The organism is Microlunatus flavus (assembly GCF_900110855.1).
GTDB classification, from domain to species: Bacteria; Actinomycetota; Actinomycetes; order Propionibacteriales; family Propionibacteriaceae; genus Microlunatus; species Microlunatus flavus.
In genome coordinates this window covers 57,363-113,793 of record NZ_FOFA01000007.1, presented here as the reverse complement: position 1 = coordinate 113,793, position 56,431 = coordinate 57,363, and the positions used below count along the sequence as shown (strand labels likewise).

53 protein-coding genes and 2 tRNA genes (1 of these 55 running past the window's edge) are annotated in these 56,431 nt (G+C 73.4%); 18 read left to right on the top strand and 37 right to left on the bottom strand.

Annotated elements, in window-relative coordinates; genetic code table 11:
- Positions 1–60 precede the first annotated feature (60 nt).
- The gene (locus tag BMY04_RS15705) at positions 61–1,332 is read right to left on the bottom strand and encodes an AI-2E family transporter (protein WP_091182940.1); all 1,272 of its coding nucleotides are present in this window, start codon (positions 1,330–1,332) and stop codon (positions 61–63) included.
- A gap of 95 nt (positions 1,333–1,427) precedes the next feature.
- Between BMY04_RS15705 and BMY04_RS15700 the strand changes: the two genes are divergently transcribed.
- Both BMY04_RS15700 and BMY04_RS15695 read left to right on the top strand, forming a co-directional pair.
- A complete protein-coding gene (locus BMY04_RS15700) occupies positions 1,428–2,690 on the top strand; it encodes an MFS transporter (protein ID WP_232506437.1) in 1,263 nt (420 codons plus the stop codon).
- Positions 2,671–3,354: a uracil-DNA glycosylase gene (locus tag BMY04_RS15695; protein WP_091182937.1), complete on the top strand. Its 684-nt coding sequence runs from the start codon at positions 2,671–2,673 to the stop codon at positions 3,352–3,354. The genes BMY04_RS15700 and BMY04_RS15695 overlap by 20 nt, the downstream gene beginning before the upstream one ends.
- 105 nt (positions 3,355–3,459) lie before the next feature.
- Here the strand turns inward: BMY04_RS15695 and BMY04_RS15690 are convergent, their stop codons facing one another.
- A complete protein-coding gene (locus BMY04_RS15690) occupies positions 3,460–4,611 on the bottom strand; it encodes a cystathionine gamma-synthase (RefSeq protein WP_091182934.1) in 1,152 nt (383 codons plus the stop codon).
- Between the two features lie 224 nt (positions 4,612–4,835).
- Here BMY04_RS15690 and msrA point away from each other — a divergent pair, with 224 nt between their 5' ends.
- From msrA to BMY04_RS15670, 4 genes are all read left to right on the top strand, one after another.
- Complete coding sequence (gene msrA, locus BMY04_RS15685) at positions 4,836–5,468, top strand: peptide-methionine (S)-S-oxide reductase MsrA (RefSeq protein WP_091182931.1); 633 nt, start codon at positions 4,836–4,838, stop codon at positions 5,466–5,468.
- 246 nt (positions 5,469–5,714) lie between these two features.
- Positions 5,715–7,358, top strand: a complete 1,644-nt coding sequence (locus BMY04_RS15680) for an ABC-F family ATP-binding cassette domain-containing protein (protein ID WP_091182929.1) — start codon at positions 5,715–5,717, stop codon at positions 7,356–7,358.
- 44 nt (positions 7,359–7,402) lie between these two features.
- Positions 7,403–7,705, top strand: a complete 303-nt coding sequence (locus tag BMY04_RS15675; protein ID WP_091182927.1) for a hypothetical protein — start codon at positions 7,403–7,405, stop codon at positions 7,703–7,705.
- Between the two features lie 149 nt (positions 7,706–7,854).
- Positions 7,855–9,126, top strand: a complete 1,272-nt coding sequence (locus BMY04_RS15670; RefSeq protein WP_091182925.1) for an MFS transporter — start codon at positions 7,855–7,857, stop codon at positions 9,124–9,126.
- Between the two features lie 127 nt (positions 9,127–9,253).
- Here BMY04_RS15670 and ypfJ read toward each other — a convergent pair whose 3' ends face one another.
- Positions 9,254–10,114 (bottom strand): KPN_02809 family neutral zinc metallopeptidase, encoded by an 861-nt coding sequence (ypfJ, locus tag BMY04_RS15665; protein ID WP_091182922.1) that lies wholly within the window; start codon positions 10,112–10,114, stop codon positions 9,254–9,256.
- Between the two features lie 128 nt (positions 10,115–10,242).
- Here ypfJ and BMY04_RS15660 point away from each other — a divergent pair, with 128 nt between their 5' ends.
- Both BMY04_RS15660 and BMY04_RS15655 read left to right on the top strand, forming a co-directional pair.
- Positions 10,243–11,031, top strand: a complete 789-nt coding sequence (locus tag BMY04_RS15660; protein ID WP_198410202.1) for a carbon-nitrogen hydrolase family protein — start codon at positions 10,243–10,245, stop codon at positions 11,029–11,031.
- Between the two features lie 63 nt (positions 11,032–11,094).
- Positions 11,095–12,543 (top strand): APC family permease, encoded by a 1,449-nt coding sequence (locus BMY04_RS15655; protein WP_091182921.1) that lies wholly within the window; start codon positions 11,095–11,097, stop codon positions 12,541–12,543.
- On the opposite strand, the gene BMY04_RS15650 is transcribed toward BMY04_RS15655, so the two are convergent.
- Positions 12,510–12,956 (bottom strand): hypothetical protein, encoded by a 447-nt coding sequence (locus BMY04_RS15650; RefSeq protein ID WP_091183500.1) that lies wholly within the window; start codon positions 12,954–12,956, stop codon positions 12,510–12,512. The two genes, BMY04_RS15655 and BMY04_RS15650, sit on opposite strands and share 34 nt — an antisense overlap.
- Positions 12,953–13,312, bottom strand: coding sequence for a hypothetical protein (locus BMY04_RS15645; RefSeq protein ID WP_091182918.1), 360 nt, complete (start codon positions 13,310–13,312; stop codon positions 12,953–12,955). The genes BMY04_RS15650 and BMY04_RS15645 overlap by 4 nt, the downstream gene beginning before the upstream one ends.
- Before the next feature lie 140 nt (positions 13,313–13,452).
- On the opposite strand from BMY04_RS15645, the gene BMY04_RS15640 reads away from it, so the two are divergent.
- Positions 13,453–14,136: an NUDIX hydrolase gene (locus tag BMY04_RS15640; protein WP_091182916.1), complete on the top strand. Its 684-nt coding sequence runs from the start codon at positions 13,453–13,455 to the stop codon at positions 14,134–14,136.
- An 85-nt stretch (positions 14,137–14,221) separates the two neighbouring features.
- Here BMY04_RS15640 and BMY04_RS15635 read toward each other — a convergent pair whose 3' ends face one another.
- The 4 genes from BMY04_RS15635 to BMY04_RS15620 all read right to left on the bottom strand — a co-directional run bounded on the left by BMY04_RS15635 (position 14,222) and on the right by BMY04_RS15620 (position 18,610).
- The gene (locus BMY04_RS15635) at positions 14,222–15,592 is read right to left on the bottom strand and encodes a cystathionine beta-synthase (RefSeq protein WP_091182914.1); all 1,371 of its coding nucleotides are present in this window, start codon (positions 15,590–15,592) and stop codon (positions 14,222–14,224) included.
- 35 nt (positions 15,593–15,627) lie between these two features.
- Positions 15,628–16,872, bottom strand: a complete 1,245-nt coding sequence (locus BMY04_RS15630; protein ID WP_091182912.1) for an NAD(P)/FAD-dependent oxidoreductase — start codon at positions 16,870–16,872, stop codon at positions 15,628–15,630.
- A 177-nt stretch (positions 16,873–17,049) separates the two neighbouring features.
- Positions 17,050–17,883, bottom strand: a complete 834-nt coding sequence (locus BMY04_RS15625; protein WP_091182910.1) for a Bax inhibitor-1/YccA family protein — start codon at positions 17,881–17,883, stop codon at positions 17,050–17,052.
- Between the two features lie 151 nt (positions 17,884–18,034).
- Positions 18,035–18,610, bottom strand: a complete 576-nt coding sequence (locus BMY04_RS15620; RefSeq protein WP_091182907.1) for a TetR/AcrR family transcriptional regulator — start codon at positions 18,608–18,610, stop codon at positions 18,035–18,037.
- A 77-nt stretch (positions 18,611–18,687) separates the two neighbouring features.
- Here BMY04_RS15620 and BMY04_RS15615 point away from each other — a divergent pair, with 77 nt between their 5' ends.
- Positions 18,688–19,734 (top strand): aldo/keto reductase, encoded by a 1,047-nt coding sequence (locus BMY04_RS15615; protein ID WP_091182904.1) that lies wholly within the window; start codon positions 18,688–18,690, stop codon positions 19,732–19,734.
- A 25-nt stretch (positions 19,735–19,759) separates the two neighbouring features.
- On the opposite strand, the gene BMY04_RS15610 is transcribed toward BMY04_RS15615, so the two are convergent.
- The 3 genes from BMY04_RS15610 to BMY04_RS15600 are packed head-to-tail and all read right to left on the bottom strand — an operon-like array spanning position 19,760 to position 22,910.
- On the bottom strand, positions 19,760–20,653 hold the full coding sequence (locus BMY04_RS15610; RefSeq protein WP_091182901.1) for a carbohydrate ABC transporter permease: 894 nt from the start codon (positions 20,651–20,653) through the stop codon (positions 19,760–19,762).
- On the bottom strand, positions 20,653–21,585 hold the full coding sequence (locus BMY04_RS15605; RefSeq protein WP_091182896.1) for a carbohydrate ABC transporter permease: 933 nt from the start codon (positions 21,583–21,585) through the stop codon (positions 20,653–20,655). Before BMY04_RS15605 ends, BMY04_RS15610 begins: the two co-directional genes overlap by 1 nt.
- Positions 21,582–22,910, bottom strand: a complete 1,329-nt coding sequence (locus tag BMY04_RS15600; RefSeq protein ID WP_198410201.1) for an ABC transporter substrate-binding protein — start codon at positions 22,908–22,910, stop codon at positions 21,582–21,584. Before BMY04_RS15600 ends, BMY04_RS15605 begins: the two co-directional genes overlap by 4 nt.
- Positions 22,911–23,167: 257 nt before the next feature.
- Between BMY04_RS15600 and BMY04_RS15595 the strand changes: the two genes are divergently transcribed.
- The 3 genes from BMY04_RS15595 (at position 23,168) to BMY04_RS15585 (ending at position 27,387) form a co-directional block, all read left to right on the top strand.
- Positions 23,168–24,187 carry a LacI family DNA-binding transcriptional regulator gene (locus BMY04_RS15595; protein WP_091182893.1) on the top strand — a complete coding sequence of 340 codons (1,020 nt, stop codon included), beginning with the start codon at positions 23,168–23,170 and terminating at the stop codon, positions 24,185–24,187.
- 81 nt (positions 24,188–24,268) lie between these two features.
- A complete protein-coding gene (locus BMY04_RS15590) occupies positions 24,269–26,359 on the top strand; it encodes a hypothetical protein (protein ID WP_091182891.1) in 2,091 nt (696 codons plus the stop codon).
- The gene (locus BMY04_RS15585; protein WP_091182888.1) at positions 26,356–27,387 is read left to right on the top strand and encodes a class I mannose-6-phosphate isomerase; all 1,032 of its coding nucleotides are present in this window, start codon (positions 26,356–26,358) and stop codon (positions 27,385–27,387) included. Before BMY04_RS15590 ends, BMY04_RS15585 begins: the two co-directional genes overlap by 4 nt.
- A 21-nt stretch (positions 27,388–27,408) precedes the next feature.
- Here BMY04_RS15585 and BMY04_RS15580 read toward each other — a convergent pair.
- The 7 genes from BMY04_RS15580 to BMY04_RS15550 form a co-directional block, all read right to left on the bottom strand.
- Positions 27,409–27,481, bottom strand: a tRNA-Leu gene (locus tag BMY04_RS15580).
- Positions 27,482–27,536: 55 nt separating this feature from the next.
- Positions 27,537–29,195, bottom strand: a complete 1,659-nt coding sequence (locus BMY04_RS15575; RefSeq protein WP_091182884.1) for a metallophosphoesterase family protein — start codon at positions 29,193–29,195, stop codon at positions 27,537–27,539.
- Between the two features lie 144 nt (positions 29,196–29,339).
- Positions 29,340–29,897, bottom strand: a complete 558-nt coding sequence (gene def / locus BMY04_RS15570; protein WP_232506436.1) for a peptide deformylase — start codon at positions 29,895–29,897, stop codon at positions 29,340–29,342.
- Positions 29,894–30,409: a glycine cleavage system transcriptional repressor gene (locus BMY04_RS15565; protein ID WP_091182880.1), complete on the bottom strand. Its 516-nt coding sequence runs from the start codon at positions 30,407–30,409 to the stop codon at positions 29,894–29,896. Before BMY04_RS15565 ends, def begins: the two co-directional genes overlap by 4 nt.
- A 331-nt stretch (positions 30,410–30,740) precedes the next feature.
- Positions 30,741–31,691: a Ppx/GppA phosphatase family protein gene (locus BMY04_RS15560; protein ID WP_091182878.1), complete on the bottom strand. Its 951-nt coding sequence runs from the start codon at positions 31,689–31,691 to the stop codon at positions 30,741–30,743.
- On the bottom strand, positions 31,688–32,260 hold the full coding sequence (locus BMY04_RS15555; protein WP_091182874.1) for a DUF501 domain-containing protein: 573 nt from the start codon (positions 32,258–32,260) through the stop codon (positions 31,688–31,690). Before BMY04_RS15555 ends, BMY04_RS15560 begins: the two co-directional genes overlap by 4 nt.
- A 4-nt stretch (positions 32,261–32,264) precedes the next feature.
- Positions 32,265–33,578, bottom strand: coding sequence for an MFS transporter (locus BMY04_RS15550; RefSeq protein ID WP_170854175.1), 1,314 nt, complete (start codon positions 33,576–33,578; stop codon positions 32,265–32,267).
- A gap of 155 nt (positions 33,579–33,733) precedes the next feature.
- On the opposite strand from BMY04_RS15550, the gene rbsK reads away from it, so the two are divergent.
- Positions 33,734–34,696: a ribokinase gene (gene rbsK, locus BMY04_RS15545; protein WP_091182867.1), complete on the top strand. Its 963-nt coding sequence runs from the start codon at positions 33,734–33,736 to the stop codon at positions 34,694–34,696.
- A gap of 149 nt (positions 34,697–34,845) precedes the next feature.
- Here rbsK and BMY04_RS15540 read toward each other — a convergent pair whose 3' ends face one another.
- The 3 genes from BMY04_RS15540 to BMY04_RS22855 form a co-directional block, all read right to left on the bottom strand.
- On the bottom strand, positions 34,846–35,334 hold the full coding sequence (locus BMY04_RS15540) for an FtsB family cell division protein (RefSeq protein ID WP_139209889.1): 489 nt from the start codon (positions 35,332–35,334) through the stop codon (positions 34,846–34,848).
- Positions 35,335–35,600: 266 nt separating this feature from the next.
- Complete coding sequence (eno, locus tag BMY04_RS15535) at positions 35,601–36,881, bottom strand: phosphopyruvate hydratase (protein WP_091182859.1); 1,281 nt, start codon at positions 36,879–36,881, stop codon at positions 35,601–35,603.
- Positions 36,882–37,060: 179 nt separating this feature from the next.
- Entirely contained in the window at positions 37,061–37,234 is a 174-nt protein-coding gene (locus tag BMY04_RS22855) for a hypothetical protein (protein ID WP_170854174.1), read from the bottom strand.
- A 136-nt stretch (positions 37,235–37,370) separates the two neighbouring features.
- Here BMY04_RS22855 and BMY04_RS15530 point away from each other — a divergent pair, with 136 nt between their 5' ends.
- Positions 37,371–38,213 carry an SDR family NAD(P)-dependent oxidoreductase gene (locus BMY04_RS15530; protein ID WP_091182855.1) on the top strand — a complete coding sequence of 281 codons (843 nt, stop codon included), beginning with the start codon at positions 37,371–37,373 and terminating at the stop codon, positions 38,211–38,213.
- A 30-nt stretch (positions 38,214–38,243) separates the two neighbouring features.
- Positions 38,244–39,269: an aldo/keto reductase gene (locus tag BMY04_RS15525; RefSeq protein WP_091182852.1), complete on the top strand. Its 1,026-nt coding sequence runs from the start codon at positions 38,244–38,246 to the stop codon at positions 39,267–39,269.
- A 7-nt stretch (positions 39,270–39,276) separates the two neighbouring features.
- Here BMY04_RS15525 and BMY04_RS15520 read toward each other — a convergent pair whose 3' ends face one another.
- The 9 genes from BMY04_RS15520 to BMY04_RS15480 all read right to left on the bottom strand — a co-directional run bounded on the left by BMY04_RS15520 (position 39,277) and on the right by BMY04_RS15480 (position 49,355).
- Positions 39,277–39,639 (bottom strand): hypothetical protein, encoded by a 363-nt coding sequence (locus BMY04_RS15520; protein WP_091182849.1) that lies wholly within the window; start codon positions 39,637–39,639, stop codon positions 39,277–39,279.
- A 94-nt stretch (positions 39,640–39,733) separates the two neighbouring features.
- Entirely contained in the window at positions 39,734–40,363 is a 630-nt protein-coding gene (locus tag BMY04_RS15515; RefSeq protein ID WP_091182846.1) for a nucleoside triphosphate pyrophosphohydrolase, read from the bottom strand.
- Positions 40,364–40,416: 53 nt separating this feature from the next.
- Positions 40,417–40,980, bottom strand: a complete 564-nt coding sequence (locus tag BMY04_RS15510) for a SurA N-terminal domain-containing protein (RefSeq protein WP_091182843.1) — start codon at positions 40,978–40,980, stop codon at positions 40,417–40,419.
- Positions 40,981–41,208: 228 nt separating this feature from the next.
- The gene (gene mfd / locus BMY04_RS15505; protein WP_232506435.1) at positions 41,209–44,814 is read right to left on the bottom strand and encodes a transcription-repair coupling factor; all 3,606 of its coding nucleotides are present in this window, start codon (positions 44,812–44,814) and stop codon (positions 41,209–41,211) included.
- A 273-nt stretch (positions 44,815–45,087) separates the two neighbouring features.
- The gene (gene pth, locus BMY04_RS15500; RefSeq protein WP_332452332.1) at positions 45,088–45,657 is read right to left on the bottom strand and encodes an aminoacyl-tRNA hydrolase; all 570 of its coding nucleotides are present in this window, start codon (positions 45,655–45,657) and stop codon (positions 45,088–45,090) included.
- A gap of 34 nt (positions 45,658–45,691) precedes the next feature.
- Positions 45,692–46,378 carry a 50S ribosomal protein L25/general stress protein Ctc gene (locus BMY04_RS15495; protein ID WP_091182838.1) on the bottom strand — a complete coding sequence of 229 codons (687 nt, stop codon included), beginning with the start codon at positions 46,376–46,378 and terminating at the stop codon, positions 45,692–45,694.
- A 231-nt stretch (positions 46,379–46,609) separates the two neighbouring features.
- Positions 46,610–47,587: a ribose-phosphate diphosphokinase gene (locus tag BMY04_RS15490; RefSeq protein ID WP_091182835.1), complete on the bottom strand. Its 978-nt coding sequence runs from the start codon at positions 47,585–47,587 to the stop codon at positions 46,610–46,612.
- Complete coding sequence (glmU, locus tag BMY04_RS15485; RefSeq protein WP_269766228.1) at positions 47,584–49,221, bottom strand: bifunctional UDP-N-acetylglucosamine diphosphorylase/glucosamine-1-phosphate N-acetyltransferase GlmU; 1,638 nt, start codon at positions 49,219–49,221, stop codon at positions 47,584–47,586. Before glmU ends, BMY04_RS15490 begins: the two co-directional genes overlap by 4 nt.
- Before the next feature lie 55 nt (positions 49,222–49,276).
- Positions 49,277–49,355: transfer RNA gene (locus BMY04_RS15480), tRNA-Gln, on the bottom strand.
- A 315-nt stretch (positions 49,356–49,670) separates the two neighbouring features.
- On the opposite strand from BMY04_RS15480, the gene BMY04_RS15475 reads away from it, so the two are divergent.
- Together BMY04_RS15475 and BMY04_RS15470 are read left to right on the top strand one after the other, a co-directional pair.
- Complete coding sequence (locus BMY04_RS15475; protein WP_232506434.1) at positions 49,671–50,876, top strand: MFS transporter; 1,206 nt, start codon at positions 49,671–49,673, stop codon at positions 50,874–50,876.
- Between the two features lie 65 nt (positions 50,877–50,941).
- Entirely contained in the window at positions 50,942–51,460 is a 519-nt protein-coding gene (locus BMY04_RS15470; protein WP_232506433.1) for a MarR family winged helix-turn-helix transcriptional regulator, read from the top strand.
- On the opposite strand, the gene BMY04_RS15465 is transcribed toward BMY04_RS15470, so the two are convergent.
- The 6 genes from BMY04_RS15465 to BMY04_RS15440 form a co-directional block, all read right to left on the bottom strand.
- On the bottom strand, positions 51,443–52,660 hold the full coding sequence (locus tag BMY04_RS15465; RefSeq protein WP_091182831.1) for a low temperature requirement protein A: 1,218 nt from the start codon (positions 52,658–52,660) through the stop codon (positions 51,443–51,445). The genes BMY04_RS15470 and BMY04_RS15465 overlap by 18 nt on opposite strands.
- A gap of 34 nt (positions 52,661–52,694) precedes the next feature.
- The gene (locus tag BMY04_RS15460) at positions 52,695–53,624 is read right to left on the bottom strand and encodes a 4-(cytidine 5'-diphospho)-2-C-methyl-D-erythritol kinase (protein WP_091182828.1); all 930 of its coding nucleotides are present in this window, start codon (positions 53,622–53,624) and stop codon (positions 52,695–52,697) included.
- Between the two features lie 10 nt (positions 53,625–53,634).
- Positions 53,635–54,486, bottom strand: a complete 852-nt coding sequence (rsmA, locus tag BMY04_RS15455) for a 16S rRNA (adenine(1518)-N(6)/adenine(1519)-N(6))-dimethyltransferase RsmA (protein ID WP_198410214.1) — start codon at positions 54,484–54,486, stop codon at positions 53,635–53,637.
- Between the two features lie 37 nt (positions 54,487–54,523).
- On the bottom strand, positions 54,524–55,600 hold the full coding sequence (locus BMY04_RS23555) for a resuscitation-promoting factor (protein ID WP_091182821.1): 1,077 nt from the start codon (positions 55,598–55,600) through the stop codon (positions 54,524–54,526).
- Between the two features lie 142 nt (positions 55,601–55,742).
- Positions 55,743–56,354 (bottom strand): nitroreductase family protein, encoded by a 612-nt coding sequence (locus tag BMY04_RS15445; protein WP_091182818.1) that lies wholly within the window; start codon positions 56,352–56,354, stop codon positions 55,743–55,745.
- A gap of 1 nt (position 56,355) precedes the next feature.
- Positions 56,356–56,431 carry the 3' end of a TatD family hydrolase gene (locus tag BMY04_RS15440; protein ID WP_091182816.1) on the bottom strand. The gene runs 806 nt beyond the window's last position, so 76 of the gene's 882 nt are visible here — the last part of the coding sequence; the start codon falls outside the window, past its right edge; its stop codon occupies positions 56,356–56,358.

Below are 56,431 nucleotides of genomic sequence, written 5' to 3'. Positions count from 1 at the left end.
GGACAAAGCGACTGCGGGCCGCGAGGCCGCGGCCCCCGCGCCGCGAACGGGCGTACGCCCCTAGCGGGCGACCTTGTTGGAGCTCGGGTCGGGCACCTCGTCGGAGAGGTGCTGCACGAACGTCTTGGCGAAGGCCAGCAGCGGCACCGCGAACAGCGCGCCGATGATGCCGCCCAGGATGATGCCGATCGCGATCGCGAGCAGCACGGCCAGCGGGTGGAGCTTGACCGCACGCCCCATGAGGAACGGCTGCAGGACGTGGCCCTCGATCTCCACGACGGCGATGATCGCGCCGAGCATGATCAGCGCCTTGACCCAGCCCAGGGCCACGAGGGCGACGCCGACGGCGACGAAGCCGGAGACGAAGCCGCCGACGATCGGCACGAAGGCGCCGATGAAGACGAGGGTGGCCAGGGCCGGCGCCGCGGGGACCCCGAGGATGAGCGCGGCGATGAGCACGCCGACCCCGTCGGCGAGCGCGACGAGGATCGTCGCGCGGACGTAGGACGAGAGCGAGTGCCAGCCGTTCTGGGCGGCGCTGTCGACGCGCGCCCGCGAGCGGCGGGGGAAGAAGCGCATGACGAACGCGAAGATCTCGCGCCCGTTGTGGAGGAAGTAGGACAGGGCGAACAGCGCCAGCGCGAACCCGGCCACGAAGTGCCCGACGGACGAGGTGATCTCGCCCGCGTACGTGGTGATCGTGTCCTGGCTGGTCCGCACCCAGTCGGTGATCCGGGTGACCCACTCGTCGGCGTTGAAGTAGGTGGCGCTGACGTGCAGCGGCCCGTTCTGGAGCCAGTCGGCCAGCCGGTTGAAGCCGGTGGTGACGTTGGTCCCCAGCGTCGAGGCCTGCGAGACGATCGAGCTGACGATCAGGTAGAGCACGCCGGCGATCACCGCGAGGCCGCCGAGCACCGTGATCGCCGTCGCGAGGCCGCGGTTGACGCCCCAGGCGTGCAGCCGCTTGGTCACGGGCAGGAGCAGCGCCGTCAGCAGCACCGCCACCAGCAGCGGGATGGTGACCTCGGAGATGTAGGCCAGCACGTACGCGACCAGGGCCACCAGCGCGGCGACGACGATCACCCGCCAGCCCCAGGCCGCGGCCACGTGCAGCCCGTCCGGGACGGCCTGGTCGTAGACCGAGTTCTTGTCCTCGACGTGCACGTTGATCTCGTTGACCGGGGGCGTCGGTGCGACCACCGGGGCGGCGGCGCCCCGGCTCGGCTCGGGACCCGCGGCGGAGCCGGCGGCCGGGACCTCGTCGTCGTCGTCGCCCCGGGTGCGGGCGCGGAGGCGCTCCGCCTGGCGGCGCAGCTGCTCGGGAAGGGTCACGCGTCTGCTCTCCTCGCGCCCGACGGGGGTGCCGGACCCCTCAACGTTAGTGGGCCGCACCCGGCCCGAGCGCCGCTTCGGGGCACACTGTGCCGGTGCCACCCGCTCGTCGCCCTTTCCTGCGGCGGCCGGGCACCCGTGCCGAGCGGCTCCCGCGCGAGGTGTACGTCCTCGGCCTGATCGCGTTCTGCGTCGCGGTCGGCTTCGGGGTCCTCGTCCCCGTCCTGCCCGTGTTCGCCCGCAGCTTCGGCGTCGACAACTTCGCCGTCGGGGCCGTCGTCTCCGCCTTCGCCCTCATGCGGCTGGTCTGCAGCCCGTTCTGCGGGCGGTTGATCGCGCTCTTCGGCGAGCGGCTCGTCCTCGCCGTCGGCATCTACGTGGTCGCCGTCTCCAGCGGGCTGGCCGGCGTCTCCACCAGCTACGAGCAGCTGCTCGTCCTGCGCGGGCTCGGCGGGATCGGCTCGGCGATGTTCACGGTGTCGGCGACCACGCTGCTGCTGACCAGCGTGCGCCACGAGGTCCGCGGGCGGGCCGCCGGCTTCTTCCAGGCCGGCTTCCTCATCGGCGGCATGGCCGGGCCCGCCATCGGGGGCCTGCTCTCGGCCATCAGCATCACCGCGCCCTTCTTCTTCTACGCCGCCACGCTCGCCGTCGCCGGCACGGTCGGCCTGCTCCTGCTCCGGACCCGCTCGGCGTGCGACGACGACGCCCCCGCCCTGCCCGTGCGCCCGCTGCGCGAGGTGCTGCGCGACCGGGGTTTCCAGGCCGCGTGCCTCGTGAACCTCGGCCAGGGCTGGTCGTCGTTCGGCGTCCGCTCCGCGCTCGTCCCCGTGCTCGTCGTGGAGGTGCTGGGCCGCGACACCTCGTGGACGGGCATCGCCTTCACCTGCGCGGCCGTCGTCCAGACGATCGCGGTCGGCCCCGCCGGACGGTTCGTCGACACGGTCGGCCGCCGTCCGGCGATGGTGCTCGGCACGTCGCTGGCCGCCGCCGCGATCCTCGCGGTCGCCTTCGCGCCGAACATCGGCGTCCTCATCGCGGTGCTCTGCGTGTACGGCGTCTCGGCCGCGTTCCTCGGGACGGCCCCGGCGGCGGCCGTGGGGGACGCGGCCGGGGCCCGGGGCGGCACCCCGGTCGCGATCTTCTCCATGTCCTCCGACGTCGGCGCCATCCTGGGCCCGCTGGTGGCGGGCTTCCTGGCCGACCAGGTCGGCTACCCCGTCGCCTTCGCCGTCGGCGCGGCGCTGCTGCTCGTCGGCACGGCCGCCTCCGTACGGATGCCGCGCCAGAGCCCGCAGCCCACCCCGGTCACCGTCCCGAGCGACCCGGAGGGCGGCGATGAGCGCCGGCTGGGCTGACCGGCTCGCCCCCGACTGGGCGGCGGCGCTGCGGCCCGCGGAGGCGGCGCTCGCGCGGGCGGAGGCCTTCTGCGACGAGGAGGAGGCGGCCGGGCGGGAGTACCTGCCGTCGCGCGACCGCGTGCTGCGCGCGTTCAGCCGCCCGCTGGCCGATGTGCGCGTCCTCGTCGTCGGCCAGGACCCGTACCCGACGGCCGGCCACCCGGTGGGCCTGGCCTTCTCGGTCGCCCCCGACGTTCGGCCGCTCCCCCGCTCGCTCAAGAACGTCTACCTCGAGCTCAAGGCCGACCTCGGCGTCCCCGCCGCGGAGCACGGGGACCTGACGGCGTGGTTCGAGCAGGGCGTGCTCCTGCTCAACCGCGTCCTCACCGTCGCACCCGGCCAGTCCGGCTCGCACCGCCGCAAGGGCTGGGAGCAGGTCACGCAGCGCGCGATCGAGGCCCTGGTCGAGCGCGGCGGTCCGCTCGTCGCGGTGCTCTGGGGCGGCGACGCCCGCAAGCTCGCGCCGCTGCTCGGCGACGTCCCCGTCGTCGAGAGCGCCCACCCCTCGCCGCTCTCGGCGCGCTACGGCTTCTTCGGCTCCCGCCCCTTCAGCCGGGTGAACGACCTCCTCGCGGCCCAGGGCGCGGTTCCGGTCGACTGGCGCCTGCCGCCCGTCCGCTGAGGTGGCGTGGGCGTAGGCGGGTCGTGCATTTCACGACAACGTGAAATGCACGTGCTCAGCCAATCCTGCAGGGTGCGACAAGGGCCCGGAAAGTGGGCCAAGTGGTCAGCCGCGCAGCGCCTGGTCGAGGTCGGCGATCAGGTCCTCGGCGTCCTCGATGCCGACGCTGATGCGGACGAGGTCGGCGGGGACCTCGAGGCGGGTGCCGGCGACGGACGCGTGGGTCATGCGGCCCGGGTGCTCGATGAGCGACTCGACCCCGCCGAGCGACTCCCCGAGGATGATCACCTTGGTGCGGCCGCAGACCGCGACGGCCTCGTCCTCGCCGCCCTTGACGCGGAAGCTCACCATCCCGCCGAACCGGCGCATCTGCTTCGTCGCCAGCACGTGGCCGGCGTGCGACTCCAGGCCCGGGTAGATCACCTCGGCGACCGCCGGGTGGCCCTCGAGGAACTCGGCGACGCGCTGCGCGTTGTCGCTGTGCCGCTCCATGCGGACCGCGAGGGTCCGCAGCCCGCGCAGCGTCAGCCAGGCGTCGAACGGCCCGGCGACCGCGCCCATCGCGTTCTGGTGGAACCGCAGCTTGTCGGCCAGCGCGTCGTCGTCCACCACGAGCGCCCCGCCGACCACGTCGGAGTGGCCCCCGATGTACTTGGTCGTGGAGTGCACGACGACGTCGGCGCCGAGGGCCAGCGGCTGCTGCAGGTACGGGCTGGCGAAGGTGTTGTCGACGACCAGCAGCGCGCCGGCCGCGTGCGCGACGTCCGCGATGCCGGCGATGTCGGCGACGCTGAGCAGCGGGTTGGTCGGCGTCTCGACCCAGACGATCGTGGTCTTCTCGGGCACGATCGCGGCCTCGACCGCCTCGAGGTCGGTGAGGTCGACCGGCGTGACGCCCAGGCCCCAGGGCTCGTACACGCGGGCGAACAGCCGGTAGGTGCCGCCGTACGCGTCGTGCGGCACGACCGCGTGCCCGTCCGGACCGGTGAACGCGCGCAGCACCGCGTCCTCCGCCGCCAGCCCGCTGGCGAACGCGAGCCCGTGCCTGCCGCCCTCCAGCGAGGCGAGGCACTCCTCGAGCACGGTCCGCGTCGGGTTGCCGGAACGCGAGTACTCGTAGCCGCCCTTCGTCCCGCCGACGCCGTCCTGGGAGTACGTCGACGTCGCGTAGATCGGCGGCGTCACCGCGTTGTACGCCGGGTCGGCCGGCGGCCCCGCGTGGATGGCCCGCGTGCTGAAACCGTGCTCTTCGCTCACCGGACCGAGGTTACGCGGGGGCGGCCCTCCACCGGGGTGCCCAGCGCGCCCACCGACCTACGCCCCCCTCCGCGAAACGCTGATGGACGACACCGTCGCGGCCGGATCTGCTGTCGTCCGTCAGCGGTTCGCGAGGGAGGGGGCGATCCGGAACAGGCGGCGACCGCGAACGGTTGAGCAGGAGCCGGGCCATCCAGGTCCGTGCAGAGAGGCAGACTCACCCCATGTTGTTCTCGCGCATGAAGTCGACGATGGTCGAGCCGGAGCAGGCCCTGCGTGGCCGCGACCGTTCGGTGCTCGTCAACCCCACGTTCCACGAGATCTTCGGCATCCCCGTCCAGCAGGTCCCCGAGGGCTCCGAGGTCGTCTACCTCGCCCTCGGCTGCTTCTGGGGCGCGGAGAAGCTCTACTGGAAGGCCCCCGGCGTCACCAACACCGCGGTCGGCTACCAGGGCGGCTACACGCCGAACCCCTCGTACGAGGAGGTCTGCAGCGCCCGCACCGGGCACACCGAGATCGTCAAGGTCAGCTACGACCCGGCCAAGACGAGCTTCGAGCAGCTGCTGAAGATCTTCTTCGAGAACCACGACCCGACCCAGGGCTACCGCCAGGGCAACGACGTCGGCACCCAGTACCGCTCCGCGATCTACACGACCACGCCGGAGCAGCAGGCGATCGCCGAGCGCGTCCGTGACGAGTACCAGGTGGAGTTCACCCGCTCGGGCTACGGCCGCATCACCACCGAGGTCAAGCCCGCGCCGGACTTCTACTACGCCGAGGACTACCACCAGCAGTACCTCGACAAGAACCCGTTCGGCTACTGCCCGGTCCACGCCACCGGCGTGACCTGCAACTGAGACCGTTCACTCCTCCTCGCGCCCGGTCGTCCGCTAGGACGGGGTCTTCCGGCTAGCCAGGAACGACGAAAACCATGTCGTTCCCGGCCCGTCGTCCAGACCCCGCTTGACCGAAGTTCCACGTGCTCAGCCAGACCTGCAGGTGTGGCTGAGCACGTCCATTTCACGATGTCGTGGAATGCACGGACGAGCTCACCCCCGCAAACCGGTCGCGATCCCGCGACCACGTCCGTAAGTTGGTCCCTCGTGTCAGCCACCCTTGTCGCCCGTGATCTCAGCGCCGGGCACGGGGCGCGCGTCCTGTTCTCCGGCCTGGACCTGACCGTCGCCCCCGGCGACGTGATCGGTCTCGTCGGCGCGAACGGCGCCGGCAAGTCCACCCTGCTCGGCCTGCTGGCCGGCCTCGGCCGTCCCGAGGCCGGCAGCATCGCGCTGAGCCCGCCGAGCGCGAGCGTCGGGCTGCTCCCGCAGGAACCCGAACGGCGTCCCGACGAGGACGTGACCGCGTACGTCGCCCGCCGCACCGGCGTGGCGGACGCCCAGCGCGACCTCGACGCGGCCACCGAGGCCCTGTCGCGCGAGGAACCCGGCTCCGACGACTGGTACGGGACCGCATTCGACCGCTGGCTGGCGCTCGGCGGGGCCGACCTCGAGGAGCGGATGGCCGAACAGGCCGCCGACCTCGGGCTCACCGTGCCGCTCGACGCCGCCATGACGAGCCTGTCCGGCGGCGAGGCCGCGCGCGTCGGCCTCCTCGCGCTGCTGCTGTCCCGCTTCGACGTGCTGCTGCTCGACGAACCCACCAACGACCTCGACCTCGACGGGCTCGAGCGCCTGGAACGCTTCGTGCAGACGCTGCGCGTCGGCGCCGTCGTGGTGAGCCACGACCGCGAGTTCCTGCGCCGCTGCGTGACGACCGTGGTCGAGCTCGACCTCGCGCAGCAGCGCGTCGAGGTGTTCGGCGGCGGCTACGACGCCTACCTCCACGAGCGCGAGGTCCGCCGGCAGCACGCGCGGGAGGCGTACGAGGAGTACGCCGACACCAAGGCCGACCTGACCCAGCGCATGCGCTCGCAGCGCGCGTGGGCCGTGCAGGGCGTGACCAAGGAGAAGAAGAACCCCAAGGACAACGACAAGGCGCAGCGCGACTTCCGGATCAACCGCACCGAGAAGCAGGCGTCGAAGGTCCGGGCGACCGAGCGGCTCATCGAGCGCCTCGACGAGGTCGAGGAACCGCGCAAGGAGTGGCAGCTCCAGATGGAGATCGCCGCGGCCCCGCGCTCCGGCAGCGTCGTCGCCACCCTGAACCGTGCCGTCGTGCACCGCGGCGCCTTCACCCTCGGCCCGGTCGACCTGACGCTGTCGTACGGCGACCGCGTGGCCGTCGTCGGTCCGAACGGCGCCGGCAAGACCACCCTCATCGCCCTGCTGCTGGGCCGGACGACCCCGGACGAGGGCCTCGCCTCCCTCGGCGCCTCCGTCCGCGTGGGCGAGGTCGACCAGGCCCGCGACCTCGTCGACGGCCCCGACCTGCTGACGGACGTGGTCGAGCGCGAGCTGGCCGACCTGAGCCCGGCCGACGTCCGGACGCTGCTGGCCAAGTTCGGGCTGCGGGCCGACCACGTGCGCCGCCCGGCCGCGTCGCTGTCGCCGGGCGAACGGACCCGGGCCGCGCTGGCCCTCCTCCAGGCCCGCGGGACCAACCTGCTCGTCCTCGACGAGCCGACGAACCACCTCGACCTCCCCGCGATCGAGCAGCTCGAGAGCGCGCTCGCCTCGTACGCGGGCACGCTCGTCCTGGTCAGCCACGACCGCCGGCTGCTCGAGGCGGTGCACGTCACCCGCCGCCTGCACGTCGACCACGGGCGGGTCGAGGAGCGCCCCGTCTGACGACCGGCGCGGCCGGTGCGGGCCCGCCCACTACGGTCGGCCCCATGAGCAACCAGAGCAACGAGAGCAGCGAGACCCCGGACCTGCAGGAGATCGACGTCCGCAACAACCCCGAGTCGCGCGCGTACGCGGCCGAGTCCACCCAGCGGGTGTCCCGTGCGAGCGACGGCGGCGCCCCGCCGCGCGACGCGCCCGCGGCGGGCGAGCTGCCCGAGCACGGCGAGCGCGGGACCGCCGCCGGCAACCCGGTCGCCGGCCTGGAGATCAGCGCGGACGACCGCGAGGACGCCGCGGTGCCCGACGACCGCCCGCAGGAGGTCGACGGCCCCGCCACCGGGCACGCCTGAGCCGCACCGCTGACGACGGGTGGGTTCCTGAACCACCATGGTGCAAGAACTCACCCGTTGTCGTCCGGAGGAACATCCGGCGACGTGGAAGAGTTGCGCCCGTCGGTCAGCGGAGACCTCGTGCCCGTGCAACACCCGAGGAACCGCTGATGACCACCACCGCCCCCACGCCTGCCCGCGCCTCCACCGAGACTGCGACCGACCAGGCCGCCCTCCGCTTCGGTTCCCTCGGCGGTGACCGCCCGGTCCGCGCCGGCTGGGCCCTCTTCGCGCTCGCTGTCGGCGGGTTCGCGATCGGCACCACCGAGTTCGCGTCGATGGGCCTGCTGCCCCAGATCGCCGCCGGCGTCGGCGTGTCCATCCCGACCGGCGGCCACCTCGTCTCCGCGTACGCCCTCGGCGTCGTCGTCGGCGCCCCGCTGATCGCGGCCTTCGCCGCCCGGATGGGCCGGCGCCGCCTCCTGCTCCTGCTCATGGCCGTCTTCGCGCTGGGCAACGCGGCGTCCGCCGTCGCGTCGTCGTTCGGCTTCCTGCTGGTCGCGCGCTTCGTGTCCGGGCTGCCGCACGGCGCGTACTTCGGCGTCGCCTCCCTCGTCGCCGCCGCCCTCGTCGCGCCCGACCGGCGCGCGAGCGCCGTCGCCCGCGTCATGCTCGGCCTGACGATCTCCAACATCGTGGGCGTCCCGGTGGCGACCCTGGCCGGCCAGCACCTGGGCTGGCCAGCGCTCTACGTCGCCGTCGCGGTCCTCGCCGTCGCCTGCCTGGTCTCCGTCCTCGCCTTCGTGCCGCCGGTCCGGGTCGGTCCCGCCGGAGCCACGGCCAGCGTGCGCGGCGAGCTCAGCGCGCTGGCCCGGCCGCAGGTGTGGTTCGCGCTGGTGACCGGCATGGTCAGCTTCGGCGGCATGTTCGCGACGTACTCCTACATCGCCCCCACCGTCGAGACGCTCGCCGGGCTCACCGAGGGCGGCGTGGTGTGGATCCTCGCCATGTTCGGCGTCGGGTCGACCGTCGGGACGCTGCTGGGCGGACGGCTGGCCGACCGGGCGCTGATCCCGACCCTGTTCGGCGGGCTCGCCGGCATCGGGGTCGTGCTCGCGCTGTTCGGCGTGCTGGCGACCACCCCGGTCGGGGCCTTCGTCGCGGTGTTCCTGCTCGGCGCCTCCGGCAGCCTCATGCTGCCCGCGCTGCAGACCCGCCTGATGGACGTCGCCGCCGGCGGCCAGTCGCTCGCCGCCGCCCTCAACCACGCGACGCTGAACATCGCCAACGCGCTCGGCGCCTGGCTCGGCGGCGCGGTCCTCGCCGCCGGCCACTCATACGCCTGGCCGAGCCGCGTCAGCGTCGTGCTGCCGGTCCTCGGCATCCTCGTCCTGGCCACGGGCCTGGCCGTGCAGCGCCGATCTCAAACGCCTTCGGCTTGACCCGAGCCGGCGGCCGCGCCTCCGTCTGGACGACCGGACGAGCAGGACATGCTTTTCGTCCTGCGAGGGAGGGAGGAAGACGGAGGGTCGGAGCGGCCGCCGCGCCGGAGCGAAGCGGAGGCAGAAGTCACGCGAACGTGTCGCACGAGGCCGGGTCGCCGGACTGGAAGCCGGTGGTGAGCCACTTCTGACGGTTGGCCGCGGAACCGTGCGTCCACGTCTCGGGGTTGACCTGGCCCTGCATCTTCTTCTGGATCCGGTCGTCGCCGACCGCGGCGGCGGCGTCGAGGGCGTCGTCGAGGTCGGCCTGCGTCACCTCGCTGATCGGCGACTGCGGGTCATTGGTGGCGTGGTTGAACCACACGCCGGCGTAGCAGTCGGCCTGCAGCTCGAGGCGTACGCCCGGCGACGTCGGCCCCGTGCCGCCCGAGCCGCCCTGCACCCGCTGCAGCGTCCCCTCGAGGTCCTGCACGTGGTGGCCGAACTCGTGGGCGAGCACGTACGCCTCCGCCGCGTCGCCGCCCTGCGCGCCGAGCTTGGTGGTGAGCTCGTCGAAGAAGCCGAGGTCGAGGTAGACCGCGGTGTCCCCGGAGCAGTAGAAGGGGCCGACCTCGGAGGTCGCCGTGCCGCAGGCCGTCGAGATCTGCCCGGTGAACGTCTGCACCTTGATCACCTGGTAGTCCTGCACGGTGCCGCCCCAGTAGTCCTGGATCGAGTTCGTGTACGCCACGAAGCGGCAGTTCCGGTCCTTGCCGATGTCGCTGCCGCGGGTGCACTGCGCGAAGGGCGAGGCCGGCGCCTGGCCCGTCCCCGGGTCGGCCTGGTCGCCCGAGCCGAGCACGTCGCCCGGGTTGATGCCGAGCAGCAGGGCCAGGATCAGCACGACCACGCCGGCGCCGCCGCCGATCGCGATCTTGCCGCCGTTCCCGCCACCGCCGCCCCCACCGACCTGCGAGGGGTCGAGGTTCGCGCCCTCGTTGTACTTCACGGGGCACAGTCTGGCGGACGCGGCGCCCGGGCGTCGCCGCACGCCGCGCAGCAGTCCGGACGCAGCGGCGCCGCGAGGACCCCGCACCACTAGGGTCTGCTCCGACCGACGCGGCTGGGAGGCCCACGATGCAGCTGACGATCGCCGGCCTGCAGCACCCCGGCACGCCGGGCGACGTCGAGGCCAACCTCGCCACGATCGCGGAGGCCGCCGCGGAGGCGCGCGCACGGGGAGCCGACGTGCTGGTCACGCCGGAGATGTTCGTGACCGGCTACAACATCGGCGGCCAGGTCGCCGAGCTGGCCGCCGGACCCCTGGTCGAACGGGTCGCGCAGCTGGCCGCCGACACCGGGATCGCGCTGGTCGCGGGGCTGCCCGAGCGGCTGGCCGACGGGACGGTCGCCAACACCGCGCTGTTCGTCGACGAGCGCGGCGCCGAGGTGACGCGCTACCGCAAGACGCACCTGTTCTCCGACCTCGACCGCACCCTGTTCGTGGAGGGCACGCGGCGCAGCGAGGTCGTCACCTACCGGGGCGTCCGCCTGGCGCTGCTGGTCTGCTACGACGTCGAGTTCCCCGAACCCGTCCGGGCCGCGGCGCGCGAAGGCGCCCACGTGGTCGTGGTGCCGACCGCGCAGATGGAGCCGTTCACGTTCGTCGCCGAGACCCTCATCGGCGTCCGCGCCTGGGAGAACCAGGTCTACGTCGCCTACGTGAACCGCAGCGGCGCGGAGGGCGACCTGCGCTACGTCGGCCGCAGCTCGGTCGCGGCGCCGTCCGGCCAGGTCCTGGACGCGCTCGCCCCGACCGAGCCCGTCGGACTCGTCCTCGCCACCGTCGACACCGACGTCGTCGAGCAGGCGCAGCGCGACAACCCGTACCTCGACGACCTCCGCCTCGACCTCTACCCGTCCTGACCTCGGACCGCTGCTGCTCCGACGCCCATCGCCCCAGCCCCTCCGCACCCCACGAGGACCCCCATGACCGCACCCACCTCCGCCCCGGTCGAGGGCACCGCCACCGGACCGGGCCGCCTCACCGGCCAGCTCGGCGTCGGCGCCGTCGTGTTCATGGTCATCGCCGCCGCCGCGCCGCTCACGGTCATCGGCGGCAACGTCCCCCTCGCCGTCGCCGGCGGCAACGGCGTCGGCGCCCCGGTCGGCTTCCTGCTCGCCGCCACCGTCCTGCTCGTCTTCTCGGTCGGCTTCGTGACCATGACCCCGCACGTGCGCGAGGCGGGCGCGTTCTTCTCGTACGTGACCACGGGCCTCGGCTCGCGGGCCGGCCTCGGTGCGGCGTTCGTCGCGCTCGTCGCGTACACGGCGGTGCAGGTCGGCGTGTACGGCTACATGGGCTGGGCCGCGAACGACCTCGTGACGTTCTTCGGCGGCCCGTCGATCCCGTGGTGGGTCTACTCGTTCGTCACCATCGCCGTGGTCGCCGTGCTGGGCTACCGCCACATCGAGCTGAGCGCCAAGGTGCTCGGCGTCGCCCTGGTCCTCGAGATCGCCGTGATGCTCGCCCTGGACGTCGCGGTGTTCGCGACCGGCGGCGCCTCGGGCCCGGTGTGGTCGACCTTCTCGCCGTCGAACGTCCTCAGCCCGGGCCTCGGGGTCGCGGTCCTCTTCGCGCTGACGGGGTTCATCGGCTTCGAGGCCACCGCCGTGTTCCGCGACGAGGCCCGCTCCCCCGAGCGCACGATCCCGCGCGCGACCTACCTGGCGGTGACGATCATCGGTGTGTTCTACGGGCTGTCGTGCTGGGCGCTGGTCACTGCCGCCGGCGCGTCCGACGCGGTCTCCGTCGCGCAGCGCACCCTCGACGGCGAGGGCAACATGATGCTCGACACCGCCCGCGACTACCTCGGGGTCGCGGTGCGCGACGTCATGAACGTCCTGCTGATCACGAGCCTCTTCGCCTGCGTGCTGAGCTTTCACAACGTGCTGGCGCGCTACCAGTTCACGCTGGCCCACAAGGGCGTGCTGCCCGCCCGGCTCGGGCGCACCAACCCGAAGCACCACGCGCCGTCCTTCGCCTCGGTGGTGCAGACCGTCACCGCCGCGGTCGTCCTGCTGGCGCTCGCCCTCGTGGGCCTCGACCCGCTGGTCGGCGTGTTCGGCTCGATGGCCGGCGTCAGCACGGTCGGCATGGTGCTGCTCATGACGGTGACCTCGGTGGCCGTGCTCGCCTACTTCGGCCGCCGCCCCGACGCCGCGGCCGGACGCGTCCTGCCGACGAAGGTGGCCCCGGTCGTCGCGATCCTCGGGCTGCTGGCCTGCGCGTGGCTGGTGGTCTCCAACTTCACCCTCGTCACCGGCGGCAGCGCCGCGGTGAGCACCGTGCTGGCGCTGATCCCGCCCGCCGCGTTCGTGCTCGGGGTCGCCCTGGGCGGGCGCTACTCGCTCGTGGCGGACGAGCCGGCCGGCTGAGGCCGGGTCCGCCGCAGCCAGAGCAGGCCGAGCACGGGCAGGACGAGCGGCACGAACCCGTAGCCGATCCCGTACGCCGACCAGACCGTCGCGCGCGGGAAGGCGGCCGGGTCGACGAGGCTCAGGGTGCCGACCGCGAGGACGCCGACGAGCTCCACGCTCACCGCGACGAGCGCGACGCGGCGCGACGTCGCGGTCCCGCGCGCCAGGGTCACCGTGGCGACGACGTAGACGATCCCCGCGACGAGGCTCAGCACGTACGCGAGCGGCGCCTCGGCGTACTGCGTGACGAGCTGCGTCACCCCGCGCGACGTGGCGGCGAGGGCGAAGAGGCCGTACACGGCGACGAGCGCCCGGCCCGGTCCCGAGCTCGTGCGCGGCGGCGTCGGCTCTGGCTCGCGGACGCTGCTCACCGCGGCACCCACAGCACGAGGAGCCGGAAGGTCATCGCCGCCACGGCCGCGGCCGCGATCGCGAGGACGACGCCGGAGAAGCGGGTGCGCTCGCTGTTGGCCCAGAACCACGCGACGGGCACCAGCACGACGATCCCGACGAGGTAGCCGATGGTCGTGGCCAGCTCGACCGGACGGAAGCCGGTGCCCAGGCGGACGAGCGCGATCACCGACTGCACCACGACGACCAGCTCGAGACCCGCCGCGTACAGGAGCTGAGCCTTGCCCGGCGGCTTGTCGAGCACCGCGGTGAGCAGGCCCCAGCACATCGCGACGAGCGCGAGGGCAGAGACGGTCCAGGCCAGGCCGGCGATCACGCGGCAGCTCCTCCGGGCAGCGGCCCGGTGGCGGGTCTGGCGGGCACGTCGACCAAGGCTACGGCGTGGGCGGGAGCCGTTCTGTCGCGCGCCACTAGATTGGGGCGATGCGCACCGTCGACCACCGCACGGTGCGCTAGATGCGTGTGGTCGGGGTCGCCGCGCGCCACCGCCAGGTCTTCGACCGGCGCCTCGAGCACGGGGTCGACCCGCGGGTGCTCGCCCACGAGGCGGGGTGGGTCGTGCTCCGACCGGTCGAGGCCGACCTCGACGAGAACGGCGAGCTCCGCCTGGTGCTCCGCGTGCGGCACCGGCGCGACGCCGACGGCCACCCGCGGACCAGGAAGCCGGGCCGCGACCGCGGGCTGCGGGCCGGGACCGACGAGGTGCCCGTGGTGCGGCAGCGCTTCGCCGCGTACGCGGTCGTGCAGTCCGACCGCGGGCTGCTGGCCACCGAGTACTCCGACCTCACGGCGGTGTCCGGTCGCTGGGGCATGCCGGGCGGCGGGCTCGACGAGGGCGAGGACCCGGTGCACGCCGTCGTCCGCGAGGTCGACGAGGAGACGGGCCAGTCCGTCGAGGTCGGCGACCTCGTGCTCGTGCAGAGCTCGCACTGGGTGGGCCGCAGCCCGCACGGCGGCGTCGAGGACTTCCACGCCGTACGCCTCATCTACCGCGCGACCTGCCCCGAGCCGACCGACCCCGTCGTCCACGACCAGGGAGGCACGACCGCCTCGGCCCGCTGGGTCCCGACCGAGACCTGGCAGGACCTCAGCTGGACCGCCAACTGGCGCCAGGCGCTGAGACGCCTGCTGAAGGGCTGACCCGTCTTCTGTCCTCGCTCCGCTCGGACGCGGATCTCCCTCTGACCCGATCCGGCTGTGGTCGGGCTCCAGGGGCCGAGAAGCTCTAACCCACGTCGCCGAGGAGGTCCTGGCGGGTGAGGACGCCGGCCGGGCGGCCGTCGTCGAGGACGAGGAGAGCGTCGCCGTCGACGAGGAGCTCGACGGCGCGGGAGACGGGTTCGGTCGCGCCGAGGGTGGGCAGCGGCGCCTCCATGGCCCGCTCGACCGGGTCGGCGGGGTGCACGTGCTGCCCGAACAGCGCGCCGAGCAGCCCGCGCTCGCTCACCGAACCCACCACCTCGGCCGCCATCACGGGCGGCTCCGCGCGGACGACCGGCATCTGCGAGACGCCGTACTCGCGCAGGATCTCCACGGCCTGGGCGACCGTCTCGTTCGGGTGGGTGTGGACGAGGTCGGGCAGGCCGCCGGCCTTCTCGCGCAGCACGTCGCCGACGACGCGCACCGGTCCCTCGGGCCGCGGGGCGAAGCCGTAGCGGGCCAGCCACGGGTCGCTGAAGATCTTGGTGAGGTAGCCGCGGCCGCCGTCGGGCAGCAGCACCACGATGACCGCGTCCGGGTCCTGGAGCTCCTGCGCCAGCCGCACCGCCGCGACCGTCGCCATGCCGCACGAACCACCGACGAGCAGCGCCTCGGTCCGCGCCAGCCGCCGCGTCATCGCGAACGAGTCGGCGTCGGACACGGCGATCACGCGGTCGCAGACCGACTTGTCGTACGTCGAGGGCCAGAAGTCCTCACCGACGCCCTCGACCAGGTAGGGCCGGCCGTCGCCGCCGGAGTAGACCGAGCCGACCGGGTCGGCGCCGACCACCTGGACGCGACCGCCGGAGACCTCCTTGAGGTAGCGCCCGGCGCCGCTGATCGTGCCGCCGGTGCCCATCCCGGTGACGAAGTGGGTGATCCTGCCGTCGGTCTGCGCCCAGATCTCGGGGCCGGTGGTCTCGTAGTGCGAGCGCGGGTTCTCCGGGTTGCTGTACTGGTCCGGCTTCCACGCGCCCGGGATCTCGCGGACGAGCCGGTCGGAGACCGAGTAGTACGACTTCGGGTCCTCCGGGTCGACCGCCGTCGGGCAGACGACGACCTGCGCGCCGTACGCGGCGAGGACGTTGCGCTTGTCCTCGCTCACCTTGTCCGGGCACACGAACACGCAGTCGTACCCCTTGGCCTGGGCCACGATGGCCAGCCCGACCCCGGTGTTGCCGCTCGTCGGCTCGACGATCGTGCCGCCCGGCTTGAGCGAACCGTCGCGTTCGGCCGCCTCGACCATGCGCACCGCGATGCGGTCCTTCACCGAGCCGCCCGGGTTGAGGTACTCGACCTTGGCGAGCACGAGGCCCGGCGCGCCCTCGGTGACGTGGTTCAGCTGCACCAGCGGGGTGTTGCCGACGAGCTCGATGACGTTGGTGACGTACTGCACCCCCCGACTCTACGGAGGCGCGGCGCCTCTCGGCGTCAGCGCGCGGCCAGCACCGCGTCCGCCGCCCGCCGTCCCGAGACCAGCGCGCCCTGGATCGAGGCGGTGTCGCGGTGGTCGCCGGCGACGAGCACCCCGTCACCGACCCGGACCGGCTGACGGTGCTCCAGGGGCGGCGGCTGCGCCGGCAGCGCCTCGGCCACGACGTGGGTGGTGACGAGCTCCCACGACGCGGTGCCCGTGCCGTAGACGAGCCCGGCCTGCTCGCGGGCGGCCCGCTCGACGGCCGCGGAACCGTCGGCGCCCAGCACGGTGGTGGCGACCAGGGAGCGGCCGGCCGGCGCGTACGTCGGGGCGACCGTCGTCATCACCGCGGTGTTGACCATCGGGCCGCGGTGGTCGGCGTCGAGGTGCAGCAGCGGCCGGGTCGTCGGGGGCTGGTCGGTGGCGTGCCAGAAGGTGGTCAACGCCTTCATGCGTGGCGCCCCGGCCCCGGTCAGCGCGCCCGCGGTCGTGGGGTCGGTAGCCACCACGACCGCCCGCGCGGCGAGCTCGCCGTCGTCGGTGCGGACCGACGACCCGGTCGCGCCGTGCACGCGGACGCCGAGCCGGACGGTTCCGGGCGGGAGCGTCGCGGCGACCTGCTCCGGGAAGCGGCCCATCCCCAGCGCCGGGACCGACGGCGAACCGAGCACGAAGGAGCGGACGAGCATCCGGACCAGGTGCGCGGAGCTCGAGCCGTCGTCCTCGGCCAGCACCCCGGTGAGGAACGGGTCGACGACGCCGGCCCGCAGGCGGCCGGTGATGCCCCACGCGTCGAGCTCCTCGGCGCGGCTGCGGTCGGGCGCCGCGAGCTGACCGCGCTTGCCCCGGACGGGGGTGAGCGTCGAGGCCGCCCAGGCCGCGAACCGCACCTTCTCGGCGAACGTGCCGAGCGGCGCCCGCAGCGAACCCACCACGTAGCGGGGCTCGCGGCGCGGGTCGGCGAGCACCGACCGGGTGCGGCCGTGGCCGACCACGGTGCCCGCGGCGAACGGTCGCAGGTCGAGCGCAGCCAGCCCGGCGTCGCCGAGGACGGGCCCGAGGGCCGGGTAGGAGGGGTTCAGCAGCTGGAACCCGCGGTCGCAGCGGTAGCCGTCGACCACGTCGGTCCGGACCCGGCCGCCGACGCCGTCGGAGGCCTCGAGCACGACGACCTCGACACCGGCCCGGCTCAGGCGCTGCGCGCAGGCGAGCCCGGCCAGCCCCGCGCCGACGACGACCACGGGCGCGTCAGTGCTCATGCGGACCATCCTGCCCGCTCCCCTTCCCCGGGAAGTGGTCGCTCCGCCGCCTCTCCGGCCTCCCGCGGGGCACGGGAGCGACCACTTGCCGAGGAGGGTGGGGGCAGACCCGCTCCGAGACGCCGACGGGCCGCGCCTCCCGGAGGAGACGCGGCCCGTCGTGGTGCTGCAGAGCGGTTACCGGCGGATGTAGGAGATCAGCCGGAGGAGCTCGATGTAGAGCCAGACCATCGTCACGGTCAGGCCGAAGGCGGCCCGCCAGGACTCGTTGGCCGGGGCGCCCATCTCGACGCCGCGCTCGACGTAGTCGAAGTCGAGGATCAGGTTGAGCACCGCGAGGACGATCGCGACGGCCGAGATCAGGAGCGACAGCCCGCTGACCGGCCCGACGATCCCGCCGCGGACGTTGCCGACGCCGGCGATGGCGAGGACGAAGTTGACCAGCATCAGGCCCGCGAAGGCGACGGTCGAGATCACGACGATCTTCGTGAACTTGGCCGTGACGCGGATGTTGAAGATCTTGTACGCCGCGAGCGTGGCGCCCGCTGCGAAGAACGTCGCCACGACGGCCTGGGCGACGATGCCCTCGTAGTAGGACTCGAAGACCTTGCTGATCATGCCGATGAAGACGCCCTCGACCGCGGCGTACACCACGACGAGCGCGGGCGAGACGGTTCGCCGGGCGGAGACGAGCACCACCGCGACGAGCCCGACGACCGCCGACAGGATCATCGCCGGGAGGTAGAGGCTGTCCGGGACGAAGTTCCACGCGAGGGCCGCGGTCACGACCAGGATGCCGAGGGTGACGGCGGTCTTGGTGATGACGTCGTCCAGGGTCATCCGGCCCTGGACGCCCTGCTGGCCCGGAGCCGGCGTGCTGGTCCAGGGTCCCTGCGGGCCGCCGAAGCCGCCCTGCTGGCCGTAGCCCTGGCCGTACTGCTGCCCGTACTGGGGTGCTGCGGGGGTGAACGCGTCCTTCTTCGAGAGGATCGGGTTCGAGCTGCGCAACATGGGTGGGGTTCCTCCTGGTGAGGCGCTCTGGAGCCCTCCGGGGAGGAGAACCCGCGCGCCGTGCTTCCAGTGTAGACAACGAACCGGTGCCACCTCCGTGTTCCCCCGGCCGGGCGACCCTGGGAAACCCCTGGTCAGACGCATGTTCGGGCTATGCGTCGGCCTCCTGGGCCCGCGCCGGGGGCGCCGTCCGAGCAGGCCCGCGGAGCCCGTCGAGCACCAGCGCGAGCATCCGTCCCGAGCGGTCGTCGGCACCGCCCGGGGCGCGCCACATCCCCGCGGTCAGCTGCAGGAAGTCGCCCGCGTCGGCGTCGGCGCGGATGCTGCCGTCGGCCGCTCCGGCGTCGAGCATCGACGCGATCGCCGCGACGACGGGGCCGTACGCGCGCTCGCTCGCGGCCTCCCGTGCGGCCTGGCCGAGCGCGTCGCCGAGCCCGTGCTTGCGCCGCATCACCTCCACGAGGTCCGCGGTCCAGGCGCGGAGCGCCTCCAGCGGGGGGTGCTCCTCGAGCAGCTGCGGGACGGTGCCGACCACCCGGTCGACCTCGGCCTCGTAGACCGCGAGCACGAGCGCCTCGCGCGTGGCGAAGTGGCGGTAGAGCGTGCCGGCGCCGACCCCGGCGCGCTGCGCCACCTGGTTCATCGACGTGCTGCCGTCTCCGGCGAACAGCTCCCGCGCCACCTCGAGGATCCGCTCTCGGTTCTGCTGGGCGTCCGAGCGGACCACGACCCACCTCCTTGCGCATCCGGAGAACTCTCCGGTACGTTTCCGGAGAACTCTCCGGAACAACCTAGAGGAGCATCGTGGAGTACATCAAGCTCGGCACCACCGGACTGGACGTGTCGCCGGTCGCCATCGGCGCCATGACCTACGGCCAGCCCGAGCGCGGCCACCCGGTGTGGTCGAAGGCCGAGGACGAGGCACGGCCGCTGATCCGGCACGCGCTCGAGGTGGGCATCAACTTCTTCGACACGGCGAACTTCTACTCGTACGGCTCGAGCGAGGAGATCCTCGGCCGCGCGCTGCGCGACTTCGCCGACCGGGACGCGGTCGTCGTCGCCACCAAGCTGCGGCACCCGATGCGGCTCGGCCCGAACGGCCGGGGGCTCTCGCGCAAGGAGGTCATGACCGAGGTCGACCACTCGCTGCGCCGTCTCGGCACCGACCACATCGACCTCTACCAGATCCACCGCAACGACCACGCGACGCCGTGGGAGGAGACGCTCGAGGCGCTGCACGACGTCGTCAAGGCGGGCAAGGTGCGCTACCTCGGCGCCTCGTCCATGCACGCGTGGGAGTTCGCGAAAGCCCTGCACCTGCAGGAGCGGCACGGCTGGGCCCGCTTCGTGTCGATGCAGGACCACTACAACCTGCTCGCCCGCGAGGAGGAGCGCGAGATGATCCCGCTCTGCCTCGACGAGGGCGTCGGCACGGTCGTCTGGAGCCCGCTGGCGCGCGGCCGCCTGGCCCGGTCCTGGGACGACGCCCGCGCCGGCAAGCGGTCCGCGACCGACGGCGCGTACGCCGACCAGCTCTACTCCCCCGCCGAGGAGGCGTCGAACCGCGCGATCGTCGACGCCGTCGGCCGCGTCGCGGAGGCGCACGGGGTCTCGCGGGCGCAGGTCGCGCTCGCCTGGCTGCGCCGGCAGCCGGTGGTGGCCGCGCCCCTGGTCGGGGCGGGATCGCCGGCCCAGATCGACGACGCGGTCGCCTCGCTCGACCTGGAGCTCACCGACGACGACGTCCGGGCGCTCGAGACGCCGTACACGCCCCGGTACGACCTCCAGGGCATCTCGGACGAGGCCGAGATGGAGGCGATCCGCCGACGGGTCCCGGGGATGGCGCTCTGACCCTCCCCCGGGCACCTCCGGACGACTACCGGCCGACCCCGGCGGTCAGGCCGCTCACGAGCTGGCGCCGGGCGACGACGTAGAGCACCAGGACCGGGATCGCCGACAGCACGACGGCGGCCAGGGTCGCCGGCACGTCGATCGAGAACTGCCCCTGGAAGTTCCACAGCGCCAGGGGCAGCACCCGGATGTTCTCGCTCTGGGTCAGCACCAGCGGCAGCAGGAAGCCGTTCCAGACCTGCAGCGCGTCGTAGATGACCACGGTCCCGAGCGCCGGCCGCGCCAGCGGGAGGACCAGCCGGAGCAGGATCTGGCCGTTCGTGGCGCCGTCGACGAACATCGACTCGAACAGCTCGCGCGGGATGTCGCGCAGGAAGTTCACCAGGACGAGCACGGTGATCGGGATGGCGAAGGCGATCGACGGCAGGATCACCGCCAGCAGCGTGTCGTAGAGGTCGAGCTGACCGAGCATGAAGAACAGCGGGACGATCGTCGCCTGGAGCGGGACCGCGAGCCCCAGCAGGAACAGCGAGTAGGACGTGCGCACGAACCGCCGGCTGGACCGCACGATCGTGTACGCGGCCAGCAGGCAGACGACCACCGTCACGACGACCGTGGCCGCGGTGACCAGCACGCTGTTGACGAAGTAGCGCGCGATCCCGGACTCCACCACCTGCCGGTACGCGCCGAGCGTGGGGTCGCCGGGCGGAACCAGCGGGTTGCGGGTGTAGAACTCGCCCTGCTCGCTGAAGCTGGTGAGCACCACGTAGTAGATCGGTACGACGATGATCGCCAGCCACACGACGCCGAGGACCGCACCGACGACGTTCGGCCGGTCGCGGCGCCGCCGCGCGCGCGGCCTCGGCTGCTCGGCGGGTCGTTCCGTCCGGGTCGTCGTCGGGCTCGTCGTGACGGCCATCAGGCACCTTCCTGCTGGCTCGTCATGCGGTTGAAGCCGCTGACCCTGGTGATGATCGTGGCGAGGACCAGGCCGATGAGGACCAGCAGGACGGCGAGGACGCTGGCCGAGCCGAGCTGGCTGGCCTGGAACCCGGTGAGGTACATGTCGAGCGGCAGCAGCCGCGTCGCGTACCCGGGGCCGCCCTGGGTCAGGATGAAGACCAGGTCGAAGTAGGTCAGCGACCCCACCACCATCAGCGTGGTGGAGGCGATGATCGTGTTCTTCAGCTGCGGGATGGTGATCGAGAAGAACTGCTGCACCCGCCCGGCCCCGTCGATCGAGGCCGCCTCGTAGAGCGACGGCGGGATCTGCCGCGCGCCGGCCTGGTAGAGCAGCGAGTGGAACGGGATGAACTGCCAGGCGATCACCAGGACGACGGTGTAGAGCACGAGGTCGGTGTTGCCGAGCCAGTCCTGCACCAGCGCCTTGACCCCGAAGGCGTGCCCGAGCCCGTAGTTCGGGTCGAGCAGGGCCTTGAAGGCGATGCCGATCGCCGCCGCCGACAGCACCAGCGGCAGGAAGTACAGCGCCGACAGGACCGCGCGGTAGCGCTGGCGCCCCGCCGTGAAGACCCCGATGAGCAGGCTGAGCGGCGTCTGCAGGACCCAGGACAGCACGATGACCTTGAGCGTCAGCCACAGCGCGTTGTAGGTCACGGGGTCGCTCAGCTCGTCGACCCAGTTGTCCAGGCCCGTGAACTTCGGCGGGGTCAGCCCGTCCCAGGTCGTGAAGGACAGCACCGCGGCGACGACGAGGGGCACGATGCCGAACGCCACGAAGAAGATCAGCGCCGGCGCGAGGTACCAGGCGCTGGGCTCGGCACCGCGGCCGCCGGCGGCCCGGGCGCCCTCGCGGGCCGCACCGGGCGCACCGGCCGTCGTCGCCGTCACTTGCCGATCGTCTTGTTCATGGCGTCGGCGAACTTCTGCGGCGTGCTCGACTTGTTGAAGAGCAGGTCGAGCTGCGTCCAGAAGGCGGCCGAGGCGGCGGGCGAGAGCGCGAGGTCCCACGACATCTGGAAGCTCGGGGCCTTCTGGATCATCTCGTAGACGCCCTGCGGGAAGCCCTTCGGCAGGAGCGCGGAGGCGTCCTTGACCGGCGGGATGTTGCCGCTGTCGGCGAGCCGCTTGGTGTACGGGTCGGTCCACAGCGTGCTCGAGAAGTAGTCGATCGCGGCCGAGGTCTGCTGCGGGTTGGCCTTGGACGAGACCGCCCAGAACTGCGACGGGTTGCCGGCGATGTTCATCGGGTCGCCCTTGCCGCCGCTGACCGCGGGGAAGGCGCCGTACGCGAGCTTGCCGTCGGAGACGAAGTTCTTGGCGATGCCGTCGATGCTGTCGAAGGCCCACGCCCCCTGCAGGAGCATGGCCGCCCGGCCCGTCGCCATCAGCGCCAGGTCGGCGTTGGTGTCGGCGCTCACCGAGGCGTAGCCGTCCGCGAAGCCGCCGGCCGAGATGAGGTCCTGGATCTGCTGGCAGGCCTGCAGCACCGCCGGGTCGGACCAGGCGCCCTCGGTGTTGTCGAGCACCCGCTTGAACACGTCGGGCCCCCCGATGCGGTCCACCAGGTACTCGATCCACATCAGGTACGGCCACTTGCTGCCACCGCCGAGGGAGATCGGCGCGAAGCCGGCCGACTTGATCTTCGGCACCGCCGACATCAGGTCGTCCCAGGTCTTCGGCTGCTCGATGCCGACCTTCGTGAGCACGTCGTGGTTGTAGTAGAAGAGCACCGGCGCCGAGGCCGAGAGCGGGACGGCGTACGTCTTGCCGTCGACCTTGCCCGCGTCGAGGACCGACGGGAGCACCTTGTCGAGGAAGCCGGACTTGCCGCTCAGCGGCCCGGTCAGGTCCTGGACGAGCCCGGCGTCGACGTAGGACCGCATCGTGCCGCCGCCCCAGGTGTAGACGAGGGTCGGTGCCTGGGCCGAGCTGATGCCGGTCCTGATCTTGTCCTTGTAGTCGTTGGTGCCGAAGTAGTTCGCGCTGATCGCCGAGTCGGCGTGCGCGGCGTTCCACTCGGTCACCGTCGGCTCGATGAACGGCTGGTCGCCGGTGATGCCCCACATGGTCATCGCCGCGCCGGCGCTGCTGCCGCCCGCGCTCCGGCCCGACCCGCAGGCGGACAGCGCACCGGTCGCGGCCAGCGTCGCCAGGCCTCCGCCGGCCGCCAGGAAGCTCCGTCGTGAGAGCGGGGTGCGCATCGCACGCGTCATTGCTGTGTCTCCTCCATCGAGCCCGTCGGGTGACCCGGACCGGGCGTCCGCGGCTGCTCGGTCGGCGCCGCAGAAAGTGGTTACGTTTCCACTCGCCATCCTTGACGTGAGGTTCCGGGCCTGTCAAGACGTCAGTTCGGGAAACTTTCGCGCTCGAGAGACCGGCTTTTGGGCATCTCGGTCGCGGCCGAGGAACCTTGACGGCGCCAACCTGCGCCGCTACGTTCGTGGAAACGTAACCACCAGGAGCCGAGGACATGCCAGACGAGCAGCGCCCGCGGCGGCCCGCCACGATGAAGGACGTGGCCGCGGCCGCCGACGTCGGCCTGGGCACCGTGTCGCGCGTGTTCTCCAACAACGGCAAGGTGGCGGCCTCGACCCGGCAGCGGGTCGAGGAGGTGGCGGCCCGGCTGAACTACCGGCCCAGCGCGCTCGGGCGCGGGCTCAAGCTCAGCACCGCGAGCAACATCGGGCTCCTCGTCACCGACATCTCCAACCCGTTCTACGGCGAGTTCGCCGAGGGCCTGCTCGGCGCGGCCAACGCCATCGGCCACCACGTGATCCTCTGCGCGACGGGCGAGGACCCCGCGACCGAGCGCGAGTACGTCGACCTGCTCCTGCAGGAACGGGTCGGCGGCATCGTCGCCTTCCCCACGAGCGAGAACCGCGAGCTGTGGCGCAGCGCCCAGGACCTCGGGACCCGCGTGCTGTTCGTCGACCGCACGGTGCCCGGGATCGAGGCCGCATGCCTGTCGGTGGACCACCAGGCGGGCGCCCGCAGCGCGACGGAGCACCTGCTCGCCCTCGGCCACCGTCGGATCGGCTACCTCGGCGGCCCCGACCGGCTGACCAGCGGCTCCATGCGTGAGGCCGGCTACCGCCGCGCGCACGCCGACGTCGACGTGGGCGTCGACGAGCGCCTGGTCGTGCGCACCCGCTTCACCCGCGAGACCGCCTACGCGAGCGCGGTGCGGCTGCTCGACGCCCCCGACCCGCCGTCGGCGCTGTTCGTCGGCAACAACGTGCTGGGCGAGGCGGCCCTCACCGCGGTCCGCGACCGCGGGCTCAGCGTGCCCGACGACATCTCGCTGGTCATGTTCGACGACGTGTCGTGGGCCAAGCTCGTCGACCCTCCCGTGACCGTCGTCGCCCAGCCCACCCGCCAGCTCGGGGCGATGGCGGCCCGCACCGTCCTGACCGCCCGGCCCGAGGCCCAGCAGCTGCTGCTGCCGCCGCAGCTGGTGGTGCGGCGCAGCACCGCCGCCTTCTACGGCTGACCGTCCCACCCCCCGCACCTCCCGTACCCGCACGCCCGCACCGCCCCCGATCCCCCTGCACCGACGCGCAAAGGACCCCTCATGGAACGCGGCATCTACTTCGACGGATGGTTCCCGAACGAGCACTGCTACCACCCGAGCATGCCGCCGAGGCGGCTGGCGATGCTCGACGACCTCGCCGACATGCGCGGCACGATGCTCGTCTGGGCCGGGCTCGGCGGCGGGACGATCAGCCTCCCGTACCTCGAGGAGGAGGCCTACGGGCCCGTCCCCGCGCGGTTCCGCCAGCACGGCTTCGTGACCGACGCCGAGTTCATCGCCGCCGCGAAGGAGCGCGGCATCGACCTGTTCGCGATCGTCTTCGAGGCGCAGGCCTGGGAGTTCCCGGCGCGCTACGGCGCGGACGGGGAGGTCCTCGAGCAGAACCAGCTGCTGGGCGACGCCGAGGGCCGCACGGTCGGGCTGCGCGAGTTCTCCTCCGACACGGGTCCGGCCAGCTGGAAGCCGTTCCGGCACTACTTCCCCGACGGGCTGACCAACAGCGACGGCGAGCAGGTCACCGACCTGTGGTCGGAGATCGCCAGCCGCGACCTCGAGGGCAACCCGCTGCACGCCCACTGGGTGGAGGTGCCCGGCATCGGGCAGCAGTGCTACCTCGCCGACCGCGTCAACCCGGTCTGGCGGGAGTACCTGAAGGCGATCATCCGCGTCCAGATCGACGCCGGCGCGCCCGGCATCCAGCTCGACGAGAGCGACCTGCCGCTGCTGTCCATGCGCTACGGGGGCTGCTTCTGCAAGGACTGCATGAAGGGGTTCCGCCGCCACCTGCAGGCCCTCGACGCAGCCCCCGCCGAGCTCGACGGCGTCGACCTCACGACCTTCGACTACCGCACCTGGCTGCTCGACCAGGGCTACCGCGCCGGCGCCGCCCCGCAGTCGCTCCCGCTCGCGGACCACTACATCCAGTTCCTCATGGACGTGACGGTGGAGACGTTCGCCGAGGTGGCCCGCTACGTCCGCGAGTACGCCGAGGAGACCGGGCGCACCGTGCGGCTGGCCGGCAACTTCTACGACTGCGCCCCGATCTACGACGCGATGGTCGGCGAGGTCGACGTCTGCGTGACGGAGATGCGCGAGACCCGCTACCAGCAGCCGTGGTGGTTCCGGCACGCCGTCTCCATCGCCCGCGGCCGCCCCCTGGTGGCCGTCGAGAACCCGTACGGCGGCGTCACCGAGGAGCTCTCGGAGCGGCTGAAGCTCGGGCAGGGCCACGACCTCTTCCGCATGACCATCTACGAGGCCGCCGCGATGGGCGGCAACATGTCGCTGCCCTACGGCTCCTGGCTGGGCAGCGTCACCAAGGACTCGTTCTGGGCCCCGCGCCGGCTGTGCGTCGAGATCGGCGAGTTCCTGGCGTCGGTCGACGCCCTGACCAGCAACCAGACCTCCCACCGCACCGCCGTCCTGTGCCCCGTCGCGAGCCTCCAGCGCAGCGCGGTCGACGGCGACCAGTTCTTCGACGAGGGCGCCTGGTACGAGCGGCCCGAGTCGACGGGGCCCGCACCCTCCTACTGGCCGGTCATCGAGCACCTGAGCCGCAACGGCGGTCTGTTCGACGTGGTCGTGCTGGCCGACCCGCGCTACCGCGAGAACGACCTGACGCTCGAGGGCCTCCAGCGCTACGCCACCGTCGTGGTGCCCGACGCCTGGCGCGTCAGCCCCGAGCAGCACGCCGTCCTCTGCGCGTACGCCGACGCGGGCGGACGGGTGGTCGTGCACGGCGCCTACGGCACCGACCTGCCCGACGCCGACCGCCTCCTCGGTCACGCGCAGGTCGTGCGGACCAGCGCGGTGCCCGACGTCCGCGCCCAGGTCGGCGACGAGCTCGCCGGGGACCTCGGCGGCACCACGACCGCCTGCGTCCACGCCCTCGACGGCGGCGACCAGGCCATCCACCTGCTCAACTACGACTACGACGCGGAGTCCGACACCACCCGGGTCCGCCACGACGTCGAGCTCACCCACGGCTTCGCCGCCGCCCGGGCGACGCTGCACCGCCCGGGCCACGCGCCCGAGGAGCTCGCGCTGACCACCGGGGCGGACGGCGTCCGCGTGGTCGTGCCCGAGCTCGACCTGTACGCGGTCGTGCACCTCAGCGCAGCCGGCGCATGACGACGACGGGCCTCGACGCCGAGCGGCTCGCCCCCCGGCTGCTCGCCCCGAACCAGCCGGGCGGGCGCCCCTACCGGGGCGGAGCCGGGATCGCGCACTTCCGCGGCGCCCCGGCCGGGACCGACGACCGGGTGCCGGAGGACTTCCTGGCCTCGACGACCACCCTGCACGGGGACCCGGAGGTCGGTCTGACCCGGCTGCCCGGCGGGCCGACGCTGCGGCAGGCCGTCCTCGACGACCCCGTGGGCTTCCTGGGGGCGGCGCACGTCGAGCGCTTCGGCGCCGACCCCCGGCTGCTCGTCAAGCTCATCAACCCCGAGCAGCGGCTGTTCGTGCACTACCACCCCGACGACGCCTTCGCCCGGGCCCGGCTCGGCAGCGACCTCGGCAAGACCGAGGCGTGGGTCGTCGTCGACGCCCCGCCGGACGGCCACGCGTACGTCGGGTTCCGGCGCCCGGTGCCGGTCGAGGAGGTCACCGGCTGGTTCGAGCGGCAGGACGCCGAGGCCATGCTGGCGGCGATGCACCGGGTGCCGCTCGCGGCCGGCGACACGCTGCTGGTCCCCGCCGGCCAGCCGCACGCGGTCGGCGCCGGGATCACCCTGCTCGAGCTGCAGCAGCCGACCGACCTGTCGCTGGTCCTCGAGCACCGGGCCTTCCCGGGGCTGGACGAGCAGGCCGCGCTCCTCGGGCTCGACCTGGCGACGGCCTTGGGCGCCCTGGACCTCGGGAGCCTGTCGGAGGACGCGCTGGCGGGTCTCGTGCAGCACCCGTCGGAGGGGTTCGGCGCGCTGCCGCAGGTCGCCGACCCCTACTTCCGCCTCGAGCAGACGGCGGTGCGCGGCCGTGCCGTCCTCGACGCCGCGTACGCCGTGGTGGTGGTCGTCGAGGGCGAGGGCCGGGTGGAGCGGCCGCACGACGCCTTGGCGGTGCGGCGGGGGTCGGTCCTGCTGACGACCCACGGTCACGGGCCGGTCGAGGTGGTGGGCGACCTGCTGCTGCTCCGCTGCCGACCCCCGGCGCCCTGAGCCGCGGACCTGCGGCACGCGTGCCCCCGGCGGGATTCGAACCCGCACCGCAGCGGGTTTAAGCCGCCTGCCTCTGCCGTTGGGCCACGGGGGCTCGGCGCGGACGCCGGGCTGCGCGCGAGCCTAGTGCCGCACGGGCCCGGCGCGCGTCAGCGCCGGCTCTCGTCCGGGGTCGGCGAGGGGCTGGCGCCGCTGAGCCGTCGGCGGGTCTCGTCCGGGAGCGCGGCCAGGTCGCCGGTGTCGGTGCGGCGGTCGATGACCACGCGCCCGTCGGGCTGCAGATGGACCGGCTGCACGCCGGTGACGAGCCCGGTCGCCGCGTCGCGGAAGTAGAAGTAGGAGTCGGCGCGGACCAGCGGCGGGCTGAAGGGCGTGCTGAACGAGGCCAGCGTCGGCTGCTTCACCCCGCCGGAGGTGCCCTGCTGCATGCCGACGGTCCAGGAACCGTCGGCGTGGGTCACCACGGTCGGCCCGACCTGCGCGTGCATGTGCCCCCACAGCACGAGCCGGGCTGGCGGGTCGGGCGCCTCCATCAGCGGCGCCGCCGCCGTCGGCTGGTGCACGAGGATCGCGTCCACCGGCCGCGGTCGCGCGACCTGGAGCATCCGCTGGCCGAGCTGGGCCTCGTCCTCGGGCCGGTCGAGCGTGCGCTCGACGCTGAACGGCACCTGCCGCTCGGGGTCGTCGTCCCCGAGCACCTCCAGGCCCCCGACCCGCACGGCCGCGCCGTCCAGCACCTCGGCGCCGGCCGCGCGGAGCTGGGCCTCGGTCACGTCCGAGTCGTGGTTGCCCGTCGCCACGACGAACGGGCGGCCGCCGGCGATGCCGAGCTCACGGCGGATGCAGCCCCGCTCGGCCGCGGTCCCGTTGACCGTGTCGTCGCCGGAGTCGAGGACCACGCTCGGGTTCGTGACCGCGACGAGGCGGCTCATGAGCTCGGTGGTGGCCTGGTTGCAGTGCAGGTCGCTGAAGCCGTACGCCATCGTCTCGCCGCTGCGTGGGCGTGGCAGCTCGTCGAGCTGCGCCGCGAGCGACCGCGTGGCGGTGTCCTCCCACTCGCCGACGGCCGCCTGCTGGCGAGCGCTGAGGATGCGGATCCCGGAGACCGTGCGGCCCAGCAGGTCGGCGAGCAGGGCGCTGTCGACGCTGATGGTCGGGGTGCGGTCCGGCAGGGGCAGGTTCACGGGGATGCGCGGGCCGTCGGGCCGGGTCGGCACCAGGACGCCGCCGACCAGCACGGCCACGACCGTGACGTAGACGGCGAGGGTGCGGCGCCGGGTGACGCGACGCACCACCCAGGGCGCGAGCAGGCCCGAGCGCAGCCGCCACACGGCGAACCCGACGAGCAGCACCGCCTCCGCCACCGCGGTCCGCTGCAGCGCGTCGCGCTCCAGCCGCTCCACGAGGCCGCGGACCGCCTCCTCCGGGTCGGTGTAGAGCGCGGTGTAGGCGGACAGCGTCTCCTGCGAGAACAGCGACCCGAGCGTCGAGCCCGACTCCCCGACCCCGCCGACGGTCGCGCGGACGCCGACGGGCGCGTAGGGGCTGGTCAGGTAGGCCCGCCCGAGCGGTCCCAGGTCGATCTCGATCTCCCCGCTGTAGTCGGCGGCGAGGTCGACCCGGTTGGGCCCGAGGTAGTCGCTGACCCGCGCGTGCCCGACGCCCCAGGCCGCGGCGAGCGGCAGGGAGAGGACGGCGGCGACGAGCGTGACCGCGACCGCACGGGCGAGGCTGGTGAGGAGCGTGCGTCGCGAGCGCACCCGCGCGGCGTGCCGCGCGAGCACGCTGCCGAGCCGACGCGTACGCACCCCTCCAGTGTGCGGAGGCGACGTCACGCCCGTGGGTCGTCCGTGAGACGAGCACGTTCGCCGGCACCTCTGCGAACCGCTGAGGGACGACGGCCCGGGAGCCCGGAACGCTGTCGTCGTTCAGCGTTTCGCGGGGGTCGGGGCTCAGGCGGAGGGGTCGGCGGGGGCGTCGAGGTAGACCTGCCGGGCGTGCAGGGCGTGCGCGCCCGCGACCCGGTCGAGGAACAGCAGCCCGGCGCAGTGGTCGATCTCGTGCTGCAGCGCGCGGGCCTCGAAGGCGTCGGTGACGACCTCGGTCTCCGCGCCGCTGCCCGGCAGCAGGCCCCGTACGGTCACCCGCGAAGCGCGCTTGACGTCGCCGGTCAGGTCGGGGACGGACATGCAGCCCTCACGCGCCCGTTCGTTGCGGCTCGACTCGACGACCCGCGCGTTGACGAGCACGACCAGCCCGTGGGCGGTGCGCGTCTTGGGGTGGTCGGTGACGTCGACGCAGAAGGCCTGGGCCGAGACGCCGACCTGCGGGGCGGCCAGGCCGACGCAGCCGGGCGAGACCCGCATCGTGGCGACGAGGTCGGCGCAGAGCTGCAGGACCTCGGGGTCGGTCGGGTCGACGTCCGGACCCGGGGTGGCGAGCACGTGCGCGGGCGCGCGCACCACCTCGCGCACCCGGCCCGTCGGCAGGGTGGACAGCTCGAAGCTCACAGCTCGTCGTTCTCCAGCGGACGCAGGGTCACCTCGACGCCGAGGTCGTTCCCCACGGCCGCCAGCCGGTCGCGCAGGGCGTCCGCGTCCGTCTCGTCGGGCAGGGCGACCTCGGCGAGCAGCACGTACAGGTCGCCGGACAGCCGCGTCGTCAGGTCCGTCACGTTCGCGCCGGCCTCGGCGACCACGCCGACCAGGCGCGCGACGATGCCGAGGCGGTCGGCCCCGTAGACCGTGACGAGGTGGTTCGCGGTCGTCGAGGGGACGTCCGGGTCGGGGGCGACGGCCCGGACGGCGACGTCGAGGCCGGAGGAGGCGAGCGGGGCGAGCGCGGCGCGGACCTCGTCCACCGTCGCGTCGCCCGCGCAGACGAGCGTCATGGCGAAGTGCCCGCGCAGGAGGGTCATCGAGGAGTCCTCGAGGTTCATCCCGCAGCCGGCAAGGGCGTCGGCCGCCGCCGCGATGATGCCGGGGCGGTCGTGCCCGACGACGGTCACGGCCAGGGAGCTCACGGGCTCATCCTGCCAGTGGCTCGGCCTCTCGTGCTTCGGTCGAGCGCCGGGTGGTCCTCGTACGGCGGCGTCGAACAACCATCCGCACGGGCGCGGGGTGCTCGCCCGCAGCAGCACGTGGCCGCGCCCGTGCTCCCGCCAGACCCATCCACGTTCGACGCCGCCGTACGAGGACCACCCTTCACGGGGCCGCCCTTCGGGCTCGCGGCGCTGCTTGAGCTCCTCGGACACCCCTGGCCGTGGCCGTCGTCGGGCGCGGCCGTGCCGGGATCGTCGCGCGGCAGCCACCCTCGCCGGGTGCGGGGGGACCGGCTCCTCGGCGACCGGAGGGTTACGCGGCCCCGGTGCGCAGGAGCTGGAGGGCGATGCCGTCGAGGATGTCGGACTCACTCACCACGAGGTCGGCGACGTGGAGGCGGGCCGCCACGCGGGTGGCGATGAGGGCGCCGGCGGTGACGACGTCCGCGCGGCCGGGGTGCATCGAGGGCAGGGCCTTGATCTGGTCCACGTTCATCCGGCTGAGCAGGAAGGCGAGCTCGTCCAGCTTGGGCAGCGGGATGGTGGAGCCGTGCACGGCCTCGCGGTCGTACGCCTCCAGCTGCAGGTGCACCCCGGCGAGCGTGGTGGCGGTGCCGGCCACGCCCACCCAGGTCCCGACGGAGCCGAAGTCGACGCCGGAGGAGTCGAGCAGCGCGTCCACGTGCTCACGGGCGGCCTCGAGGGCGGCCGGCGTGGGCGGACCGGCGCCCAGGAACCGTTCCGTGAGGCGCACCGAACCGATGTCGAGCGAGATCGCGGAGGCGACCGTTCCGTCGGCGCCGCCGACGATCAGCTCGGTGGAACCGCCGCCGACGTCCATGACGAGCACGGGCTCCGCGTCGGGGCGGATGCGGCTGAGCGCCCCGGCGAAGGAGAGCCGGGCCTCCTCGTCGCCGGAGATGACGTCGGGGCGGACGCCGAGCAGCTCCTCGATGCCCGCGAAGAAGGCCTCGCGGTTGCGCGCGTCGCGGGAGGCGGACGTGGCCACGAACCGGGTCCGCTCGGGCGGGACGCCGGCGGCGCGGACGCGCTCCGCGTAGCGCCGCGTCACCGCGAACGTCCGCTCGAGCGCCTCGGGGGCGAACTCCCCCGTCGCGTCGACCCCCTGGCCGAGCCGGACGATCTCGGTCTGGCGGTCCAGGTCGGTCAGCGCCGGCCCGTCGGGCCGGCCGGGTCCGGGGTCGGCGAGCAGGAGGCGGATCGAGTTCGTGCCGCAGTCGACCGCCGCCACCGTCGCGCTCACGCGTCCCCCTCGCTCTCGCCCTGCTGACCCTCGCCCTGCTGGTCGGTGGCTCCGGGCAGGCACGGCCGGTGCCACCACTCCCCCACGAGCGCCAGCGTCTCATCCCCGAGCGGGTTGACCCCGGGCCCGGCGGCGAGGGCGTGCGCGAGCAGCGCGTGCAGGCACTTGACCCGGTCGGGCATGCCGCCGGCGCTGACGCCGGCGATCTCTCCGACGTCGCCGTCGCCGGTCTGCTCGCCGATCGCGCGCCGGTCGGCGAGGTAGGCGTCGTGAGCGGCCGCGTACGCCGGCGCGAGCCCGGGCTCGGCGTGCAGGCGGGTCGTCATGGCGGCCATGACGCCGTTCGACTCGAGCGTGGAGCAGGCGGAGGCCGCGCGGGGGCAGGTCAGGTAGTAGGTCGTCGGGAACGGTGTCCCGCCGGGTAGCCGGGGCCGGGTCGCCACGACCGTCGGCCGTCCGCAGGGGCAGCGGTGGGCGACGCCGACGGCGCCGCGGGACGGGCGGCCGAGCTGGGCCTCGACCGTCGCGGCGTCCTCGGCGCCGAGCTCCGGCGCCGTCTCGTCGGGCACGGCGTCAGCCCTGCCGCGGCGTGCCGGGGAGGGTGAGCGTTCGGATCGCGGGCGAGACCCAGGTGATGACCACGGCGACCATGATGAGGCCACCGCCGAAGAGGAAGGCGCTCGAGGCGCCCAGCCCCTGGGCGGCGATGCCCGTCAGGGAGAAGCTGATCGGGTCGCCCAGGTAGCCGGCGAGGGCGGCCAGGGCCATCACGCGGCCGAGCTGCTGGACCGGCGTCGAGAGGACCAGCGAGGCGTTGATCAGCGTGCCGAAGAGCCCGGTGCCGACGCCGGCCAGCGCGCCGCAGGCACCGGCGAGGACGACGCCGGACCCGCTCCCGAAGACGTCGCGCTCCAGCAGACCGAGCGTGACGAGCCCGATGCTCATCAGGGTCAGCCCGAACGCCGCGACCACGCCGGCCCGGGCCGTCGGGCGCCGCCAGGTGAGGAACGCTGCCGTCAAGACCGCGCCGACCCCGAAGCCGCCCAGCACCCAGCCGACCCCGCCCGGCCCCCAGCCCTGCTCGTTGGCGAGCAGCGGCACGCCCGCGGTCATCGGGCCGGCGAAGCCGAAGTCGAGGATCGCCAGCACGGTGACGGTGACGAGGAGGCGCCGGTCGACGATGACCAGGCGCAGCCCGTCGTGGATCTCGCCGAAGACGCCGCGCTCGGGCTCCACCGCCCCGCTGAGCACGGCCGAGCTGCTCGGCCGGACCATCCGGGTCAGGGAGAGCGCGACGACCGAGGCGGCGAACATGAAGGCCGCGACGCCGAAGGCGACCGACGTGCCGTACGCGACGAGCAGCAGGCTGGCGAGCGGGGCGCCCACCATGGGGGCGCCGCGGTAGACGACGGTGCGCAGCGCCTGCAGCCGCGTCTGCCCCTCGAGGGTGGCGACGAAGGCGGGCGCGGCGCCGACGGCCGGCAGGAAGAACCCGTCGACGACGCCGAACACGGCGGCCAGGGCCCCGATCAGCACGGTCCCGTTGAAGCCGGCGCCGAGGACGACGGCGGCCGCCACCATGACCAGCGTCCGCAGGACGTCGGAGACGATGATGACGCGCTTGGGGCCGATGCGGTCGACGAAGACGCCACCGGCCAGCAGCACGACGGCCCGGGGCAGCGACCCGAGCACAAGCACGAGACCGACCTGCGCCGGCGGCATGATCATGACCGCCGCCCACGTCAACGCCACGTAGAAGATCTGGTCGCCGACGAGCGAGTGGGCGTAGCCGAACAGCCACCACCCGGAGTCCCGGGCGCGTGGCAGTGCGCGCCGCGGCCGCGCCGGACGGCGCTCGTGCCGCGCGGACCTCGTCTGGCCGGACACCCTCGGGGCCGTCTCCGTCCTGCCCGCGCAGCGACGCGCGGACCTTCGTGCCCCCCCTGCGAGGTCGGCCGGCTGGTCGCCGGTCGACGTCCTTCCTGCGGTGGCCGCATCGCGACCTGGGAAAACCGTAGCCCCGTCCTCGCTACAGTGCGGCCATGATCGCCACGACAGGAGGTGCGGGTCGCGCGGCGACCCGTCCGGGCGCGGTCGTCGTGGTCGGCAGCATCAACGTCGACCTCACGGTCGCCGCCAGCCCGCTGCCGCGTCCCGGCGAGACCCTGACCGGCAGCTCGTTCGCCAGCGGCCTGGGCGGCAAGGGCGCCAACCAGGCCGTCGCCGCAGCGCGCGCCGGCGCCACGACGAGCATGGTCGGGGCCGTCGGCCGCGACACCTTCGGCACGCTCGCCCTCGACGCCCTGCGCGCCGACGGCGTGGACGTCGACTGGGTCGAGGAGGTGGACGGCCCGACCGGCGTGGCCCACATCCGGGTCGACGCCCGCACCGGCGAGAACAGCATCGTGATCGTTCCCGAGGCGAACGGCGCGCTGACGCCGGCCCGCGTGGAGGAGTCGCTGCGCGAGCTCGCCCCGTCCTCGCCGGTCGTGCTGCTGCAGCTCGAGACGCCGCTGGAGGTGGCGCTGGCCACCGCGCGCGCCTGCTCCGAGCTCGGCCTGAAGCTGGTCCTCGACCCTGCGCCTGCCGCCCCGCTGCCGGACGAGATCTGGGAGGGCGTCTGGCTCGCCTGCCCGAACGAGACCGAGGCGGAGCTGCTCACCGGCACCCGGGTCACCGACGTCCGTTCCGCCGAACGCGCGGCGCGCTGGTTCTCCGAGCGGGGCGTACGCCAGGTGGTCGTCACCCGTGGCGGTCGAGGCACCGTCGTGGTCGGGCCGGGCGGCACCAGCGACATCCCCGCCTTCGGCGTGACGCCGGTGGACACGACGGCCGCCGGCGACACGTTCGCCGGGGCCCTCGGGGCCGCGGTCGCCGCCGGGCTGGCCTGGCCGGTCGCGCTACGTCGGGCGGCCGCCGCGGGTGCGCTGGCCACGACCAAGCCGGGCGCGACGTCGAGCATCCCGACCGCCGCCGAGGTGGACGCGTACCTCAAGGGCAGATAGATCTGTCGTCGCTCCGCTTGGACGCGGACCGGGCTCTGACCCGACGCTCTCGTCGTCTCGGATGACGACGACGAGCGTGTCGTCTTCCGCTCCTCCTCAACGCGTCGGCGCCCGGTCCGGCGGGGGCTGCGCTTCCGACGCGACGGATCTCATCTCGGCTTGGAGTCCGGGGTGACCGGGGCGCGCTTGCCGGGGTCGGCCTTCTTGACCGCCGGCTTGTCGGCCGCCTTGACCGAGCCCCACATGCGGTCCCACCACATCGCCTGGGGCTGACCCGGGTCGTCGGTCGGCGTGGAGTCGAGCGTCAGCCCGCCGCCGAGCGGCTTGCCGTCGGCGCCGACCACGGTGTAGCCGGTCTCGCCGGGCACCAGCCAGCCGAGCCGCTCGCGGGCCTGCGCCGACACGTACGCGGGGTCGTTCCAGCGGGTGATCTGGCTCTGCAGGTCGGCGATGCTCGCCTGGCTCTGCGCGATCTCGGCCTTGGTGGTGGCGATCTCGTGCGCCTGCGCGAAGTAGATCCGCAGCGAGGTCGCGTACGAGATGACGAGCACGAGCACCACGACCACCAGGGCCAGGGCACGCGCCGTCAGGTTGGCGCGGACGGCCCGGTGCAGCACGGCCGCACCGGACGCGGCCACGCGCGCCGTCGCCTGGCTCGCCGGACGCGGTGCCGCCGACCTCTTCGTCCCGGCCGAGGCCTTCCGCGAGCGCGAGCCCGCGCTCGGACCGGCACCGGCCTCCGCGGGGGCCGGGTCGAGCGCGACGGTCGGCTCGGTCGCCGGGTCCGTCGGCGGGAGGACGCGGTCGCGAGACGCCGTCCGGGCGCGCGGCTTGCCCCGGCCGGGACCTGCGCCCGGCCGGGCGGTCGGACGAGGTCCGGACGGCGCCACGGTGCTGGTCGTCCCTACTTGCCCGTGAAGCGCGGGAAGGCGGAGGCGCCGGCGTAGCGGGCCGCGTCGTCGAGGTCCTCCTCGATGCGCAGCAGCTGGTTGTACTTGGCGACGCGGTCGGTGCGCGCCGGGGCGCCCGACTTGATCTGGCCGCAGTTGGTGGCGACGGCGAGGTCGGCGATGGTGGTGTCCTCGGTCTCGCCGGAACGGTGGCTCATCATGCAGCGGAAGCCGTTGCGGTGCGCCAGGTCGACGGCGTCGAGGGTCTCGGTCAGCGAGCCGATCTGGTTGACCTTGACCAGCAGCGCGGAGGCGGCCTTCTCGGTGATGCCGCGCTGCAGGCGGGTGACGTTGGTGACGAAGAGGTCGTCGCCGACCACCTGCACCTGGTCGCCGATGCTGGCCATGAGGGCGCTCCAGCCGGTCCAGTCGTCCTCGGCGAGCGGGTCCTCGAGGGAGACGATCGGGAAGTCGCGCACCCACTGCGCGTAGATCTCGGTCATCTCGTCGGCCGACTTGGTGCCGCCCTCCCAGTGGTACGCGCCGTCGGAGAAGAACTCGCTGCTCGCGGCGTCCAGCGCCAGCGCGATGTCCGTGCCGAGCGTGAGCCCGGTCGACTCGACGGCGGTGGAGATCAGCTCGAGCGCCGCGACGTTGGCCGGCAGGTTCGGCGCGAAGCCGCCCTCGTCGCCGAGCCCGGTCGAGAGGCCCTGCTTCTTGAGCACGGACTTGAGCGAGTGGTAGACGCCGGCGCCCATCTCGAGCGCCTCCTTGAACGTGGCCGCGCCGATCGGCGCGATCATGAACTCCTGGATGTCCACGTCGGAGTCGGCGTGCGAGCCGCCGTTGACGATGTTCATCATCGGCACGGGCAGGACGTGGGCGTTCGGACCGCCGACGTAGCGGTAGAGCGGCAGGTCCGCGGAGTTCGCGGCCGCGTGGGCGACGGCGAGCGAGACGCCGAGGATGGCGTTCGCGCCGATCGAGCCCTTGTTGTCGGTGCCGTCGAGGTCGATCATCGCCTGGTCGATGAGACGCTGCTCGCTGGCCTCGAAGCCGATGAGCTCGGGACCGAGCTGGTCGACGACGCCGAGGACGGCCTTGGTCACGCCCTTGCCGCCGTAGCGGGAGCCGCCGTCACGGAGCTCCACCGCCTCGAACGCACCGGTCGAAGCACCCGACGGCACCGCCGCCCGGCCCTCGGACGCGTCGTCGAGGATGACCTCGACCTCGACCGTCGGGTTGCCCCGGGAGTCGAGGATCTCGCGCGCCCCGATGAACTCGATACTCGCCACGAACTGCTGCCTCTCGCTTGCGCCCGCGCGTCAACCACGGGGACGACCTGGTGTCCTCCACACCCTAGCGGCGCAGGGCTTCGAGACCCCGGCAGCACCACGGGCGGTTCGCCGGGCGGCTGAGACGGTCGCGCCCACGGCCGTACGCGGCTGGCGGGGGCTCCGAGCGGGCACGGTCGTCAGTGCGGCGGGCGCGCGCCGCCCTGCTGCTCCCAGCGCCGGTTGGTCTCGGCGTTGCGCCGCTCGATCCGGCGACGGCGCTCGACGCGGGAGGCGACCCACCAGCCCAGCACGGCGAACAGGAAGGTGAGGGCGACGCCGCCGACGACCAGCGGCAGGACCGGGACCTGCACCCCACCTCCTGGGATTCTCGGGGACGTGCGACGAGTCTCCCACGGGCGCTGCGGCGAGCTTCTGCACGCTCGACCACCCCGGAGGTGGATCCGGTGGCAGGAGTTCGGGCGGGCCCCGCCGGGGTAACGGCGCAGCATGAGCGACACCTCCTCCACCACGCCCGCCGACCGCCCGTTCGCCCTCGTCACCGGCGCCTCCAGCGGGATCGGCCTCGAGCTGGCCCGGCAGCTCGCGGGCCACGGCCACGACCTGCTCGTCACCGCCGAGGACGCGGGCGTGGAGGCCGTGGCCGACGAGCTCCGCGCGCTCGGCGCCGAGGTGACGACGTTCGTGGCCGACCTGCGGACGGGCACCGGCGTCGAGTCGCTCTACGCCGCGACCGTCGCGCACGGACGCCCGCTGGCCGTGGCCGCCCTGAACGCCGGGATCGGGCGGGGCGGCGCGTTCGTCGACAACGCCCTGGACGACGAGCTCGACGTGATCCGCCTGAACGTGCTCGGCACCGTGCACCTGACCAAGCTCGTGCTGGACGACATGGTGCTGGCCAACGCCGGCCGGCTGCTGATCACCTCGTCGATCGCCTCGACCATGCCGGGCCCGTTCCAGAGCGTCTACAACGCGTCGAAGTCCTTCGTGCAGTCGTTCGCCGAGGCCCTGCAGACCGAGCTGGCCGAGACCGAGGTGACGATCACCTCGCTGATGCCCGGCCCGACCGACACCGCCTTCTTCGCACGGGCCGGCATGGAGGACACCGCCATGGGCGCCGGTCCCAAGGACGAACCGGCCGCCGTCGCCCGCCAGGGCTACGAGGCGCTGATGGCCGGCAAGGCCAAGGTCGCCGCGTCCTCACCCGGGACCAAGGCGACCGCCCTGGCCGCGGCCGTGCTGCCCGACAAGGTCAAGGCCCTGCTGCACCGGGTCGCCGCCAAGCCGCGCGGCGACAGCGCGTCCGAGGGGACCGACGAGGCCGGCGCGTGACGGCGCGGGCGCGCGGGTAAGGATCGGGTCATGGAATACCGCACTCTCGGGCGCAGCGGATGCGCCGTCTCCACCCTGTGCCTCGGCACGATGACCTTCGGCAACGAGACCGACGAGGCCGGCTCGCACGAGCAGCTCGACCGGTTCCTCGAGGCCGGCGGGACGTTCGTCGACACGGCGAACGTCTACACCCGCGGCGTCTCCGAGGAGATCATCGGGCGCTGGTTCGCCGACCGCCCCGCCGACGTCACCGACCGTGTCGTGCTCGCGACCAAGGGCCGCTTCCCGATGGGCGACGGGCCGAACGCGTCGGGCCTCTCGCGCCGTCAGCTCACCCGGGCGCTCGACGCCTCCCTCACCCGGCTCGGCCTCGACCACGTCGACCTCTACCAGGTGCACGCCTTCGACGCCTGGACCCCGCTGGAGGAGACGCTCCGTACGCTCGACGGCTTCGTCCGCGAGGGCAAGATCGGCTACTACGGCCTGTCGAACTTCACCGGCTGGCAGCTGACCAAGGCCGTCCACGTCGCCCGGGCGCTCGGCCTGAACGAGCCCGTCACGCTGCAGCCGCAGTACAGCCTGGTGGTGCGCGAGATCGAGTGGGAGATCGTGCCCGCCGCCCTCGACGCCGGGATGGGCCTGCTCCCCTGGAGCCCGCTCGGCGGCGGCTGGCTGTCGGGCAAGTACAAGCGTGACGAGCGCCCGACCGGGGCCACCCGCCTGGGCGACAACATCAACCGCGGGATGGAGGCCTGGGACCGGCGCGGCACCGAGCGCACCTGGAACACCATCGACGCCGTGCAGAAGGTCGCCGAGGACCGCGGCATCTCGATGGCCGAGGTCGCCCTGTCCTGGGTCACCGACCGCCCGAGCGTCACCTCGACGATCCTCGGCGCCCGGACCACGCAGCAGCTCGAGACCAACCTCAAGGCCGCGGGTCTGCACCTGACCGCGGACGAGACGGCGTCCCTCGACGAGGCGAGCGACCTGCACGCGGCCGACTACCCGTACGGCGAGCTCGGCGTCGGGCAGCGCAACCGCAACCTCGAGGGCTGAGCGGAGGTCAGCGGGGCCGCCGCCCGCGCAGGGCGGCGGCCACGTTGATCCCGACGATCCCGGCCCAGGCGATGGCGGTCGTCACGACCGAGTCGTGCACGATCCCGGTGATCGGGATCCCGGCGCCCAGCGACGCCAGGGCGATGACGAAGCGGCCGTCCCCCGTCGCCTTCTCCTCCTCGCGGTCGTGCTGCCGGTCCTGCGACGACGGCCTCACCTCCGCCGTGCGCTGGGCGACGAGCTCCTCGACGCGGTCGGCCAGGCTCGCCGCGACCGCGTCCTCGTAGTCCGGTCCGAGGTCACGGCGCGCGCCCAGGGCCGCAGCGGCGTCGCGTCTGAGCTCGGGGGTCGCGCGTGTGGGCTCGCTCACACAGCGAGGCTAACCCTCGAGCAGTCCGCCGGGACAGGACCACCAGGGTCGAACCGGGGGTCCGGGCGCTCGCCGAGCAGCTTCGGCGGTCGCTTCAGCGGGACTCGGCCTCGCGCACCTGCTGCTCGAGCCGGCGTACGGCGGCCCGGGCCGACTGCTCGGCGTCGAGGCCCGACGCCTGCGCGCGACGGACCAGGGCGAGCAGCGACTCGCCGAGCTCCTCGTCGGTGATCGGCTCGACCTCGGCCGGCGGTTCGAGGGCGACCCCGCGGGAGCGCGCGCGGGACAGGATCTTGGCCCCGCGGGCGAGCGCTGAGAGCTGCTCGGGGATGCCGTCGAGCGCGGACGCACGGTTCTTCTCGACCGCCTTGCGCTGCTCCCAGGTCGCGTGCAGGTCGGTCGGGACGCTGTCCACCCGCTGCTCCGAGGGTGCGAGGGGGTCGCCCCCCTCGGGGGTGTACGGGAAGACGTGCGGGTGCCGTGCGACCAGCTTGTCGGCGATGCCGGCGGCGACGTCCTCGACGTCGAAGGCGCCCTCCTCCGCCGCCAGCTCGCTGTGGAAGACCACCTGCAGCAGCAGGTCGCCCAGCTCCTCGCGCAGGTCGGCGGGGGTCCCCACCTCGATGGCCTCGACGACCTCGGTGGCCTCCTCGACGAGGTAGGGCACCAGGGAGGTGTGGGTCTGCTGCGCGTCCCAGGGGCAGTCGGCCCGGAGCCGGTGCATGACCGCGACGAGGCGGTCGACCTCGCTCCCGCCCTCCCGGGCGGTCGTCGCGGTCAGGGCGTCGGGGTGGGGCTCGGGCTGGACGGGCGCGCGAGCGAGCCCGACTGGTCGCCGTTGACCAGCTTCTGCTGCTCGTCGAGCACCCCGAACCGCGGGTTGACCGTCACCTTCTGCTGCGCCACCTGCTCGAGGTAGGGCTGCGAGCCGACCTTCTGCGCCACGATCTGCTGGTCGGCGATGTCGTACGCGACCTCCTTGGCCGCCGGGAACGGCAGCAGCGGCTCGAGGTTCGACCCCTTGAGCGCGGCGTCGCGGTCGGCGTCGGTCACGGTGATGCCGTTCTTGGCCGCGATCTTCTCCGCGATGACGCCGTGGACCATGGCGTCGAGGACCGCCTGCGGCGAGACCTGCTGGCCCTCCTGCACCGTCTTCTCGACTCCGGCGACTGCGGCGTCCAGCTGCGTCTGCGTGATCGCGGTGCCGTCGACGTACGCGGCGACCGCCGGGTTGGCGTTCGCGCAGCCCGCGCCGGTGCCGAGGACGGCCAGCGAGAGCGCCGCCGCCGCGAGGATGCGGTGCCGTCGAGGTCGGCGGTGCGGTGCAGCCGAGGAGCGCATGGGGCCTTCCGAGTCGTCCGTGCCGACCCGGCTCGACGCCGGGCCTCCGCGATCCTAGCCCGCACCCCGCCCGCGCCCAGGGAGCCGGGCGGGCGCCTTGCGCCCGCTGGTCCGAGCTTCCTCGTGCTTGACCTGCCCAGCAGGTCTGGCTCAGCGCGTGCATTTCACGACAACGTGAAATGCACGACGCCGGACGCCGGACGCCGACTCGGCGAGCGGGCGGGGTGGTCAGGCCAGGAAGATCTCGCGGACGACCTTGGCGCACCAGGCCAGCAGCTCCAGGTCCTGCACCGCGGGGCCGCCGATAGAGGCGGCGAGGGGGCGCGGGACGAGGATGTGCTGGGCCGCGGTCTTGACGACGCTGCGCGGGTAGAGGCGCTTGAGCCGCAGCTGCTTCGACTCCGGCAGGTCAGCGGGGGCGAAGCGGATGTAGTTGCCCTGCGACACCACCTCGGCGATGCCGGCCTCGCGGGCGAGCAGGCGGAACCGTGCGACCTCGAGCAGGTTCAGCGAGGGCCGCGGCGGGGTGCCGTAGCGGTCGTGCAGCTCGGCCTCGATCGCCTTGACGTCGGCCTCGCTCTTCACCTCGGCCAGGCGCTTGTACATCTCGAGCCGCAACCGTTCCGACTCGACGTAGTCGGTCGGCAGGTGCGCGTCGATCGGCAGCTCGATCCGCATCTCGGGCTCGGGCTCGGTGTCGTCGCCGCGGTACTCGGCGACCGCCTCTCCCACCAGCCGGATGTAGAGGTCGAAGCCGACGTCGGCGATGTGCCCGGACTGCTCCCCGCCCAGCATGTTGCCGGCACCGCGGATCTCGAGGTCCTTCATGGCCACGGCCATGCCCGCGCCGAGGTCGGTGTGCGCGGCGATCGTCGCCAGGCGGTCGTACGCCGTCTGGGTCAGCGGCTTCTCCGGGGGGTAGAAGAAGTAGGCGTAGCCGCGCTCGCGACCGCGGCCCACGCGCCCGCGGATCTGGTGGAGCTGGGAGAGCCCGAGCTGGTCGGAACGGTCGACGATCAGGGTGTTCGCGGTGTTGATGTCGAGGCCCGCCTCGACGATCGTCGTGCAGACCAGCACGTCCGCGCGGCGCTCCCAGAAGTCGACCATGACCTGCTCGAGGCGCTGCTCGCCCATCTGGCCGTGCGCGGTGACGACGCGCGCCTCGGGGACGAGCTCGTTGATCCGCGCCGCGGTCTTGTCGATGCTCTGCACCCGGTTGTGCACGAAGAACACCTGGCCCTCGCGGCTCAGCTCGCGCCGGACGGCCGCGGTGACCTGCGCCTCGTCGTACGGGCCGGCGAAGGTCAGCACCGGGTGGCGCTCCTCCGGCGGGGTGGCGATCGTGCTCATCTCACGGATGCCGGTGATGGCCATCTCGAGGGTGCGCGGGATCGGCGTGGCCGACATGGCGAGCACGTCGACGCTGGTGCGCAGACGCTTGAGCTGCTCCTTGTGCTCGACGCCGAAGCGCTGCTCCTCGTCGATGATCACCAGCCCGAGGTCCTTGAACTTGATCTCCCCGCCGAGCAGGCGGTGGGTGCCGATGACGACGTCGACCTTGCCCTCGGCGACGCCCTCGATCGTCTTCTTGACCTCGGCGTTGGACTGGAAGCGGCTGATCGGGGCGACGTTGACGGGGAAGCCGGAGTAGCGGTCGGCGAACGTCGAGTGGTGCTGCTGCACGAGCAGCGTGGTCGGCACGAGCACGGCGACCTGCTTGCCGTCCTGCACCGCCTTGAACGCCGCGCGCACCGCGATCTCGGTCTTGCCGTAGCCGACGTCGCCGCAGATCAGGCGGTCCATCGGCACGACCTGCTCCATGTCGCGCTTGGTCTCCTCGACCGCGGCGAGCTGGTCGGGGGTCTCGACGAACCCGAACGCGTCCTCGAGCTCGCGCTGCCAGGCGGTGTCCGGGCCGAAGGCGTGGCCCTGGGTGGCCTGCCGGGCGGCGTAGAGCTTGATCAGCTCGCCGGCGATCTCCCGGACCGCCTTGCGGGCTCGCGTCTTGCGCTTGGCCCAGTCGCCGCCGCCCATCTTGTCCAGCGTCGGGTTCTCGCCGCCGACGTAGCGGGTGACCTGGTCGAGCGCGTCCATCGGGACGTAGAGCCGGTCGCCCGGCTGGCCGCGCTTGGACGGCGCGTACTCGATGACGAGGTACTCGCGCACCGAGTCCTTGCCGACGCTGCGCTGCACCATCTCGACGTAGCGGCCGACGCCGTGCTGGGCGTGCACGACGGCGTCGCCGGCGCTGAGCTCGAGCGGGTCGATCGTCTGCTTGCGCCGGGCCGGCATCTTGCGGCTCGACTTGTCGGCCGCCTGGCGCTGCCCGGAGAGGTCGCGCGCGGTGAGCACGAGGAGCGAGACCTCGTCGGCGACGAAGCCGTGGGCGAGCTCGCCGCACACGACGGTGGCGATGCCCGGGACCGGCTCGTCGTCGAGCTCCTCGAGGCGGCGCACGGGCAGGTCGGCGCCCGTGAGGACCTCGGCGAGCCGGTCGGAGATGCCCTTGCCCTCGGCCATGAGCAGCACGCGCCAGCCGTCCTTGAGGCGTGCGGTGACCTCGTGCAGCGCGGCGTCGGTGTCACCCCGGTACGCCTCCACCGGGTGGCCGGCGATGGTGCGGCTGACGACGCCCGCCTCCCGGGCGACGGAGCTGAGGTCGACGACCTCGCCGTCCTCGGTGCGCAGCGGCCCCGTCGAACCCACCGCGGACTCACCGGGCCCGGCGCTGAACGGCGACAGCGTCCACCACGACAGCCCGCGCCCGAGCGCGGTCGAGCGGACCTCCGAGAGCGGCCGGTACGACGACTCGCCCAGGTCGATCGGGGCCTGCCCGCCGCCAGCGGCCGCGGCCCAGGACGCGTGCAGGAACTCCTCGCTGGTCCGCACGAGGTCGATGGCGCGTCCGCGGACGAGCTCGGGGTCGCAGACGAGCACCTGCGTGCCCTCGGGCACCAGCTCGACGAGCAGCTCCATCCCGTCGACGAGGACCGGCGACAGCGCCTCCATGCCGTCGACCGCGTGGCCCTGGGCGATCTTGTCGAGCATCTCGATCAGCTCGGGGTGCTCCTGGGACAGCGCGAAGGCGCGCTGCCGCACGTCGTCGGTGAGCAGCAGCTCGCGGCAGGGCGACGCCACGACCTCGGGGATCACGACGTCGGTCGAGCGCTGGTCGGCGACCGTGAAGTAGCGGATGTCCTCGACGGTGTCGCCGAAGAAGTCGATACGGACCGGGTGCTCCTCGGTCGGGGGGAAGACGTCGACGATCCCGCCGCGCATCGCGAACTCCCCGCGGCGCTCCACCAGGTCGACCCGGTTGTACGCCGCCCCGACCAGCGCCTGCGCCAGCTCGGTGGTGTCGAAGTCCTGACCGGTGACGAGGCGTACGGGCTTGAGGTCGGCGAGGCCCTTGACCTGCGGCTGCAGGATGCTGCGGACCGGGGCGACGACGATCCGCGGCGGCGGCAGCTCGTCGGTCCCGGACAGCCGGCGCAGCACCGCCAGCCGGCGGCCGACCGTGTCCGAGCGCGGGCTCAGCCGCTCGTGCGGCAGCGTCTCCCAGGCCGGGTAGTAGGCCACCGCGTCGGTCCCGAGCAGCGACTGGCACGCGGCGGTCAGGTCCTCGGCCTCGCGGTAGGTCGAGGTGACGAGCAGGACGGTCCGGTCGGCACCACCGAGGTCGCGCGCCGCCGTGAGGGCGGCGGCGATCAGGGGCCGCATCGCCGGAGGCGCCGTCAGGTCGAGGGCCGGGCGCGTGCGTGAACGCGCGTCACCGACGGTCTCGGCGACGGTGGGATCGGTGCAGAACAGGCGCACCAGGCCAGCCAGACTCACTGGTCAGACTGTACCGAGGCCCTCAACCGCGCCACGGGCGCGGCTGCCGTCGCCGAGAGGCCCCTGGGGCCCACCCTGTGGGAGCGACGGCCCTTCGTCAGGCTCAGCGAGCGTCGAGGGGCTCGGGACCCGGCGCGCGGCTCGGGCGCCGGTGCCGAGACGACCGGGCAGGCAGGACACGTTCTTCGTCCTGCCCGGGAGGGAGGAAGGCATCGGGCCAGAGCCCGATCCGCAGGCGAAGCGGAGCGAGCCGGCCGGACACGCTGGAGCCGATCAGGAGTTGAAGGTGCTCTGCGTGCGCTCGAGGCCCTGCTCGACGAGGTGCTCGACGGCGTCGGCTGCGCGCTGGACCTCGATCTCGACGTCCGTGCGCGCCGAGGAGGCGAAGTTGCTGAGCAGGAAGTCGGCCGGGTCCTGGCGCCCGGGCGGACGCCCGACGCCGATCCGGACGCGGTAGAAGTCGCCCGTGCCGATCGAGCGGCGGATCGACTTGAGGCCGTTGTGGCCGTTGTCGCCGCCGCCGAGCTTGACCCGCAGCTGGGTGGGGTCGATGTCGAGCTCGTCGTGGATGACGATCATCGCCGACGGCTCGATCTTGTAGTACGAGAGCAGTCCGGAGACCGGGCCGCCCGTCTCGTTCATGTACGTGCGCGACTTCGCCAGCACGAGCCGCTGCTGGTCCGCGCCGGGCGGACCGACGCGGACGTCGGCCGTCTCGGCACGGATGCCCTTCGCGGCGGCGAAGCGCGCACCGCCCCGGCGCGCCAGCTCGTCGACGACCATGAAGCCGACGTTGTGGCGGTGACCGGCGTAGGTCGGGCCCGGGTTTCCGAGCCCGACCACCAGCCAGAGCATGGGTGTCGCGGGTGGACGCCGGTCAGGCGTTCGCCGCGCCCTCGGAGTCCTCGTCGGAGGACTCGGGCTGCTCGGAGGCCTCGCCCTCGGCCTCGGTGCCCTCGGCCAGCGTCGGCTCGATGCCGACCTCTGCCTCGGCCTCGGCGAGCTCGGCCTCGATGTCGGCCGCCGTCGGCGCCGCGGTGATGTTGATGACCAGCGTCTCGGGGTCGAGCCCGGACAGGGACGCCCCCTCCGGCAGCTGCAGGTCGGCGGCGGTGATCTGGGTGCCGACCTGGGCGCCCTCGATCGACACGACGATCTGCGTCGGGATGTGCGTGGCCTCGGCCTCGAGCGGCACGGAGTTGGCGACGACGTCGACCAGCGTGTCGGGAGCGGCCTCGCCCTCGACGACGACCGCGACGTCGACGGTGACCTTCTCGCCGCGACGCACGATGACGAGGTCGACGTGCTCGATGGTGCGCTTGATCGGGTCGCGCTGGACCTGCTTGGGCAGGGCGAGCTGCGACGAACCGTCGAGCTGGATGGACAGAAGCGCGTTGGCCGTGCGCAGCGCCAGCAGGGTCTCGTGACCCGGCAGCGTGATGTGGACCGGATCGGTGCCGTGCCCGTAAAGGACGGCGGGGATCTTGTCGGCACGACGGATCCGGCGGGCGGCACCCTTGCCGAACTCGGTGCGCGCCTCGGCGACGATCGTGACCTCGGGCACTAGGACCTACTCCTTGCGGTATGCGACGAACGGTGGGGATGGAGCTCGGGTGTCGCCACCGACGTGGAGCAGCGTGCGACCGCAGGCCGGCCCTTGCAGAACCGGTGCCCTGTCGATCACGGTCAGCGACCCTCGCCGAGGCAACCGGGAGAGCCTAGCCGACGGCGCGCGTACGCCCGAATCCGTCCGCCGGCAGCACCCGCCGGCTCCCGTGCCCGGGCGGGGCCGATGTCAGCTCTGCCCGTCGAACAGGCTCGTCACGGAACCGTCCTCGAACACCTCGCGGATCGCCCGGGCGATCAGCGGGGCGATGGAGAGCACGGTCAGCTTGTCGAGTCGGCGCTCCTCGGGGATGGGCAGCGTGTTGGTCACGATGACCTCCTCGAACGCCGACGCCGTGAGCCGCTCCGGGGCCGGGCCGGACAGCACGGGGTGGGTCGCGGCGGCGATGACCTTCTTCGCGCCGCGCGAGACGAGGGCCTCGGCGGCCTGGCAGATGGTGCCGGCCGTGTCGATCATGTCGTCGACGAGCAGGCAGACCCGGCCCTCGACCTCGCCGACGACCTCGTGGACGGCGACGGTGTTCGCGACGTCGGGGTCGCGCCGCTTGTGGATGATCGCGAGCGGGACGTTCAGCCGGTCGCTCCACATGTCGGCGAGCCGGACGCGGCCGGCGTCGGGCGAGACCACCGTCATCTCCGACTTGTCGTACTTGCTCTCGACGTAGTCGGCGAGCACCGGCAGCGACCACAGGTGGTCGACGGGACCGTCGAAGAAGCCCTGGATCTGCGCCGCGTGCAGGTCGACCGACATCAGCCGGTTGGCGCCCGCGGTCTTGAACATGTCGGCGATCAGCCGCGCCGAGATCGGCTCGCGGCCGCGGTGCTTCTTGTCCTGGCGCGCGTACGGGTAGAAGGGCGCGACCACGGTGATCCGCTTGGCCGAAGCGCGCTTGAGCGCGTCGACCATGATCAGCTGCTCCATCAGCCACTCGTTGACCGGCGCCGCGTGGCTCTGCAGGACGAACGCGTCGCTGCCGCGCACCGACTCCTCGAACCGGACGTAGATCTCGGAGTTGGCGTAGCTGATCGCGCGCGTCGGCACGATGTCGACGTCGAGGATGCGGGACACCTCGTCGGCCAGCTCGGGGTACGCGCGCCCCGAGAAGAGCATCAGGTGCTTGACGTTCGGCCGCTTGAAGCCGGTCACGACTCCCTCTCGCTGTCGGTGCTGCTGGGCGTGCTGGTGCTGGGCGTGCTGGTCGGGGGGTCGACCCCGACGACCTCCTGGTCGCTGAGGGGGGCCGGGACGACGTGCTGCTCGACCTCGGGCGGGTCGACCGGCCCGTCGGCCCCCGGGGCGCGGTCGGCAGGCCCCGCGGCGGCGAGGGCCTCCTCGGCCGCGGCGGCGGTCTTGCTGCCGGAACGCTTGCGGGCGACCCAGCCGGGGACGTTGCGCTGCCGGGCACGGCTCACGGCCAGCTCGCCCGGCCCGACGTCGCCGGTCACGGTGGAGCCGGCGCCGACGTACGCGCCGTCGGCCACGGTCACGGGGGCCACGACCGTGGAGTCGCTGCCAACGAAGCTGGCCCGTCCCACGCGCGAGGAGGACTTGGTGACGCCGTCGTAGTTGGCGAAGATCACGCCGGCGCCGATGTTGGCGTCCTCGCCGATCTCGACGTCGCCGGCGTACGTCAGGTGCGGGACCTTGGCGCGGTCGCCGATCCGTGCGTTCTTGGTCTCGACGAACGTGCCGATCTTGCCGCGCTCCCCCAGCACCGTGCCGGGGCGGAGGTAGGCGAAGGGTCCGACGCTCGCCCCGGCGCCGATGACGGCTAGCGAGCCGTGGGTCCGCACGACCGAGGCGCCCTCGCCGACCTCGACGTCGACGAGCGTGGTGTCCGGGCCGATCGTGGCGCCCGCGGCGACCGAGGTCGCGCCCTCCAGCGAGGTGCCGGGCAGCAGCGTGACGTCCTCGGCGAGGTCCACAGACGCGTGAACCCAGGTGCTGGCCGGGTCGACGACGGTGACACCCGCGCGCATCCAGCGCTCGAGCGTGCGGCGGTTGACCTCGGCGTTCATCCGCGCCAGCTGCACGCGGTCGTTGACGCCCTCGGTCTGCCAGCGGTCCTCGATCGCGTACGCGCCGACGGCCCGCCCGGCCTCGCGCGCGAACCCGAGCACGTCGGTCAGGTAGAGCTCGCCCTGGTCGTTGGTCGGACGGAGCCGCGCGAGCCCCTCGCGCAGGGCCTCGGGCTCGAAGACGTAGATGCCGGAGTTGATCTCGTGGATCGTCCGCTGCGCCTCGCTCGCGTCGCGGTCCTCGACGATGCCGAGGACCTCGTCGCCGGCGCCGCGGACGATGCGGCCGTAGCCCGTGGGGTCGTCGACGTGGGCCGTCAGCACCGAGACCGCCGTGCCCGCGGTGCGGTGGCCCGCGACGAGGGCGGCGAGCGTCTCCGCGGTGAGCATCGGCACGTCGCCGTAGGTGACCAGGACGTCGCCGCGCAGCTCGGGCAGCGCCTCGAGCGCGACCTGGACAGCGTGCCCCGTCCCGCGCTGCTCGGTCTGCACGACCGTGGTCGCGTGCGGCGCGATCTCGGCCAGGTGCGCCTCGACCTGCTCGCGCAGGTGGCCGACGACGACCACGATGTGCTCGGGCTCCAGGGCGGTGGCCGCGTCGAGGGCGTAGCTGAGCATCGAGTGCCCGGCGATCTCGTGCAGCAGCTTGGACCTCGACGACCGCATCCGCTTGCCCTCGCCCGCGGCGAGGACGACCACCGCGGAGACGGGACCACCCTCGAGGACCGGGGTCTGCTGCCCCGTCGGCGCAGCACTGCTCACACGTACGTCCTGTCTGTCGCTCGCGCGCACCGGCGCCTCGAGGCGCCGGCACCTGCTCCCCGGGTAGGAGTCGAACCTACGTCGCTAGTCCTGATTCAAAGTCAGGCGGGCCCTGCCGGCAGACCAACCGGGGATCGCCACATCGAGGTGCCCTGGTCGTCACGAGACCGACCGGGGACCGGCCCGGACCAGCGTACGCAGGAGCGCGCGCCACGTCATGCCGAGCGGGCGGCCACGGACGCCGACCGATCGCGGGCCGGAGGCCCCTCGGCCTGTCGAAGGGCCGGACCGGGTCGGCGCCGGCGAAGGGCTGGACCGCCGACTTCTTCGCGGCCCCCGGACGGACCAGGGAGCGTCCCGGCCACGTTGCAGGAGCTACGCGCGCCGCTTGCCCCGCGCCCTGCGCACCCGTACGCTCTCGACTAGAACGTTTTAGAAGGAGCCTGCTCGTGACCGCCTCCGTGGCACCCCTGTCCCCGACCACCCGGACCCCCTCCCCGCTCGCCGGCGCCCGCGCCCGCGGGGCGGTGACGCTGATGTTCGCGGTGAACGGCCTCGTCCTCGGCGGGTGGGGCGGCAGCCTCCCCTCGCTGCGCGACAAGCTCGCCATCGGCGACGGCCAGGTCGCGCTGATGCTCTTCGCGGCCGGCATCGCCGGCATCACCTCGATGCAGGTCGGCGGACGGCTGTCGGACGCGGTGGGCGCCCGGCGCATCACCCTCGTCGCCCTGCCGCTGCTGCTGCTGACCGCCGCGGTGCTGGCCCTCGCGCCGACCTACCCGGTCGCCGTCGCGGGCGCGGTGCTGCTCGGCCTCGGCAACGGGGCGATGGACGTGTCGATGAACGCCATCGGGGTCCAGGTCGAGGTCGCCCGGCGCGGGCCGGTGATGAGCTCGTTCCACGCCTTCTTCTCGATCGGGAACCTCCTCGGCGCGGCCGCCGTGCTCGGCCTGGCGGCCGGGTTCGGGCTGAGCGGCGGCGCGGTCGTCACGCCGCTGCTGCTGACCCTCGTCGTCGTGGGTGCGGTCGTGCTGGTGGTCCTCGCCCGCATCGCCCCGGTCGCCGCGCCGGTCGTGCACCGTTCCTCCGACGGCGCCCGCACGCGGGTGCCGCGGGCGGCGTACGTGCTCGGGATCATGGCCCTGGCCTTCGGCCTCTCGGAGGGCACCGCGGTCGACTGGTCGTCGATCCACGTGACCGACGTGGCCCGCGTCGACACCACGACAGGCGCCGTCGGCCTGGTCGCGGTGAGCGGCTTCATGGTCGTCATCCGCCTCCTCGGCGACCGCCTCGTGACGCGTTTCGGGCGCCGGGCCGTGGTGCGCTTCGGCGGGGCCTGCGCCGCGCTGGGCTACCTCACCGTGACCCTCGTGAGCCCGCTCCCGCTGCTCGTCGCGGGATGGGCGCTGGTCGGCCTCGGCGTGGGCATGATCGCCCCGCAGGTGTACGCGGTCGCCGGCCACCTCGGCGGCGGGCGGGTGCTCGCGGTCGTGGTGACCTTCGGCTACGCGTCCTTCCTCGCCGGTCCGGCGGTGGTCGGCTTCCTCGTGCGCCACCTCGGGATCCACCACGCGATGGCGGTCCCGGCCGTGCTCTGCGCCGGGATCGTCGCCCTCGCGGCCACGATACCGCGCGAGGACCGCGACCTCGCCTGAGCGGGCCTGCACCTCCACGGGCAGGTGTCTCGACGTCGAGACAACCCGACCCCTAGCCTGGCGCCGTGAGGGAGCCCCGCGACGAGGTCGACGACCTCGTCGACGCCTGGGCCCGCGAGCGCCCCGACCTCGACACCTCGCCGATGGAGGTGCTGTCGCGCGTCGACCGGCTCGCGCGCCACGTCGACCGGGCGCGAGCGGCGGCCTTCAGCCGCCACCAGCTGGAGGGCTGGGAGTTCGACGTCCTGGCCGCGCTGCGCCGCTCGGGCGAGCCCTACCGCGCCTCCCCCGGGTCGCTGGTGAGGGCGACCGGGGTGACGTCGGGGACCATGACCAACCGGGTGGACCGGCTCGCCGCGCGCGGGCTGGTGCGCCGCGACAGCGACCCCGACGACCGGCGCTCGGTCCGGGTCGAGCTGACCGAGCAGGGCCGGACCACGGTCGACGGCGCGCTCGTCGACCTCCTCGGCGCCGAGCACGAGCTTCTCGCCGCCCTCGACGACCCCGGGCGCCGCCGGCTCGCGGGCGCCCTGCGGGAGCTGCTCGCCTCGTACGCCGCGCCGGGCTCAGCCGACGACGGCTGAGGCGCGGGCCACGAGCCGCGTCTGGACGGCCACGAGCACGGCCAGCACGGCCCCGGCCACGAGCTCGGACACCTCCAGCGGCGTGCTGGCCAGCACCACCGCCGCGGCGGCGAAGAACGGGACGGCGTTGAGCCAGGTCCGGTCGTGCAGGCGCAGATGGACCGCCCACATCGCCAGCAGCAGCACCGCGACCGGGACGGTGACCGCGGCCGAGGTCACGAGGTCCAGGTGCGGGTCGGTCGGGTGGCCGACGTACTCCGCCCGCGCGGCCAGCCCGGCGCCGACCGCCGCCGCGGCGGCGTAGATCACGTAGTGGCCGAAGCCGAAGAGGTACTCCACGTGGGTCGCGTCCCGCTTCGCCCGGGCCAGCGCCTCGGCCGCCTCGCGGGAGAAGTAGAGCCACCACAGGCTGAAGACGATGAGCACCCCGCCGACGGTGACGGCCGCGACGGCGACGCGGTGCTCGGTCTCCCCCGTGAACGCCTCCTGGACGGCCAGCGTGGAGGACAGGATCGTCTCGCCGAGCACGATGATGAAGAACAGCCCGTAGCGCTCGGCGATGTGGTGCGGGTGCCACGTCGTCGTCCCCGACCGCTCCGCCCAGAAGGGCACCGCTAGCTCGGCCACGACCAGCAGGGCGAACAGCGGCGCGACCAGCGCCTGCTCGCGGGTGGCGAGGTAGAAGCCGCCCCAGCCGAGCTGGACGACCACGATGCCGAGGGCGTAGCGCAGGCAGGTCCTCCGGTGCGGCGGGTCGTTCCGGGCGGCGCGCAGCCACTGCAGCACCAGGCCGACGCGCATGATCACGTAGCCCGCGACGACGAGGCCGAAGTGACCCTCGCCCTCGTCGATCCCGAGCGTCAGCGTGGTGATGCCGCCGGCGAGCACGAGGACGCCGAGGATCTGCAGGATCGTCAGGAGGCGGAAGCCGACGTCGTCGTTGTCGTACGCCGAGGAGAACCAGCTGAAGTTCAACCAGGCCCACCAGATGGCGAAGAAGGCCATCACGTAGCCCTGCACCGCGGGCCCCGTCTCGCCGGCCAGCAGGCCGTGGTGCAGGGCCGCCGCGGCCTGGCCGACGGCGACCACGAAGCACAGGTCGGTCAGCAGCTCGAGCGGCGAGGCGACCCGCCCCCGCTCGTCGGGATCACGCGGACGCAGGGGCCGCAGCAGTCGGGCGGTGGCCCCGGGCGCGCTCACGCCCGAACACTAGGGCGTGCGCCGACGTCGGGCCTCAGCCGACGACGCGCGCCCCGACCACCGGTCCGCTGGCCCGCAGCACCTTGCGCGCGACGCCCTCGGCGCTCAGCGACACGCTGAGGTCGACCGCGTCCTCCTCGTCCTCGACGAGGAAGGCGCAGGTGGGCCCCGAGCCCGACACCACGGCCCCGACGGCGCCCAGCTCGAGGCCGGTGTCGAGGACCCGACGCAGCTGCGGACGCAGGCTGAGCGCGGCCGGCTGCAGGTCGTTGGTGAGCGCGGCCCCGAGCTCGTATGGATCGCCGCCGCGCAGGGCGTTCATGAGGTCGGCCGGCACCTCGGGCATGGTCGGTCCCGGGTTGAGCTCGTCGAACCTGCGGTAGACCGCCGGGGTCGACAGCCCCTCCTGGCCAAAGGCGAGCACCCAGTGGTAGCTCCCACGGGCCAGCGCCGGCGCGACGTCCTCGCCACGCCCACCGCCGACGGCCGTGCCGCCCAGCAGCGAGAAGGGCACGTCGCTGCCCAGCTCCGCGCCCAGGTGGCGCAGCACCTCCGGCGCGAGGTCGATGTCCCACAGCGTCGCGCAGGCCAGCAGCGCCGCGGCCCCGTCCGCGGAACCGCCCGCCAGCCCGCCGGCGACCGGGATGGCCTTGCGGATCGACAGCCGTACGCCCAGGCGGTCGCGGCCGCCGTGCACCCGCGCGAGCAGCCGGGCCGCGCGCAGGGCGAGGTTGCTGTCGTCGAGCGGGACCTGGTCGACGCCCTCCCCGCTGACCTCGAGCTCGAACTCGTCGGGCTCGGCCCACTCCGCGTGGACGTCGTCGTAGAGGGAGACCGCGTGGTAGACGGTCGCGAGCGGGTGGTAGCCGTCGGGACGCGGCGGACCGACCTTGAGCGCGAGGTTGATCTTGGCGGGCGCCCGGACGTGCACGCCGACCGGGGCGGGCGGCAGGGGCGAAGCCATTCCCGGGAGCCTACGCAGCCGGTCCGGAGAGCTGCGCGGCGACCCGGGCGAAGGCCGCCACGTCGAGCACCTCGCCGCGCGCCTGCGGGTCCACGCCGGCGGCCAGCAGGGCCTCCGAGGCCGCCGCGGACGAGCCGAAGGTGCCCGACAGCGCGGAGCGCAGCATCTTGCGCCGCTGCCCGAACGCGGCGTCGACGACCGCGAACACCTGCTCGCGCGTGGCGGTGGTCTCCGGTGGCTCGCGGCGGCGCAGGGCGACCAGGCCGGAGTCGACGTTGGGCACCGGCCAGAACACCGACGGCGACACCGAACCGGCCCGCCACGACTCGGCGTACCAGGCCGTCTTGACCGAGGGGACGCCGTAGACCTTGGAGCCGGGCGGTGCGGCGATGCGGTCGGCCACCTCGGCCTGCACCATGACCAGGCCGCGCTGCCATTCCGGGAACGTCGCGAGCAGGTGCAGCAGGACGGGCACGGCGACGTTGTAGGGCAGGTTCGCGACGACGGCCGTGGGCGTCGCCGGCAGCTCGGTGACCCGCATCGCGTCGGCGGTCACGACGTCGAGGCGGTCGGCCCGGTCAGGCGCCCGCTCGGCGACGGTCCGGGGCAGCTCGCCGGCCAGCAGCTCGTCGATCTCGACGGCGACGACGCGGTCGGCGACCTCCAGCAGGCCCAGGGTCAGCGACCCCAGGCCCGGGCCGACCTCGAGGACGACGTCGGTGGGGCCGATCCCGGAGGCAGTGACGATGCGCCGGACGGTGTTGGCGTCGACGACGAAGTTCTGCCCGCGCTGCTTGGTCGGCCGCAGGTCGAGGCGCGCGGCGATCTCACGGACGGAGCGGGGGTCCAGGAGGCTCACCAGGCCCCCCGCCCGTCGTCACTCGTGCCGTCGTGGTGCGTCAGGCGCAGGACCAGGCGCTCAGGCCGGAGGCCTTGCGCACCCGCTCGGCCACGGCGATCTGGGCGGCCTTGCTCTGCTGGTCCGGACGGCCCGTGCCGCCGTACGCGCGCCAGGTCTGCAGGTTGAACTGCAGCCCGCCGTAGTAGCCGTTGCCGGTGTTGATCGACCAGTTGCCGCCGGACTCGCACGCGGCGATCTTGTCCCACAGGCCGACGTTCGCCACACCCGCGGTCGAGGTCGAGACCTTCGGCGCCTTGGTGCCGACGACCACGACGCGCGTCACCGGCTTGCGGGTGACGACGGTCCTGGTCTTCTTGCGGCTGACCTCCTTGCCGTCGTGGGCGACGACGCGGTAGGTCGTGGTCTTGCTGCCGGCCTTGCCGGCGGTCTCGGTGCGGGTCTTGCCGCGCTCGAGCTTGGACGACTTCTTGGTGACGGTCGCGTACGCGACGTCCCCGCGCTTGCTCGTCGAGGTCACGTCGACGCGGACGAAGGTAACCTTGGTGCCGTCCTTGAGGGCGGTCTTGGCCGAGGTGCTGAGCTCGTCGTCGGCGTCCGGCCTGATGCCGGCGGCCTGGAGCGCGTCGCCGACGGTCGCACCGGTGGTGGTGAGGGTGCGGGTCTTGCCCGCCGCCCTGATCGTGACCTTCTTCGGGGTGGCGACGGCCACGGTGAGCCCCTGGCGCCCGATCGGCGTGCTGCGGCTCGTGGAGAGGTCGGCGCCCTGGGTCTCGAGCCCGAGCGCGGTGAGCGCGCCGCCGACGTCGGTCGCGGTCGTCCACAGCGTCTGGGGCGCGCCGTCGACGTCCACGGTCACCTGCCGGCCGAAGCGGACGGAGACCTGCGTGCCGTCGCGCAGCTCGGTGGTCGGCGCGGGCGCGACGACGTCGTGGGGACCGACCTGGATGTGCTGCGCCGAGAGCAGGTCGCCCACGGTCGAGGCGCTCGTCGTCACCTGGCTGGTCTGGCCGTCGACGGCGAGGGCGACGTCGGAACGCATCCCGGCGTAGGCGATGGATCCGCCGCCGACGGCGAGGACGGCCGCTCCGGCGATCACGGGGACGATGGCGCGCACGTTGCTCCTGGCTGGCCACGCGAACGGGCCGGTCGGGTCAAGCGGCCACTCCGGCCGCAAAGGTCACGGAACCATAACGAGCGCCTGAGAGGTCGTCAAACCTACAATCTCTTGACCGCCGAGCGAATGGGCCGGTCGACGCTCACCAGCGGCCGCGGTGGACGAGGTCCTCCGCCGGCCGGCGGCCCCGTCGTGCGGGCGACCCGCGGCTGCCGCGGTCGCCGTCCGCCGCAGGGACCCCCAGGCTCACGACGCCCACCCCGAGCAGCGTCCCGGGCACCCCGAACGCGGCGTGCACGGCATCGGCTCGCTCCACCGGCACCCCGAAGAAGCACGCCCCCAGGCCGAGGTCGACGGCGCGCAGCAGCATGGCCATCGCGGCCATGCCGGCGTCGACGAACCAGTACGGCGCCGACCAGCGGCCCTCGTCCCGGTCGGTCCAGCCCTTGTCCGGCTCGGCGTAGCGGTCGAGGTACGCCTCCCGGTCGGTCAGCACGAGGACGAGCACCGGGGCCGTCAGCATGCCGTCGAGCCAGCGGTTCGACGCACCGTCCTCCCCGGCGGTCGCCGACCAGAAGAGCGCGCGCTGCTCGGGCGTGTCGAGGACCAGCAGCGAGACGCCCTGCGTGAAGCCGGCCGACGGAGCGCGCAGCGCCGCGGCGAGCACCGCCTCGAGCGACTCCGGCGCGACGGCCGCGTCCGGGTCGTAGCGGCGCACCATCCGTCGGCGGCGCAGCGCGTCGGCGAGCTCCACCTCAGGCGCTCGCGGCGGCGTACGCGGGCCAGGTGCCGCCCAGGGCCGCCTCGGCGTTGGCGGTCAGGGCCGCGCAG

What these genes read in the sequence shown, in the direction of transcription:
- BMY04_RS15695 (WP_091182937.1), top strand. Translation starts at nt 2,671, where the DNA reads ATGAGCGCCGGCTGGGCTGACCGGCTCGCCCCCGACTGGGCGGCGGCG.
- msrA (WP_091182931.1), top strand. Translation starts at nt 4,836, where the DNA reads ATGTTGTTCTCGCGCATGAAGTCGACGATGGTCGAGCCGGAGCAGGCC.
- BMY04_RS15675 (WP_091182927.1), top strand. Translation starts at nt 7,403, where the DNA reads ATGAGCAACCAGAGCAACGAGAGCAGCGAGACCCCGGACCTGCAGGAG.
- BMY04_RS15670 (WP_091182925.1), top strand. Translation starts at nt 7,855, where the DNA reads ATGACCACCACCGCCCCCACGCCTGCCCGCGCCTCCACCGAGACTGCG.
- BMY04_RS15660 (WP_198410202.1), top strand. Translation starts at nt 10,243, where the DNA reads ATGCAGCTGACGATCGCCGGCCTGCAGCACCCCGGCACGCCGGGCGAC.
- BMY04_RS15655 (WP_091182921.1), top strand. Translation starts at nt 11,095, where the DNA reads ATGACCGCACCCACCTCCGCCCCGGTCGAGGGCACCGCCACCGGACCG.
- BMY04_RS15640 (WP_091182916.1), top strand. Translation starts at nt 13,453, where the DNA reads ATGCGTGTGGTCGGGGTCGCCGCGCGCCACCGCCAGGTCTTCGACCGG.
- BMY04_RS15630 (WP_091182912.1), bottom strand. Translation starts at nt 16,872, where the DNA reads ATGAGCACTGACGCGCCCGTGGTCGTCGTCGGCGCGGGGCTGGCCGGG.
- BMY04_RS15625 (WP_091182910.1), bottom strand. Translation starts at nt 17,883, where the DNA reads ATGTTGCGCAGCTCGAACCCGATCCTCTCGAAGAAGGACGCGTTCACC.
- BMY04_RS15610 (WP_091182901.1), bottom strand. Translation starts at nt 20,653, where the DNA reads ATGGCCGTCACGACGAGCCCGACGACGACCCGGACGGAACGACCCGCC.
- BMY04_RS15600 (WP_198410201.1), bottom strand. Translation starts at nt 22,910, where the DNA reads ATGACGCGTGCGATGCGCACCCCGCTCTCACGACGGAGCTTCCTGGCG.
- BMY04_RS15595 (WP_091182893.1), top strand. Translation starts at nt 23,168, where the DNA reads ATGCCAGACGAGCAGCGCCCGCGGCGGCCCGCCACGATGAAGGACGTG.
- BMY04_RS15590 (WP_091182891.1), top strand. Translation starts at nt 24,269, where the DNA reads ATGGAACGCGGCATCTACTTCGACGGATGGTTCCCGAACGAGCACTGC.
- BMY04_RS15585 (WP_091182888.1), top strand. Translation starts at nt 26,356, where the DNA reads ATGACGACGACGGGCCTCGACGCCGAGCGGCTCGCCCCCCGGCTGCTC.
- rbsK (WP_091182867.1), top strand. Translation starts at nt 33,734, where the DNA reads ATGATCGCCACGACAGGAGGTGCGGGTCGCGCGGCGACCCGTCCGGGC.
- BMY04_RS15530 (WP_091182855.1), top strand. Translation starts at nt 37,371, where the DNA reads ATGAGCGACACCTCCTCCACCACGCCCGCCGACCGCCCGTTCGCCCTC.
- BMY04_RS15525 (WP_091182852.1), top strand. Translation starts at nt 38,244, where the DNA reads ATGGAATACCGCACTCTCGGGCGCAGCGGATGCGCCGTCTCCACCCTG.
- BMY04_RS15515 (WP_091182846.1), bottom strand. Translation starts at nt 40,363, where the DNA reads ATGCACCGGCTCCGGGCCGACTGCCCCTGGGACGCGCAGCAGACCCAC.
- BMY04_RS15510 (WP_091182843.1), bottom strand. Translation starts at nt 40,980, where the DNA reads ATGCGCTCCTCGGCTGCACCGCACCGCCGACCTCGACGGCACCGCATC.
- BMY04_RS15460 (WP_091182828.1), bottom strand. Translation starts at nt 53,624, where the DNA reads ATGGCTTCGCCCCTGCCGCCCGCCCCGGTCGGCGTGCACGTCCGGGCG.